This window comes from Streptomyces sp. NPDC002206, assembly GCF_053593595.1.
In genome coordinates, this window is the sequence record NZ_JBSFCW010000001.1 from 1 (window position 1) to 56547 (window position 56547).

The 56547-nt window shown below is 70.7% G+C and carries 50 protein-coding genes (1 of these 50 only partly in view); 21 read left to right on the forward strand and 29 right to left on the reverse strand.

Going from position 1 to position 56547, the window contains the following annotated elements; translation table 11 throughout:
- Positions 1-134: 134 nt before the first annotated feature.
- The 6 genes from ACWCP8_RS00005 to ACWCP8_RS00030 form a co-directional block, all read right to left on the reverse strand.
- Positions 135-683 (reverse strand): hypothetical protein, encoded by a 549-nt coding sequence (locus ACWCP8_RS00005; protein WP_451113788.1) that lies wholly within the window; start codon positions 681-683, stop codon positions 135-137.
- Between the two features lie 432 nt (positions 684-1115).
- Positions 1116-2363, reverse strand: a complete 1248-nt coding sequence (locus ACWCP8_RS00010; RefSeq protein ID WP_451113789.1) for a styrene monooxygenase/indole monooxygenase family protein — start codon at positions 2361-2363, stop codon at positions 1116-1118.
- A gap of 43 nt (positions 2364-2406) precedes the next feature.
- Positions 2407-3057 (reverse strand): GTP-binding protein, encoded by a 651-nt coding sequence (locus ACWCP8_RS00015; protein ID WP_352266447.1) that lies wholly within the window; start codon positions 3055-3057, stop codon positions 2407-2409.
- Complete coding sequence (locus tag ACWCP8_RS00020) at positions 3038-3448, reverse strand: DUF742 domain-containing protein (RefSeq protein ID WP_030969913.1); 411 nt, start codon at positions 3446-3448, stop codon at positions 3038-3040. The genes ACWCP8_RS00015 and ACWCP8_RS00020 overlap by 20 nt, the downstream gene beginning before the upstream one ends.
- Positions 3448-3927: a roadblock/LC7 domain-containing protein gene (locus ACWCP8_RS00025; RefSeq protein ID WP_352266446.1), complete on the reverse strand. Its 480-nt coding sequence runs from the start codon at positions 3925-3927 to the stop codon at positions 3448-3450. Before ACWCP8_RS00025 ends, ACWCP8_RS00020 begins: the two co-directional genes overlap by 1 nt.
- Positions 3924-6863 carry a nitrate- and nitrite sensing domain-containing protein gene (locus tag ACWCP8_RS00030; RefSeq protein WP_451114116.1) on the reverse strand — a complete coding sequence of 980 codons (2940 nt, stop codon included), beginning with the start codon at positions 6861-6863 and terminating at the stop codon, positions 3924-3926. The genes ACWCP8_RS00025 and ACWCP8_RS00030 overlap by 4 nt, the downstream gene beginning before the upstream one ends.
- A 365-nt stretch (positions 6864-7228) precedes the next feature.
- On the opposite strand from ACWCP8_RS00030, the gene ACWCP8_RS00035 reads away from it, so the two are divergent.
- Entirely contained in the window at positions 7229-8014 is a 786-nt protein-coding gene (locus tag ACWCP8_RS00035) for a hypothetical protein (RefSeq protein ID WP_451113790.1), read from the forward strand.
- Between the two features lie 128 nt (positions 8015-8142).
- Here the strand turns inward: ACWCP8_RS00035 and ACWCP8_RS00040 are convergent, their stop codons facing one another.
- Entirely contained in the window at positions 8143-8640 is a 498-nt protein-coding gene (locus ACWCP8_RS00040) for a MarR family winged helix-turn-helix transcriptional regulator (RefSeq protein WP_411086182.1), read from the reverse strand.
- 225 nt (positions 8641-8865) lie between these two features.
- Here ACWCP8_RS00040 and ACWCP8_RS00045 point away from each other — a divergent pair, with 225 nt between their 5' ends.
- Positions 8866-9714 (forward strand): lysozyme, encoded by an 849-nt coding sequence (locus ACWCP8_RS00045; RefSeq protein ID WP_382828635.1) that lies wholly within the window; start codon positions 8866-8868, stop codon positions 9712-9714.
- 202 nt (positions 9715-9916) lie between these two features.
- On the opposite strand, the gene lon is transcribed toward ACWCP8_RS00045, so the two are convergent.
- A complete protein-coding gene (gene lon, locus ACWCP8_RS00050) occupies positions 9917-12337 on the reverse strand; it encodes an endopeptidase La (protein WP_352266443.1) in 2421 nt (806 codons plus the stop codon).
- Between the two features lie 161 nt (positions 12338-12498).
- On the opposite strand from lon, the gene ACWCP8_RS00055 reads away from it, so the two are divergent.
- From ACWCP8_RS00055 to ACWCP8_RS00100, 10 genes are all read left to right on the forward strand, one after another.
- On the forward strand, positions 12499-13320 hold the full coding sequence (locus tag ACWCP8_RS00055; RefSeq protein ID WP_451113791.1) for a nucleotidyltransferase: 822 nt from the start codon (positions 12499-12501) through the stop codon (positions 13318-13320).
- Positions 13321-13551: 231 nt separating this feature from the next.
- Complete coding sequence (locus tag ACWCP8_RS00060; RefSeq protein WP_451113792.1) at positions 13552-14151, forward strand: RNA polymerase sigma factor; 600 nt, start codon at positions 13552-13554, stop codon at positions 14149-14151.
- The gene (locus tag ACWCP8_RS00065; RefSeq protein WP_451113793.1) at positions 14148-15077 is read left to right on the forward strand and encodes a zf-HC2 domain-containing protein; all 930 of its coding nucleotides are present in this window, start codon (positions 14148-14150) and stop codon (positions 15075-15077) included. The genes ACWCP8_RS00060 and ACWCP8_RS00065 overlap by 4 nt, the downstream gene beginning before the upstream one ends.
- Before the next feature lie 10 nt (positions 15078-15087).
- Positions 15088-15891 (forward strand): ABC transporter ATP-binding protein, encoded by an 804-nt coding sequence (locus tag ACWCP8_RS00070; protein ID WP_451113794.1) that lies wholly within the window; start codon positions 15088-15090, stop codon positions 15889-15891.
- Complete coding sequence (locus ACWCP8_RS00075) at positions 15888-17198, forward strand: hypothetical protein (RefSeq protein WP_451113795.1); 1311 nt, start codon at positions 15888-15890, stop codon at positions 17196-17198. Before ACWCP8_RS00070 ends, ACWCP8_RS00075 begins: the two co-directional genes overlap by 4 nt.
- A complete protein-coding gene (locus ACWCP8_RS00080; RefSeq protein ID WP_451113796.1) occupies positions 17195-17803 on the forward strand; it encodes a hypothetical protein in 609 nt (202 codons plus the stop codon). Before ACWCP8_RS00075 ends, ACWCP8_RS00080 begins: the two co-directional genes overlap by 4 nt.
- Positions 17804-17914: 111 nt before the next feature.
- A complete protein-coding gene (locus ACWCP8_RS00085; RefSeq protein ID WP_382828617.1) occupies positions 17915-18607 on the forward strand; it encodes a spermidine synthase family protein in 693 nt (230 codons plus the stop codon).
- Between the two features lie 235 nt (positions 18608-18842).
- On the forward strand, positions 18843-19580 hold the full coding sequence (locus ACWCP8_RS00090) for a response regulator transcription factor (RefSeq protein ID WP_267001914.1): 738 nt from the start codon (positions 18843-18845) through the stop codon (positions 19578-19580).
- A complete protein-coding gene (locus ACWCP8_RS00095) occupies positions 19577-20653 on the forward strand; it encodes a HAMP domain-containing sensor histidine kinase (RefSeq protein ID WP_352266435.1) in 1077 nt (358 codons plus the stop codon). Before ACWCP8_RS00090 ends, ACWCP8_RS00095 begins: the two co-directional genes overlap by 4 nt.
- Before the next feature lie 259 nt (positions 20654-20912).
- The gene (locus tag ACWCP8_RS00100; protein ID WP_352266434.1) at positions 20913-24752 is read left to right on the forward strand and encodes a multifunctional oxoglutarate decarboxylase/oxoglutarate dehydrogenase thiamine pyrophosphate-binding subunit/dihydrolipoyllysine-residue succinyltransferase subunit; all 3840 of its coding nucleotides are present in this window, start codon (positions 20913-20915) and stop codon (positions 24750-24752) included.
- Between the two features lie 90 nt (positions 24753-24842).
- Here ACWCP8_RS00100 and fxsT read toward each other — a convergent pair whose 3' ends face one another.
- The 8 genes from fxsT to ACWCP8_RS00140 form a co-directional block, all read right to left on the reverse strand.
- A complete protein-coding gene (gene fxsT / locus ACWCP8_RS00105) occupies positions 24843-27839 on the reverse strand; it encodes an FxSxx-COOH system tetratricopeptide repeat protein (RefSeq protein ID WP_451113797.1) in 2997 nt (998 codons plus the stop codon).
- A 101-nt stretch (positions 27840-27940) separates the two neighbouring features.
- A complete protein-coding gene (locus ACWCP8_RS00110) occupies positions 27941-29329 on the reverse strand; it encodes an aKG-HExxH-type peptide beta-hydroxylase (protein WP_451113798.1) in 1389 nt (462 codons plus the stop codon).
- Complete coding sequence (locus ACWCP8_RS00115) at positions 29326-30549, reverse strand: FxsB family cyclophane-forming radical SAM/SPASM peptide maturase (RefSeq protein ID WP_451113799.1); 1224 nt, start codon at positions 30547-30549, stop codon at positions 29326-29328. The genes ACWCP8_RS00110 and ACWCP8_RS00115 overlap by 4 nt, the downstream gene beginning before the upstream one ends.
- Before the next feature lie 218 nt (positions 30550-30767).
- Entirely contained in the window at positions 30768-30983 is a 216-nt protein-coding gene (gene fxsA, locus ACWCP8_RS00120; protein ID WP_352266430.1) for an FxSxx-COOH cyclophane-containing RiPP peptide, read from the reverse strand.
- 111 nt (positions 30984-31094) lie between these two features.
- On the reverse strand, positions 31095-34613 hold the full coding sequence (locus tag ACWCP8_RS00125) for an SAV_2336 N-terminal domain-related protein (RefSeq protein ID WP_451113800.1): 3519 nt from the start codon (positions 34611-34613) through the stop codon (positions 31095-31097).
- A gap of 7 nt (positions 34614-34620) precedes the next feature.
- On the reverse strand, positions 34621-35661 hold the full coding sequence (locus ACWCP8_RS00130) for an AAA family ATPase (RefSeq protein WP_451113801.1): 1041 nt from the start codon (positions 35659-35661) through the stop codon (positions 34621-34623).
- Positions 35662-35779: 118 nt separating this feature from the next.
- The gene (locus tag ACWCP8_RS00135; RefSeq protein ID WP_352266427.1) at positions 35780-37864 is read right to left on the reverse strand and encodes a VMAP-C domain-containing protein; all 2085 of its coding nucleotides are present in this window, start codon (positions 37862-37864) and stop codon (positions 35780-35782) included.
- The gene (locus ACWCP8_RS00140; protein ID WP_451113802.1) at positions 37861-38439 is read right to left on the reverse strand and encodes a CU044_2847 family protein; all 579 of its coding nucleotides are present in this window, start codon (positions 38437-38439) and stop codon (positions 37861-37863) included. The genes ACWCP8_RS00135 and ACWCP8_RS00140 overlap by 4 nt, the downstream gene beginning before the upstream one ends.
- A gap of 164 nt (positions 38440-38603) precedes the next feature.
- On the opposite strand from ACWCP8_RS00140, the gene ACWCP8_RS00145 reads away from it, so the two are divergent.
- Complete coding sequence (locus tag ACWCP8_RS00145; protein ID WP_007266501.1) at positions 38604-38789, forward strand: DUF6104 family protein; 186 nt, start codon at positions 38604-38606, stop codon at positions 38787-38789.
- A gap of 15 nt (positions 38790-38804) precedes the next feature.
- Here the strand turns inward: ACWCP8_RS00145 and ACWCP8_RS00150 are convergent, their stop codons facing one another.
- Complete coding sequence (locus tag ACWCP8_RS00150; protein ID WP_451113803.1) at positions 38805-39650, reverse strand: hypothetical protein; 846 nt, start codon at positions 39648-39650, stop codon at positions 38805-38807.
- A 154-nt stretch (positions 39651-39804) separates the two neighbouring features.
- On the opposite strand from ACWCP8_RS00150, the gene ACWCP8_RS00155 reads away from it, so the two are divergent.
- A complete protein-coding gene (locus ACWCP8_RS00155) occupies positions 39805-40662 on the forward strand; it encodes a DUF4097 family beta strand repeat-containing protein (protein WP_352266424.1) in 858 nt (285 codons plus the stop codon).
- 1 nt (position 40663) lies between these two features.
- Entirely contained in the window at positions 40664-41680 is a 1017-nt protein-coding gene (locus ACWCP8_RS00160) for a PadR family transcriptional regulator (protein WP_352266423.1), read from the forward strand.
- Between the two features lie 86 nt (positions 41681-41766).
- On the opposite strand, the gene ACWCP8_RS00165 is transcribed toward ACWCP8_RS00160, so the two are convergent.
- The 4 genes from ACWCP8_RS00165 to ACWCP8_RS00180 form a co-directional block, all read right to left on the reverse strand.
- Positions 41767-42345: a Clp protease N-terminal domain-containing protein gene (locus tag ACWCP8_RS00165; protein ID WP_352266422.1), complete on the reverse strand. Its 579-nt coding sequence runs from the start codon at positions 42343-42345 to the stop codon at positions 41767-41769.
- Positions 42345-42554, reverse strand: coding sequence for a sigma factor-like helix-turn-helix DNA-binding protein (locus ACWCP8_RS00170; protein WP_030915748.1), 210 nt, complete (start codon positions 42552-42554; stop codon positions 42345-42347). Before ACWCP8_RS00170 ends, ACWCP8_RS00165 begins: the two co-directional genes overlap by 1 nt.
- Before the next feature lie 409 nt (positions 42555-42963).
- The gene (locus ACWCP8_RS00175) at positions 42964-43929 is read right to left on the reverse strand and encodes a zinc-binding dehydrogenase (protein WP_451113804.1); all 966 of its coding nucleotides are present in this window, start codon (positions 43927-43929) and stop codon (positions 42964-42966) included.
- Between the two features lie 200 nt (positions 43930-44129).
- A complete protein-coding gene (locus tag ACWCP8_RS00180) occupies positions 44130-45341 on the reverse strand; it encodes an NAD(P)-dependent malic enzyme (RefSeq protein ID WP_352266421.1) in 1212 nt (403 codons plus the stop codon).
- Between the two features lie 523 nt (positions 45342-45864).
- On the opposite strand from ACWCP8_RS00180, the gene ACWCP8_RS00185 reads away from it, so the two are divergent.
- Genes ACWCP8_RS00185 through ACWCP8_RS00195 form a run of 3 tightly spaced genes read left to right on the forward strand, consistent with a single transcriptional unit; the run spans position 45865 to position 48552 of the window.
- A complete protein-coding gene (locus ACWCP8_RS00185) occupies positions 45865-46821 on the forward strand; it encodes an ABC transporter substrate-binding protein (protein ID WP_352266420.1) in 957 nt (318 codons plus the stop codon).
- A gap of 28 nt (positions 46822-46849) precedes the next feature.
- Positions 46850-47788 (forward strand): amino acid ABC transporter permease, encoded by a 939-nt coding sequence (locus ACWCP8_RS00190; RefSeq protein ID WP_451113805.1) that lies wholly within the window; start codon positions 46850-46852, stop codon positions 47786-47788.
- An 11-nt stretch (positions 47789-47799) separates the two neighbouring features.
- Entirely contained in the window at positions 47800-48552 is a 753-nt protein-coding gene (locus tag ACWCP8_RS00195; protein WP_352266458.1) for an amino acid ABC transporter ATP-binding protein, read from the forward strand.
- A 63-nt stretch (positions 48553-48615) separates the two neighbouring features.
- Here the strand turns inward: ACWCP8_RS00195 and ACWCP8_RS00200 are convergent, their stop codons facing one another.
- The 3 genes from ACWCP8_RS00200 to ACWCP8_RS00210 form a co-directional block, all read right to left on the reverse strand.
- Positions 48616-49380: a hypothetical protein gene (locus ACWCP8_RS00200; RefSeq protein ID WP_451113806.1), complete on the reverse strand. Its 765-nt coding sequence runs from the start codon at positions 49378-49380 to the stop codon at positions 48616-48618.
- Positions 49377-49865, reverse strand: a complete 489-nt coding sequence (locus ACWCP8_RS00205; RefSeq protein ID WP_267001965.1) for a SigE family RNA polymerase sigma factor — start codon at positions 49863-49865, stop codon at positions 49377-49379. The genes ACWCP8_RS00200 and ACWCP8_RS00205 overlap by 4 nt, the downstream gene beginning before the upstream one ends.
- A gap of 145 nt (positions 49866-50010) precedes the next feature.
- Complete coding sequence (locus ACWCP8_RS00210) at positions 50011-50772, reverse strand: class I SAM-dependent methyltransferase (protein WP_352266418.1); 762 nt, start codon at positions 50770-50772, stop codon at positions 50011-50013.
- Positions 50773-50865: 93 nt separating this feature from the next.
- Here ACWCP8_RS00210 and ACWCP8_RS00215 point away from each other — a divergent pair, with 93 nt between their 5' ends.
- On the forward strand, positions 50866-51495 hold the full coding sequence (locus ACWCP8_RS00215; RefSeq protein WP_352266417.1) for a CGNR zinc finger domain-containing protein: 630 nt from the start codon (positions 50866-50868) through the stop codon (positions 51493-51495).
- On the opposite strand, the gene sodX is transcribed toward ACWCP8_RS00215, so the two are convergent.
- Complete coding sequence (sodX, locus tag ACWCP8_RS00220) at positions 51399-51845, reverse strand: nickel-type superoxide dismutase maturation protease (RefSeq protein WP_352266416.1); 447 nt, start codon at positions 51843-51845, stop codon at positions 51399-51401. The genes ACWCP8_RS00215 and sodX overlap by 97 nt on opposite strands.
- Before the next feature lie 178 nt (positions 51846-52023).
- Between sodX and sodN the strand changes: the two genes are divergently transcribed.
- Complete coding sequence (sodN, locus tag ACWCP8_RS00225) at positions 52024-52419, forward strand: superoxide dismutase, Ni (RefSeq protein ID WP_267001973.1); 396 nt, start codon at positions 52024-52026, stop codon at positions 52417-52419.
- A 115-nt stretch (positions 52420-52534) separates the two neighbouring features.
- Here the strand turns inward: sodN and ACWCP8_RS00230 are convergent, their stop codons facing one another.
- Positions 52535-54022, reverse strand: a complete 1488-nt coding sequence (locus ACWCP8_RS00230) for an MFS transporter (RefSeq protein ID WP_451113807.1) — start codon at positions 54020-54022, stop codon at positions 52535-52537.
- A 101-nt stretch (positions 54023-54123) separates the two neighbouring features.
- Here ACWCP8_RS00230 and ACWCP8_RS00235 point away from each other — a divergent pair, with 101 nt between their 5' ends.
- Positions 54124-54735, forward strand: a complete 612-nt coding sequence (locus tag ACWCP8_RS00235) for a TetR/AcrR family transcriptional regulator (protein WP_352266415.1) — start codon at positions 54124-54126, stop codon at positions 54733-54735.
- A gap of 54 nt (positions 54736-54789) precedes the next feature.
- Here ACWCP8_RS00235 and ACWCP8_RS00240 read toward each other — a convergent pair whose 3' ends face one another.
- From ACWCP8_RS00240 to ACWCP8_RS00250, 3 genes are all read right to left on the reverse strand, one after another.
- Positions 54790-55407 (reverse strand): nucleotidyltransferase domain-containing protein, encoded by a 618-nt coding sequence (locus tag ACWCP8_RS00240; protein ID WP_451113808.1) that lies wholly within the window; start codon positions 55405-55407, stop codon positions 54790-54792.
- Between the two features lie 127 nt (positions 55408-55534).
- Positions 55535-56473, reverse strand: coding sequence for an NAD(P)H-binding protein (locus tag ACWCP8_RS00245; RefSeq protein WP_451113809.1), 939 nt, complete (start codon positions 56471-56473; stop codon positions 55535-55537).
- Positions 56470-56547, reverse strand: the end of a protein-coding gene (locus ACWCP8_RS00250; RefSeq protein WP_451113810.1) for a DUF952 domain-containing protein. 288 nt of this gene lie beyond the right edge of the window; only the last 78 of its 366 coding nucleotides appear in the window; the start codon falls outside the window, past its right edge — the gene reads right to left on this strand; the stop codon is at positions 56470-56472. Before ACWCP8_RS00250 ends, ACWCP8_RS00245 begins: the two co-directional genes overlap by 4 nt.

Here is a 56547-nt window from a genome sequence, read left to right on the forward strand (position 1 = left end):
ACGCAACCGCAACAAGGCACTCACGAGCACCGATGCACGACCACCGCCTCACCCTCACCGAACTACAGCGGACCAGTCGATCTCCAACTGAAGGGCTAGTACTCCAGCTGTAGATCGCTCTTGGCCGATGGCGCCTATGTTCTCCGGGGTTTGCGTGGCCTGCCCCAGCTGCCGTGCGGCCGGTTTCGTTCCTGGGCCAGCGTCGCGGCGTCGAACTGGGCTTTGCTGGTCACTGCTCGTGGTTGAGGTACGAGCGTGGTCGCAGTCGATCGCCACGGGACAGCCGAGGCCCAGCCGACCAGGGGCATGGTCTCGTCGTAGTGCGGAGCGAACTGAGCGACGGCGATGGTGGGCATCTGATAGTTCAGGCTGCGGACGTGTTCGATGAACGCCTCGGGCAGCGAAACATGGTGCGTTTCCACGTAGTGCGGGAAGTCCTGGCGCCACAGCCAGGAACCGTCGGTCACCAGGGAAGAGCATCCCGCAGAGTGCCGGTGGGCCCTCCCGGTGATGACGTCGCGTCCGCCTTCCATGACGTCGATGAGGTCGTGACCGGCGTCCAGGTAGGTCACCAGGTCCATCTCATCGGGCTCGCCGACCGGCTGGACGGCATCGCGTATCGATCCGTTCGGCTGGCCGGAGCAGTTGTCCAGTTCGTCGTAGAAGCCCAGCAATCCCAGCACGGCGTCTCCTTCGACGAGCCTTTCCATCCCGCTGGCACGTAGACGCGGCCACCGTTGATCATCGGTGTGTGAAGACAAACGATCACGCGGTGGCCGCAGATCACAGCGTAGACGCTGCCCACTGGCAGGAAGCGTTCGAGGGCCTGATGGACCGCACCGCAGGCAGGTTCGCCCGGGTCGAACCCCGTCGCCGAATACGGCACCTGGTGCTGGTTGCGGGGTGATAGCAGCCGTTGCTAACTCCGTGGGCCCCCGTCAGAGACCCAAATCGCCGAGCCCCGCTTCAGCTGCTATCAGCTAACAGCCTGATCAAACGTCGTTCTGGCCGCTATCAGGGTTGCTATCGATAGCAACCTCCTGGGCCGTCTGTGGGCCGTCCGAGGACGGCCCACAACCACCAACGTTGACCAACGCCAACCGCTGCTTCGCAGGTCAGGCAGCCGATGCGACCCCGGAGACCTGGGCCAGGTACGCGTTCGTCTTCTCCGGGTCGAAGAAGAAGTTGTCGAAGTCCGCCGGGTTGTCGAACCCGTTGGCGAAGCGGTCGGCGACCGGCTGGAGCTGGCCGGCGGCACCGATCAGGTTCAGCACGTGCTCCGGCGGTACGCCGAGCATGGCGTTCGTCCACTTCACGACGTGCTGCGCGGTGTCCCAGTAGCGGTCGAAGGTGGACTGCATCCAGTCCGCGTCGAACGGACGGTCGCCATGCTCGATGATCGACCGGAGGTACGCGTCGGCGCACTTGGAGGCCGAGTTGGATCCCTGACCGGTGATCGGGTCGTTGGCGACGACCACGTCCGCCACGCCGAGCACCAGACCGCCGCCGGGCAGCCGGCCGATCGGCTTGCGGACGGTCGGCGCGTAACGGCCCGCCAGGGTGCCGTTGGCGTCCGTCAGTTCGACCTTGGTGGCACGGGCGTACTCCCACGGCGTGAACTGCTCCATGAGCTCCAGCGTCTTCGCGAGGTGCTCGGAGGGGTCCTTGATGCCCTGGAACGCGTCCAACGGGCCGCCCGGGATGCCTTCCCAGAACAGGATGTCGGCCCGACCGGACGTGGTCAGGGTCGGCATCACGAAGAGCTCGCCGACGCCCGGGACCAGGTTGCAGCGGACCGCGTCGAACTCGGGGTGCTCGGGGCGCGGGCCCATGCCGTGGACGTACGCGACGGCCAGTGCGCGCTGCGGTGCGTCGAACGGCGAACGGGACGCGTCCCGGCCGAACATGGAGACCAGCTCGCCCTTGCCCGCGGAGACCATCACCAGGTCGTAGGTGCGGGAGAAGTAGTCGAGGTCGGAGACGGCCGCACCGTGGATGACGAGCTGTCCGCCGCGCTGGGCGAACGTCTCCATCCAGCCGGCCATCTTCACGCGCTGGTCGACGGACTGGGCGAAGCCGTCCAGCTTGCCGACCCAGTCGATGGCGCGCGAGGAGTCGGGGGCGGCGACCGAGACGCCGAGGCCCTCGATGCGTGGGGCCTGCGACTCCCAGAAATTGAGCTGGAGGTCGCGCTCGTGCTGCAGCGCCGTGTCGAACATGCACTGCGTCGACATGACCCGGCCGGACCGGATCTCGTCGGCCGTGCGGTTGGACATCAGGGTGACTTCGTACCCACTGGACTGCAGTCCGAGGGCGAGCTGGAGACCGGACTGGCCGGCTCCGACTACGAGTATCTTCCGCATCGCGGTTCTCCGTTACTTCTACGTGTACGTGCGCGTGTCGTGTCTAAGCGGGTGTGGCGTCAAGAGCGTGGCCCACAAGGGCCAGCAGCGACTCCACGACCGTGATCCTGTTACGCGCATCCATGATCACAACGGGTACGTGCACGGGTATCGTCAGGGCCTCCCTGACGTCCTCCGGCTCGAATCCGGGTGTTCCCTCGAAGTGGTTGACGGCCACGATGTACGGCAGTCCGCAGCTCTCGAAGTAGTCGAGCGCGGGAAAGCAGTCGGAGAGCCGCCGGGTGTCGGCGAGCACGACCGCCCCGATCGCGCCGCGCACCAGGTCGTCCCACATGAACCAGAAGCGCTGTTGTCCGGGTGTGCCGAACACGTACAGCACGAGGTCGTCGTCGAGGGTGAGACGGCCGAAGTCCATCGCGACGGTCGTGGTGACCTTGTCGGGCGTCGCGGTGAGGTCGTCGGTCTCCTCGCTGGCCTGAGTCATCAACGCTTCGGTCTGCAGGGGGGTGATCTCGGAGACCGATCCCACGAAGGTCGTCTTGCCGACGCCGAACCCGCCCGCGACCACTATCTTCGTGGCTATGGGGGCCCTGGTGTGGTCCAGCTGCCATGCCTGCAGTGACTCTTCGGTCTGGCCCTCCGGTCCCCGCTGACGCGGGGCGGACAGCAGCGAGTCAGAGACGGCGGAGTCCATTCAGCACCCTTTCGAGCAGTGCGCGGTCGGGCTGGCCGGTGCCGTGACCGGTCCCGTACACACGGATCTTTCCCTGGTCGGCCAAGTCGCTGAGCAGCACTCGGACCACGCCGAGCGGCATCTTCAACAGGGCCGAGATCTCCGCGACCGTACGCATGCGGCGGCAGATTTCGACAATGGCCTGGAGCTCCGGCATCACACGCGTGGTGAGGTTGCCGTTGGTGAGCTCGCGGCGCTCCTCGGGCGCTTCGAGCGCGGCCACGAACGTCTCGACGAGGAGGACGTGACCGAAGCGGGTGCGGCCGCCGGTGAGCGAGTACGGGCGGACCCGGGCAGGCCGTCGGTCGGAACCGCGGACGGGGAGCCTGCGGGCGGGTTCAGCAGCGGGCATCACTGGGCGCTCTCCATCGATTTGCGCAGTTCACTGCGGAGTTCGGGGGTGAGTACATGTCCGGCACGGCCGACGAAAAGCGCCATGTGGTACGCGATGACGCTCATGTCGCAATCGGGTGTGGCGTGCACGCCGAGCAGGGATCCGTCACTGATCGACATGACGAAGACGCTGCCCTCGTCCATGGCGACCATGGTCTGCTTGACGCCACCGCCGTCCATCAGCTTCGCGGCACCGATGGTGAGGGAGCCGATGCCGGAGACGATGGTCGCCAGGTCGGCGCTGGACCCCCTGGGGCCGTCCTGCCGGCCCATAGCTCTGGCCGCGTGGTGGCCCGGGTCGGAGGAGAGCAGCATCAGTCCGTCGGACGAGACGACGGTGACCGAGTGGACCCCTGGCACCTCCTCGACGAGATTGCTCAGCAACCAGTGAAGGTTCCGGGCCTCGGTACTCAGCCCGAATGTGCTGGGCGCAGTCAACTGCGTGCCTCCTCGACTGTGTCCCCCGTGTCATCGGTTCGATCGCCGGAACGGTCTGCCAGCTCGGTGTGGTCGGTCTGTGCGGTGTGTTCGCTCCGGTCGACGCCGAGGGCAGGGCCGGCGCCGGCGGCACTGCCGACGCCTTCGGCGATCTCCGCCTCGACATCGCGGCGGCCGTCCTTCGCGCCCTGATGGAAACCGCCGAGGCGACGGCGCAGGGCTTCCTTGTCCAGACTGCCCTTGCGCTCGGCGACAGGGGCGGAGGCCGGCTTCACGACCTTGGGGGTGCGCTTGGGCAGCCCCTTGTCGGTGATGCGTTCGCCCTGCGGCTGCTGCTGTGCCTCCGGCTGCCGGGGGCCGGGAAAGGCCTCTGCCACGGTGGTGACGGCCGGGGCGGGAGCGGTGAAGGGCTCCTGGCTCTCGTCCGCGGTGCGCTCGTGGCGGTCGGGACCGATGGTGTACGGGTCGGACGCCGCCGGGGCTGTGGGGACCGGCGGGGCCTCCCGGAACTCCGGGACCTCGGGGAGCCGGACCTGCATCGTGGTCTCGGCCTCTGTCTCGGCGGCGAGCGGCTCAGGTGCGGGCGACTCGGCTGCGACCGGCTCGGTTTCGACCGGACCCGGTGCGGGCGCGGGCACCGGCCCGGCGCCGGGTCCCGCTCCCGCGTCGCGGATCGACTGTTCGGCCGCGGCGATCAGCGGGTCACCGGGCAGCGCGAGCGTCCGGCCCGGCAGGGAGTTGGAGTTGGCCTCGGCGACCGATCCCGGCAGGTTCAGCGCGGGCGCGTCCCCCGGCACCCGCACCGGCGGCGGGGTGGCGGTCGGCGGCGCCTTCGGCAGCAGCGCCTGCGGCAGCACGACGACCGCCGTCACGCCGCTGCCCTTCTGCTCGCGCAGCTGGACCCGCACCCCGTGGCGCGCGGCCAGCAGCGACGTCACCTGGAGTCCGAGGCCCGCTCCGTCCCCGCTCTGCCGGCCCGCCTCGAACGAGGACGGGTCGGCCAGCCGGGCGTTGAGCTCGCCCATGCGTACGGACGACATCCCGATGCCCTCGTCCTGAACGGAGAGCATCACCTCGCCGGACTCCAGCAGCCAGCCGGAGAGCTGGACATGGGAGTCGGGCGGCGAGAAGGAGGTCGCGTTCTCCAGGAGCTCGGCAACCAGGTGGCTGAGATCGTCGGCGGCGAAGCCGGCGATCTGGGCGTGCGGCGGCAGCGACTGGATGGTGACCCGCTCGTACCGCTCGATCTCACTGACTGCCGCCCGCAGGACGTCGACCAGCGGGATCGGGCCGGAGTGCCCGTGACCGTGCTCGGCGCCCGCGAGGACCAGCATGTTCTCGCTGTGGCGGCGCATCACCGTGGCCATGTGGTCGAGCTTGAAGAGGGTGGCGAGCCGCTCCGGGTCCTGCTCGCGCTCCTCCAGGTTCTCGATGACGCCGAGCTGGCGTTCGACGAGGCCGAGGGTGCGCAGCGAGAGGTTGACGAAGGTGTGGTGGACCGTGTTCTTCAGCTGCTCCAGCTGGGCGGCCAGGTCGGCCGTGCGGACCTGGAGTTCGGCGCGCTGGATGGACAGGGCCTCGTGTCCGGCGACGAGCTCGCCGCGCTCCTTCTCCAGGTTCGCGAACCGGCCGTTGAACTCGTGGAGCAGCCCCTGCAGCCTGCCGTGCAGAGCGTTGAGGTTCCGTACGACCTGGGCGAACTCGTCGTTGCGGCCGGTGTAGCGGACCGGCTCGGCGGTGCCGGGCTCCGCGGCGAGGCGGGCGGCGCCGATCCGCAGGACGGCGAGCGGCTGGGTGAGCGTGCGGGCCACGGCGGTGGAGACGCCGACGGCGATCAGCAGACAGCCGCCGAGCAACGCGATGTGCAGTTCGAGCGCGGTGACGTCGTCGTCGCGCAGCTGCTCCAGTCGCTGGATCCGGGCGGTGCCCAGTGCGGACTCGACGCTGCGCATCCGGTCGATGCGGGCCGAGAGGGACGCCTCGACCTTCTTCCGGTTGGCCTGCTGGTCGGAGTCCGACAACTCGGGGCGGTCGGTGAGCGCGGCGAGGTACTTCTCCGCGCTGTTGACCTCGGGCCCGGTGACGGTGGAGGAGAGCTTCTCGCGGGCGGTGGAGCCCGCGGCCTGGTCGAAGTCGGCGAGCGCGGCGAGCTCGCGGACCCTTGCCTGCTGGGCGGCGGCGCTCAGCTCGTCACGGTTGCGGTCGTCCTCGCTCGGGCCCTCGTCCTGGGGCTGCACGGGCAGCCCGGTGAACGGGTCGATCTGCGGGGTGGTGGCCACTTCGCGGGGCACCGACAGCGCGGCGATCAGCAGCCCGCGGGTGGCGGAGGCCTGCTCGGCCGCCTGGCCGAGGGCAAGGGGCGCACGAGTGGCCTCGGCGGCGCGCGGCGGGGTCTTCTCGGCCAGTTCGTCGGCGAGGTCCTGCAGTTTGGCGATGACCTCGGAGTACGCCTGGTGGGCCGCGAGCGCCGAGCCCTTGCCGGTGAGCGCGGTACGGCGCAGCGAGGGGATCGTGGAGAGGTCGCGGCGCAGCGCGGCCGGGGCCGTGCCGCGGATCTCGTCGATCTGCTGGTCGACGCGGGCGCTGCGGCTGCTGGGTCCGTCGCTCTTCGGGCCGGACTTCTCGGCCCGGCCGCTCGCGATGTAGGCGGTGACCTCGTCGCGCTCGTCCGCGAGGGCGTGCGCGAGCGCCACCGCCTGCTGATTCAGCTCGGCAAGCGTGACCAACCGCTGGGACTCGGTCAGTTCGGAGGAGGCGCCGAGCGCCGCGGGCGCGCCCGCGGCGATGACGGTGATTCCGACGACCGCGACGCCGGCGACCAGCCGGCTGCGTACGCGTACGGTGCGCCGGGTGGGCTCACCTTCGGCCGGCGGCGGAGGTGTCGCCCCGGAACCGCTTCGCTTGCTGCCCTTGCTCCGAGGCCGCTTCTTCTGCACCGGTGCTCGCAATCTTGACTCGTCCACCCTTAGAAGCAGAGGTGACGCTCGGTCACATGAAACGGCGCCCCGGCCCCTGGTACGGCTTCTGACCATTCCAGTGCTTTTGAGAGGGGGGCGCGCATCAACCGCTCCGCCACCTGAACGAGTGAACATCACTCCAGAGTTGACGAACAAGTCTCCCCAGACGCGTCGTCGTGCACACCCGGGCCGCGGGCTGGAACTTCCGCGCAGGCTTTGGCAGGATGCCCGCCCGCACGCCGCTCGGAGCCATTCCTTCCGCTCAAGAGGTACGGCTGACCTGCTCGTACGACCCAACGCCGCACTCGTGCGGGGTCGGTGAAGGCGTCGTGCAGACTTGCCGTATGCGTATCGAACTCGCCACCGTCCCCGGTAGCCCCGGGCGCCCCAACGAGGACTGGGCGGCCACCGCACTTCCCGCCTCCGGCCAGGGCGGGACGCTGGTCCTGCTCGACGGCGTCACTCCGCCGCAGGGGGACGACGGTTGTGTGCACTCCGTCCCGTGGTTCACCGCTCGACTGGGCGCCTCCCTGGTCGAACTGTCGGGTTCGCGGCGGGATCTGCCCCTCATGGAGGTGCTCGCCGAGTCCATCCGGCGCACCGCCGAAACGCATCGCTCCTCCTGTGACCTTTCTCACGTACGTACGCCGCAGGCGACCGTCGTGATGGCGCGCTGGGACGAACGCGAGATCGAACACCTGGTGCTCTCCGACTCGGTCCTGCTGTTCGAGTCGACGGACGGCTCGGTACGCACACTGGTCGACGACCGGCTCGACCGGCTGCCACCGGGCTCCCTGACCACCGAGGCGATCGCCGACGCGCAGGTGCGCAACAAGGAGGGCGGCTTCTTCACCGCCGCCGCCGACCCCTCGGTGGCGGCCCGCGCGGTGACCGGGCGGACGCCGCGCGCCGAGGTGCGGGCCCTGGCCGCACTGACGGACGGGGCGAGCCGCTGGACCGAGATGTTCCGCGAAGGGGACTGGGCGGCCTGCCTCGGGGTGCTCCACAAGGAGGGCACACAGGGGCTGATCGACCGGGTCAGGGCGCTGGAGGACGCGGACACGGAGCGCACGCATCTGCGGCGCAGCAAGACGCACGACGACGCCACGGCGGTCTACGCGGTGCTGTAGGTCGCCCGGGCAGGGGGTCGTCCCGGGCCGGGATCGTGGCGGGTGCCTCCGGTGGGCGGTTTCCACGGGGCACAGGTCCGGGAGCACCCGGGAGTGCCGGGCCCGTCCGGGTGCGGGCCCGGCTCGTGTCATTCCTCGGCGCGGGTGTTCAAGTGGTGCAGCAGCCGTGCCAGTTCCGCCACCTCGGCCCGGTCCCAGTCGGCGAGCTTGCGTACGTACCGCTCGCGGCGGGCGTCGCGGACGCTGCGGTATCGCGCGAGTCCCTCGTCGGTGAGATGGACGAGGAAGGCCCGCCCGTCGGCCGGATCGGGCTCGCGCGCCACCAGTCCGAGGTCCTCCAGGGCGCGCAGTTGACGGCTCATGGTCGCCTTGCCGACCCCGAAGTACGCCGCGAGATCGGTGGCCCGCTGCTGCCCCGCCGACTCCAGCTGTACGAGGAGTCCGTACGCCGCGGACTCCAGTTCGGGGTGGACCTCGCGCGCCATTTCGCCGGAGCTCGACCGCGCCCGGCGCAGGAAGACTGCCAACTCCCGCTCCAGCGCCAGGAATTCGTGGTCCACACCAGTCGCCCCGGTCGCGCCGGGTTCATTACCGCTTTCGCTCCCGTGCACGTCAACACCCCTCATGAGCTTTCCTGCCGCTGAAAGTTTCTTTCACCGCTGGTCATCGCCGCAGCTCCGCCAGTATTTCGCAGGCGTAGACCAACGGCACCGCCCAGGCCCCCTTCCGCCGCGCAGGTCTACGTGCGTAGCGTCATTTCTGGCATGTCCACACCATCACATGTCACAGGGGTGCGCCGAGCCGCTCCCCTGGGTCGGCAGATCCCCCCACCGAGACCTCGGAGGCACGCAATGCCCGTGCGCAGATCCGGATCCGGAACGACCCGCCGCTCGCGCTTCGCGGCGATGGGAACTCTTCTCGCAGCACTCTCGCTTCTGCTCACCCTGCCCGGTGCGGCCACCGCGGCCGACTCCCCCACCGCCACCACCACACCCGCCCGCGGGTCGGCCACGATGGGCATGGGCGTCGTCGCCCATGACGGCCAGGGCGGCCTGCCACGTGACACGCGCGCCGTGCAGACCGAAGGGGTGGACGTCAGCAGCCACCAGGGCAACGTCGACTGGGCGACCCTCTGGAACAGCGGTGTCCGGTGGGCCTACACCAAGGCCACCGAAGGCACGTACTACACGAACCCCTACTTCGCCCAGCAGTACAACGGCTCGTACAACGTCGGCATGATCCGGGGCGCGTACCACTTCGCCACCCCGGACACCACGAGCGGCGCGACCCAGGCCAACTACTTCGTGGACCACGGGGGCGGCTGGTCACCGGACGGCAAGACGTTGCCCGGCGTCCTCGACATCGAGTGGAACCCGTACGGCGACCAGTGCTACGGCAAGACCGCGGCCGCCATGGTCTCCTGGATCCGCGACTTCGTGAACACGTACAGGTCACGCACCGGCCGCGACGCGGTGATCTACACCGCGACCAGCTGGTGGCAGGCCTGCACCGGCAACAACGCGGGCTTCGCCGCCACCAACCCGCTCTGGGTGGCCCGCTACAACACGACCGTCGGTGAACTCCCGGCCGGCTGGGGCTACTACACCATCTGGCAGTACACGTCGTCCGGACCGTACGTCGGCGACCACAACCACTTCAACGGCGCCCTCGACCGCGTACAGGCACTCGCCAACGGCTGAGTCCCGCCTCGCAGCGCCCCGCCGGGCCCCGGTGACACACCCCGTCACCGGGGCCCGGACCGCCCCTGAGCACGGCCCGCCACCGGCTGCCTGGACATCGCGGGCACCCGGGGATACGCGGAACGGCCCGCACCGCCCTCTCGGGGGTGCGGGCCGTCCGACCGGCCGCGCACGTCATGCCACGCCCGTCACGCCGTGGCGCTCACGCCGCAGCCGGGATCCTCTCCTCCGCCCTGGCCGAAGCCGGGGCGAGAGCGATCTCCAGCACCTGGCGGACATCCGTCACCGGGTGGACCTCCAGCTTGTCGAGGACCTCGGCCGGGACGTCGTCCAGATCGGCCTCGTTCCGCTTCGGGATCACCACGGTGGTGATTCCGGCGCGGTGAGCGGCCAGCAGCTTCTGCTTCAGGCCGCCGATCGGCAGCACCCGTCCGGTCAGCGACACCTCGCCGGTCATCGCCACATCCGTACGGACCAGCCGCCCGGAGAGCAGCGAGGCCATTGCCGTCGTCATCGTGATACCGGCGCTGGGGCCGTCCTTGGGGACCGCGCCCGCCGGGAAGTGGATGTGCGCTCCCCGGTCCTTGAGATCGGCGACAGGCAGTTCCAGTTCGGCGCCGTGCGACCGCAGGAAGCTGAGCGCGATCTGCGCGGACTCCTTCATGACGTCGCCGAGCTGGCCGGTCAGGGTCAGTCCGGCGGCGCCCGTCTCCGGATCTGCCAGCGACGCCTCCACGAACAGCACGTCGCCGCCGGCACCGGTCACCGCAAGTCCGGTCGCCACGCCCGGCACCGCGGTGCGGCGCTCGGCCGGGTCCTGGGCGGACTCGGGAACGTGGTGCGGCCGTCCGATGAGACCCCGCAGGTCCTCGTCGGTGACGGTGAACGGGAGCTCCCGGTCGCCCAGCTCGTGCTGGGCCGCGACCTTGCGGAGCAGCCGGGCGACGGCCCGCTCCAGGTTGCGTACGCCCGCCTCGCGGGTGTACTCGCCGGCCAGCTTGCGCAGCGCCGACTCGTCCAGGGTCACCTCGTCCTTCTCCAGGCCGGCCCGCTCGAGCTGGCGCGGGAGCAGGTGGTCCCGGGCGATGACGACCTTCTCGTCCTCGGTGTAGCCGTCGAGCCTGACCAGCTCCATGCGGTCGAGCAGTGCCTCCGGGATGGCTTCCAGGACGTTGGCGGTGGCCAGGAAGACTACGTCGCTGAGGTCGAGCTCGACCTCAAGGTAGTGGTCGCGGAAGGTGTGGTTCTGCGCCGGGTCGAGCACTTCGAGGAGCGCCGCGGCCGGGTCGCCGCGGAAGTCGGAGCCGACCTTGTCGATCTCGTCGAGCAGGACGACCGGGTTCATGGAACCGGCCTCCTTGATGGCGCGGACGATGCGTCCGGGGAGCGCACCGACGTACGTTCGCCGATGGCCGCGGATCTCCGCCTCGTCCCGCACACCGCCGAGCGCGACACGGACGAACTTGCGCCCCATGGCGTGCGCGACGCTCTCGCCGAGGGACGTCTTGCCTACGCCGGGAGGCCCGACGAGGGCCAGCACCGCACCACCGCGGCGCCCGCCGACGACCCCGAGACCGCGGTCGGCACGGCGCTTGCGCACGGCGAGGTACTCGGTGATCCGTTCCTTCACGTCCTCCAGGCCCGCGTGCTCGGCGTCGAGGATCTCCTTGGCGGCGCGGATGTCGTACGCGTCCTCGGTGCGCTCGTTCCACGGCAGTTCGAGGACGGTGTCCAGCCAGGTGCGGATCCAGGAACCCTCGGGGCTCTGGTCGGAGGAGCGCTCCAGCTTGTCGACCTCCTTGAGCGCGGCCTCACGGACGTGCTCGGGAAGATCGGCGGCTTCGACGCGCGCCCGGTAGTCGTCGGACTCGTCCTCCGGGTCACCGTTGAGCTCGGACAGCTCCTTGCGTACGGCTTCGAGCTGGCGCCGCAGCAGGAACTCGCGCTGCTGCTTGTCGACACCCTCCTGGACATCCTTCGCGATGGACTCGGCGACGTCCTGTTCGGCGAGGTGTTCGCCGAGCCACTGGATGGCGAGCTTCAGCCGGGCGACCGCGTCGGCAGTCTCCAGGAGCTGCACCTTCTGGGTGGTCGTGAGGAAGGGTGAGTAACCGGAATTGTCGGCGAGGGCCGAGATGTCGTCGATCTGCTGGACCCGGTCCACGACCTGCCAGGCGCCGCGCTTCTTCAGCCAGCTGGTGGCCAGGGCCTTGTACTCCTTGACCAGCTCGGCGGCGACACCGGGAAGCGGCTCGGGGACGGACACGTCCACGCGTGTCCCCTCCACCCAGAGCGCGGCCCCGGGTCCGGTGGTCCCGGCGCCGATCCTCACCCGGTCACGGCCGCGGATGAGCGCACCGGGGTCACCGTCGGAGAGCCGGCCGACCTGCTCGACGGTACCGAGCACACCCGTTCCGGTGTACGTCCCGTCGATCCGCGGCACGAGCAGCACCTCGGGCTTGCCGCCACCCGGCCGGACGGCTGCCTGCGCGGCCTCCACGGCGGCCCGCACATCGGTGTCGGACAGGTCGAGAGGAACCACCATTCCGGGCAGCACGACCTCGTCGTCGAGCGGCAGCACAGGCAAGGTCAGCGGAGTGACCGCGTTGGGCTCATTAGCCATGATCTCCCCTTCGGCATTCAAGTTGAGCTACGCAGGCTCAATGCTCCTGAGTGCGGTTATGTTCCCGGGGCTGCGTTCGCTCTGAGCGATCTTCTTCCGCCTCGCCTGTCACCTGCGAAAACCGTTCGCAGCCGCGCCGCACTCCGGGGGAGAGTGTCCATATGGGTGACACTGAGCTGCGCGACAGAGGGCTCGCCGAAGACGGGACGATCAGACGCGAGGGCTCGCTGAGCCGCATACCGGCAGCGTTCGCCCCCGTGGTCGAGGCGGCCCGCTCCCGTATCACCGAGGCGTTCGGCGCCACGCGGCTGCACAGCGCCTACCTCTACGGCAGCATTCCGCGGGGCACAGCCATTCCCGGCGTCTCGGACCTGGATCTGCTGCTGGCCCTGCGCGACGGACCGACCGAGGCCGACCGGGCCACCGCCCGCTCCGTCGAGGCCGCGCTCGACGCCGCGTGCGGCCCGGTCGACGGCGTGGGCATCCTCCTCTTCGGCGCCGACACCCTGCTCAGCGAACTCGAACGCCACGACATGGGGTTCTTCGTCGCCTGCCTCTGCACCCCTCTTCTGGGCGACGACCTCGCCACGCAGTTGCCCCGCTACCGCCCCACGCCCCTGCTCGCCCGTGAGACCAACGGCGATCTGTGTCTGTCGCTCCCCCGCTGGCGCAGCCGGGCCGCCGGAGCCACCACCGACGCGGAACGCAGGAACCTCAGCCGCGGCGTCGCCCGCCGTATCGTCCGGTCGGGCTTCACCCTGGTCATGCCGCGCTGGGGCGGCTGGACCAGCGACATCGAGGAGTCCGCGGAGATCTTCGGCCGGTACTACCCCGAGCGGATCGAGCAGATGCGCGTCGCCGCGGCCACCGGCCGCACCCCCTCGACGGACCCGGCAGTCCTCACCATGCTCATCGACGACCTGGCGCCGTGGCTGGCAGCCGAGTACATCGCGGTGCACGGCGAGAAGGCGCCTCGCCCTTGAGCTGACCGGCCGCACCGGCGCGGTGGTGCAGCAGCGGTCGGCAGGCCACCCGGGCAACAGGGCGGGGCGATGCCCCCGCGGGTGAACGGCGTCCCGATGACGACGGCAGCAGTGGCAGCGGGGGCGCATCACCGCGTACCTCTGCCGCACAATCCTGTCCGCACCGTGCAGGGCACCCGCCGCGGATGAACCGACGAGGGACCGCCCTCCGATAGAGGGGATGTGAGGCTGATGCGCCCCTCGGGGGAGAACGGGACCGGCGATGACAACGCGCTGCTGCGCGCCGTCGCACATGGGGATGCGGCGGCTCTCGCCGCGCTCTACGACCGGCATGCCGGCTGGCTCTTCGCCCGGCTGAGCCGCCGGTGCGCGAACCCGGAGACCGTACGGGAAGTACTGCAGGACACGTTCGTCACCGCGTGGCGGTCCGCCGGTGCGCACCGCGGCGGGCAGGCGGGCGGCTGGTTGTGGGTGATCGCCGCCCGCCGCCTCGTCGACGCCCAGCGCGCCGAGGCCCGCACCGAACGCGCCACCCGGGCCGAGCAGGCCGGGGCTACCGGCCGGTCCGCTGCCGCCCCGTCCGCGGAGGAACGGGTACTGGCCGGTCTGGAGTACGGCGATGTGGGCGCGGCGCTGGACCGCATCTCGCCCGAACTGCGGGAGGTCCTGCGCGCGACGGTCATCGACGGCCTGACGACCCGCGAGACCGCACAACTCCTCGGCATACCCGAGGGCACGGTCAAGACCCGGGCGATGCGCGCCCGGCGTGAACTGCGCGCCGCCCTGGACCGGCTGTCGCCGGGCGGCGAACCGCTGGGAGGCATGGCATGACGGGCTGGCATGTGGGCGCCCGGCTGGCGCAGCGGTACGCGTCGGGTACGGCGGCGGAGACCGAAGCCTGGTCCCTGGAGAAGCACGTCGAGGCGTGCGAGGGGTGCGCGGCACGGGTGTCGGCGGCGGTACGCGGACAGGGGGCCGCGGCGGCGGTGGTCGACGAGGTACGGGCGGCGGTGGTCGCCGCGGCGGGACAGACGGATCGGGCGGAGGCGGCACGGGGGTCCACGCGAGTCCCGGCGTCCCCTCCTCCGTCCGCGACCCGCCACTACCGCACTCCCCTCCTCGCCCCCGCTCTCCGGGCCGCCGGGCCCGCGCTGCGTGGCCCCTGGCTGGCGTCCGTGCTGCTGATGGCGGCCGCGGCCGTCGCCCTCGCGTACGGCGCCCGGAGCGGAACCGGGGCGGTGGCCGGTCTCCCGGCCCGTCAGCTGCTGCTCCTGATCGCGCCGGTGCTGCCGCTCGCCGGGGTGGGCGTCGCGTACGGGCGGCACGCGGATCCGGTGTACGAACTCGCCGCCTCCACCCCGTCCGGCGGGCTGCGTCTCCTGCTGATCAGGACCGCCGCGGTCCTCGGCCTGAGCGTGCCGCTGCTGACCGCCGCAGGGGCGGTGCTGCCCGCTTCGGCCGGTGCGCCCGGTGCCGTCGCCTGGTTGCTGCCGGCCGTCGCCATGACCCTGGCTGCGCTGGCGCTGGGTTCGTACACCGGGTGTCGTACCGGTGCCTCATCCGTCACCGCGGCCTGGGCCCTTGCCGTCGTCGTGCCGTCCGCCGGGGCGCCCCTGGGCCCGGAGGCCCTGGCCGACGGAGCGGCGCGTTATCTCGCCGGGCCCTTCGCGCAGAGCGGCTGGGCGGCGGGGGCGCTGCTCTGCGCCGCGCTGCTGGCCGTACGCCGTCGATCCTTCGACCACCTGGAGAAGCTGTGAGCGTGAACCCATGAGCACCGTGACAGTCCGAGGAGCCAGGACCGTCCGCGTCACCGGGCTGACGGTCCGCCATCGCAGAAGGACTGCGCTGGACGCCGTCGACCTCGATTTCGCTCCGGGGGTCCATGGGCTGCTGGGGCCGAACGGGGCGGGCAAGACCTCGCTGATCCGGGTCCTCGCGACCGTCGCCGCACCTTCCGAGGGCAGGGTCGAACTGCTGGGCAGCGAGGTCGGAGCGGTAGCGGACCACCGCAGCCGCTCGGCCGTCCGTCGTCGTCTCGGCTATCTGCCCCAGGAGTTCGGCTACTACCCGGGCTTCACCGTCCGCGAATTCGTCGGTTATGTCGCCTGGCTCAAGGAGATGCCCGCCACGCAGGTTCCGGAGGCGGTGGAACGGGCCGTGGCACGGGTCGGACTGACGGACAGGATCGACGCGAAGGTGAAGACCCTGTCGGGCGGCATGGTGCGGCGCGTCGGCATCGCGCAGGCGATCGTCAACGATCCGGACCTCCTGCTGTTGGACGAGCCGACCGCCGGCCTCGACCCGGAGCAGCGCGTCGAGTTCCGGGCGCTGCTGCGTGAACTGGGCGAGACGTCCACGGTGATCGTCTCCACGCACCTCGTCGAGGACGTCGCAGCGGCCTGCACCGAGGTGACACTCGTGGAGGCGGGCCGGATCGCCTACCGCGGCACCACCGCCGAGCTCACAGCGATCGGCAGCAACGGGGTGGACGACAGCCCCGGCGACAATCCCATCGAACGGGGCTACGCCGCCGCGCTGCGAGCCCACCGCACCACGGTGGCGGACCGATGACCGGCACCCTGACACGCATCCGGGACACGGGCACCGCACTCGCTCGTACGCCGCTGGGCACCGAACTGCGGCGTGGCATCCCACCATGGACCGGCGCGGCCGTCACGCTCACTCTCCTCGTCACCCTGGGTGCGAAGGCGGACCAGTGGCAGGGCGGCTGGGAGGAGACCCACGGCCAGCTGCGCTCTGCGAGCACTCTGCTCTGCGGCCCGCTCACGGCGGCGGCCGCCTGCTGGCAGGGCGGCCGTGAACGCCGCGCCCGCACCGCCGAACTGCTGTCCGGCGTCCCCCGCAGCCGGCTGCGCCGGGCCGTGACGGCGGCGGCGCCCGTCGCCCTGTGGGCAGCGGTGGGGTATCTCGTCGCGCTGGCGGTGCTGGTGGCGGCAAATCTGCCGTACGCGGCCGGCCGCGGTCCGTCCCTCCCGCGGGCCGTCTCGGACGGCTGCTTCCTGGTCTCGATCGCCCTGATCGGTTTCGTCGTCGGCCGGCTGTCCCCGTGGCGGCTGACCGCACCGGTTCTGGCGGTCTGCACGTACGTCGGGCTGGGCATCCCCGCCTATCTGCAGTCAGAGTTCCGCTACCTGAGCCCGGGCGAACAGGCCGAAGTGGAAGTGTCCGTACCGGTCTGGTGGTTCGCCCCGGTCATGGTGGTCTGGCTGGGCGGTCTGGGCCTCGCCGTACTGCTCGGGTACGCGGCACGGCGCCGGTTGCTCGCTGTCGTACCGCTCATCGTGGCGGTCGCCGCCGGGGCGCTCATCGTGCGGACCGGCGACGAGCTGTGGCGGGACGACCCCGTGGCGGCCAGGCGGATCTGCACGGACGGCGTCCCGCAGATCTGTGTGAACGGGCACGACGGCCCGATGCTGGCGCAGGTTTCGGACGCCCTGAGCGGCATGCTCTCCCGGCTGGACGGGGTCCCGCACGCACCGACGCGGTACGTGGAGTACGGCGCACGTCCAGGCAGCGGCGACGTACCGCTGCCGGACCTGACGCTCGGCTGGGGCGTCGTACGCAACAAACTGGTCGATCCCCGGGCATATGCGCAGGGTGCCGCGTCGCAGCTGATGATGCGGGACTGCCCCGCGGAGACCAGAAGGGAGAGCAAAGAATTCCTGCGCGTGTACCGCACCGAGTCCGCTGTGCGGAAGTGGCTGTCCCCCGAGAGCGACCCCGGGCGCAAGGACCCGCAGGTCGAAAATCGCCTGGCCCGTCTCCGAGCCATGCCGGACACCGACCGGAGGGCCTGGCTCGGCCGCTACCTGACCTCCCGGCAGAGCTGCGACCCGGCGGAGGTGCCGGCCCTGTGAACAGCACCGCGCAGGGACCGCTCCTCTACATCCGCTCCCGCGCCCTCCCCCAGACCACCGCCACCCTGACCGCGATCGTGCTCGTCGCCGCCTGGGCCGCGGACCGGCTGCAGGACCACTTCAGCCACACCGGGCGCGTCCCGGTCCTGGTGCTCGCTCCGCTGCTCGCCTCCGCCGCGATCTCCACCAGCATGCACGCGTACACCGCCGAGCTGGACCGGACCGCCGTACGCCCCTGGTGGCCGCGCCGGCTGCTGCATCTGCTGACCCTGACCGTGTTCGCCGCCGGGGCACTCGCGCTGGCGGTGCCGGGGCATCCCGAGGCGTTCGGCGCGCCGGGGATGGTGCGCAACGTGCTCGGGGCGACCGGGGTGGCGGCCGGGTCGGTGGCGCTGATCGGTGCCCGGCCGAGCTGGCTGCCGATGACGGTCTACGGCGGAGCGGTCTACCTTGCGGCGCCCCGCACTCCGGGCGGCGCGGCCGCCGTCTGGGCCTGGCCGATGCAGCCGGGGCCGCAGGGGGCTGCGTGGGTGGTAGCAGTGGCGGCGTACCTGGCCGGGGCGGCGCTCCTAGTGGTGCGCGGCGCACGGACCGAGCCCCGGTGACCACACCCTTCGACTCCTCGCGCCCCACCCGGATCCACCGATTTTGGCCCCGCCCGCGCCGTCCGACGAGGATGGTGGGAATCCATCCGCCGCCTACCGGAGACCGAGGACATGCCGACCGCCGACCGCCGCACCGCTCACAGCCCCGTCACACTCGACCGCCGCGAGGGACCGTACGGGGAGGTCGTCCTGCGGGAGCGGGGAGACGACTTCGAGATCATCGCCAATGGGTGCTTTCTGATGGACACCGCGGACGGGCGCTCCGAACGGCTGCTGATCGATGCCGCACTCGCCGCACTGCCCGCCGGGCGGACGGATCCGGCAGTGCTCGTCGGAGGGCTCGGGGTCGGCTTCTCGCTGGCGCATGCCGCCGCCGAGCCGCGCTGGGGGCGAATCGCGGTGGTCGAGCGGGAACAGGCGATCATCGACTGGCACCTGGACGGGCCACTGGCCCGGATCTCCGCTGCGGCGCTCGCCGATCCGCGGACGGCGGTCCTGGCGACGGATCTCGTCACATATCTGCGTACGACTACGGACCGTTACGACGCGTTGTGTCTGGACATCGACAACGGACCGGACTGGACCGTCACCGAGGACAACGGAAGTCTCTACTCCGCTTCCGGCCTGGCGGACTGCCGGGAACGGCTCAATCCGGGTGGGGTGCTGGCGGTGTGGTCCGCGCAGCCGTCCGCCGCCTTCGAACAGGCCCTGCAGAATGCCGGATTCAGTGGGGTAAGGACGGAAGAGGTGCATGTTGCCCGAGGCGTGCCCGACGTGGTTCATCTCGCACTTCGGGACGGCTGAGGTTCCCCCGCCGGGTATCCGGGGCCCCGGACGCCCGGGGGCCAAGCGCCACAAGACAGACACTCCGCCGCCTGCTTGCGTCCAACCCGTTCCCGTGCCGTTGCACCCTGCGTAGCCGGGAACAGTCTGCTGGCTCTACGCTGCTGAGCGGCAAACGGGATCACCCACGAAATTCACAAGCGAAGACCGTGCGTCCGGGGGAATGACCCCCGCGAGAACGGGCAGGGGCGGGGCGATGGAACAGACACACACCACCCACAACGGTGTCGCGGCCACCCCGGGCGCGCAGCGCCGGGTGCTGGTGGTCGAGGACGACGCGACGATCGTCGACGCCATTTCCGCACGCCTGCGGGCCGAGGGCTTTCTGGTGCAGACCGCGCTCGACGGCCCCGCGGCCGTCGACGCGGCCGAGGCCTGGCAGCCCGACCTGATGGTGCTCGACATCATGCTTCCGGGCTTCGACGGCCTGGAGGTCTGCCGCCGGGTTCAGGCCACGCGGCCGGTTCCGGTGCTGATGCTGACCGCCCGGGACGACGAGACCGACATGCTGGTCGGTCTCGGTGTCGGCGCCGACGACTACATGACCAAACCGTTCTCCATGCGTGAACTGGCGGCCCGGGTGCATGTCCTGCTGCGCCGGGTCGAGCGCGCGGCGCTGGCCGCGGTGACGCCGCGCAGCGGCATCCTGCGCCTCGGCGAGCTGGAGATCGATCACGCCCAGCGCCGGGTCCGGGTGCGCGCGGAGGACGTCCACCTGACGCCGACCGAGTTCGACCTGCTGGTCTGCCTGGCCAACACGCCGCGCGCGGTGCTCTCCCGGGAGCAGCTGCTCGCGGAGGTCTGGGACTGGGCGGACGCCTCCGGCACCCGTACCGTCGACAGCCACATCAAGGCGCTGCGCCGGAAGATCGGTGCGGAGCGGATCCGTACCGTGCACGGTGTCGGTTACGCCCTGGAGACCCCGGCGCCATGACCCGGCCCGGCTCCGGACTGCGCCCCTTCTCGATCAAGGCCAAGCTGGGCACGCTGGTCGTGGTCTCGGTGTTCATCACGACCGGGCTGCTGATGGTGGCGGTGCGCACCAGGACCGAGCTGCGGTTCATCACGGTGTTCTCGGTGATCGCGACGCTGCTGATCACCCAGTTCGTGGCGCATGGGCTGACGGCGCCGCTGGACGAGATGACGAGGGTGGCCCGGTCGATCTCGCACGGCGACTACACCCGACGGGTGCGGGGCGCGGGCCGGCGGGACGAGCTCGGCGATCTGGCGCAGACGATCAACCTCATGGCGGACGATCTGGAAGCCGTGGACCTGCACCGCAAGGAGCTGGTGGCCAATGTCTCGCATGAGCTGCGCACGCCCATCGCGGCGCTGAGAGCCGTCCTGGAGAACGTCGTGGACGGGGTCTCCGCCGCTGATCCGGAGACGATGCGCACGGCGCTGAAGCAGACGGAGCGGCTCGGCAGGCTGGTGGAGACGCTGCTGGACCTGTCCCGGCTGGACAACGGGGTGGTCACCCTCAAGGCCCGCCGTTTCGAGGTGTGGCCGTATCTCTCGGGCGTGCTGAAGGAAGCGAACCTCGCCGCCTCGCACCGCCGGCTGTCCTCCGGCTCCGGGAACCACACCCGCACGGACGTACATCTGCACCTGGACGTGTCGCCGCCCGAGCTGACCGCGCACGCGGACGCGGAGCGGCTCCACCAGGTGGTGGCCAATCTGATCGACAACGCGGTCAAGCACAGCCCGCCGCACGGCCGGGTCACGGTGCGGGCACGGCGCGGCGCGCTGCCGGAGTCGCTGGATCTCGAGGTCCTGGACGAGGGTCCGGGCATTCCGGAGTCCGAGCGGCACCGGGTCTTCGAGCGTTTCAACCGTGGCAAGGTGGCGTCCCCGCACGGTCCGGGCAGTGACGGCGGTACGGGCCTGGGCCTGGCGATCGCCCGTTGGGCCGTGGATCTGCACGGCGGTCGCATCGGAGTGGCCGAATCGGCTCGCGGTTGCCGGATCCAGGTCACCCTTCCGGGGATCTCTCAACCGCGCAGTTGACGCAGGGACCGAACCGGAAGGGCACGTTCTACGAGTGGTCCCACGAGGGGATATGGTCCACGTGGCCGTTGCCACGGCCACGCGTACCCGGAGTGAAGCGGAACCACGCTTGTTTCCCGCCATTTCCAGCGCCGAAACCCGCTCTTTGATGTGACTTGCACGACGAAGACCGGCCCGGTCTGCATGGAACGGTCAAGGAGGCGTAGCCTTGATTTCCGCTGTCCATCACCTTGTGAAGCGGAAGAGGGCGGTTGCCGCCGTGTCGTCTCAGTCCCCCAGTAACTCGAGCATCTCGACCGACCAAGCCAGCCCGGGTGCAAACCCGGCTGCCGCTTTCGGCCCCAATGAGTGGCTCGTCGACGAGATCTACCAGCAGTACCTCCAGGATCCCAATTCGGTCGATCGTGCCTGGTGGGACTTCTTCGCCGACTACAAGCCGGGTACGTCCGGCACGGCGGACAAGCCCGTTCCCGGCGCCGCAGCCGCGGGGGCTGCGGTAACTCCGGCCCCGGCTGCCACCGCACCGGCGCAGACCGACCACACCGCGCCGGCCGCTCCGGCGCAGCCCGTGGCCCAGGCTCCGGCTCCGGCCGCCGCACCCGCCGCACCGGCGGCGCCCGCGGTTGCCGCACCCGCTGCCCCGGCCGCTCCGGCGAAGGCCGCGCCCGCGGCACCCGCCGCGCCGGCCGCGAAGGCCCCCGCCAAGGCGGCCCCGGCCACCGCGGCGGCCGAGGGCCCCGAGTACGTGACGCTGCGCGGTCCGTCCGCCGCCGTTGCGAAGAACATGAACGCCTCGCTGGAGCTGCCGACGGCCACGTCCGTCCGCGCCGTTCCGGTGAAGCTGCTCTTCGACAACCGCATCGTCATCAACAACCACCTCAAGCGCGCCCGCGGCGGGAAGATCTCCTTCACGCACCTCATCGGGTACGCGATGGTGCAGGCCCTCAAGGCCATGCCGTCGATGAACTACTCCTTCGCGGAGAAGGACGGCAAGCCGACCCTGGTCAAGCCGGAGCACGTCAACCTCGGTCTGGCCATCGACCTGGTGAAGCCGAACGGCGACCGCCAGCTGGTCGTCGCGGCCATCAAGAAGGCCGAGACGCTCAACTTCTTCGAGTTCTGGCAGGCGTACGAGGACATCGTCCGCCGCGCCCGCATCGGCAAGCTCGGCATGGACGACTTCACCGGAGTCACCGCCTCGCTGACCAACCCCGGCGGCATCGGCACCGTCCACTCGGTGCCCCGCCTGATGCCCGGGCAGGGCCTCATCATGGGTGTCGGCGCGATGGACTACCCGGCGGAGTTCCAGGGCACCTCCCAGGACACCCTGAACAAGCTGGGCATCTCGAAGGTCATGACGCTGACCTCGACGTACGACCACCGGGTGATCCAGGGCGCCGCCTCCGGCGAGTTCCTGCGGATCCTGGCCCAGCTGCTGCTCGGCGAGAACGAGTTCTACGACGAGATCTTCAAGGCGCTGCGCATCCCCTACGAGCCGGTCCGCTGGCTCAAGGACATCGACGCCTCGCACGACGACGACGTCACCAAGGCCGCGCGGGTCTTCGAGCTGATCCACTCCTACCGGGTCCGCGGTCACGTCATGGCCGACACCGACCCGCTGGAGTACCGCCAGCGCAAGCACCCCGACCTGGACATCACCGAGCACGGCCTCACCCTGTGGGACCTGGAGCGGGACTTCGCGGTCGGCGGTTTCGCCGGCAAGACGATGATGAAGCTCCGCGACATCCTCGGTGTGCTGCGTGAGTCGTACTGCCGCACCACCGGCATCGAGTTCATGCACATCCAGGACCCGAAGCAGCGCAAGTGGCTCCAGGACCGGGTGGAGCGTCCGCGCCCGAAGCCGGAGCGCGAGGAGCAGCTGCGGATCCTGCGCCGTCTCAACGCCGCCGAGGCGTTCGAGACGTTCCTGCAGACCAAGTACGTCGGCCAGAAGCGGTTCTCGCTGGAGGGCGGCGAGTCCGTCATCCCGCTGCTCGACGCCGTCATCGACTCCGCCGCCGAGGCCCGCCTCGACGAGGTCGTCATCGGCATGGCCCACCGCGGCCGGCTGAACGTCCTGGCGAACATCGTCGGCAAGTCGTACGCGCAGATCTTCCGGGAGTTCGAGGGCAACCTCGACCCGCGGTCGATGCACGGCTCCGGCGACGTGAAGTACCACCTGGGCGCCGAGGGCACCTTCACCGGTCTGGACGGCGAGCAGATCAAGGTCTCGCTGGCCGCCAACCCCTCGCACCTGGAGGCGGTCGACCCGGTCCTGGAGGGCATCGCCCGCGCCAAGCAGGACATCATCAACAAGGGCGGCACGGACTTCACGGTCCTGCCCGTCGCGCTCCACGGCGACGCGGCCTTCGCGGGCCAGGGCGTCGTCGCCGAGACGCTCAACATGTCGCAGCTGCGTGGCTACCGCACCGGCGGCACCGTGCACGTGGTGATCAACAACCAGGTCGGCTTCACCGCCGCGCCGGAGTCGTCGCGTTCCTCGATGTACGCCACCGACGTGGCGCGCATGATCGAGGCGCCGATCATCCACGTCAACGGCGACGACCCCGAGGCCGTCGTCCGGGTGGCCCGTCTCGCCTTCGAGTTCCGCCAGGCGTTCAACAAGGACGTCGTGATCGACCTCATCTGCTACCGCCGCCGCGGTCACAACGAGGGCGACAACCCGGAGTTCACCAACCCGCAGATGTACACCCTGATCGACAAGAAGCGCTCGGTGCGCAAGCTGTACACCGAGTCGCTGATCGGTCGCGGCGACATCACGCTGGAAGAGGCCGAGCAGGCGCTCCAGGACTTCCAGGGCCAGCTGGAGAAGGTCTTCGCGGAGGTCCGCGAAGCCACCTCGGCTCCGGCTCAGACCCATGTCCCTGACGCGCAGCCCGAGTTCCCGGTCGCCGTCACCACCGCGGTCTCCCAGGAGGTCGTGAAGCGGATCGCCGAGTCCCAGGTCAACATCCCGGAGCGGATCACGGTCCACCCGCGCCTGATGCCGCAGATGCAGCGCCGTGCCGCCTCGGTGGAAAACGGCACGATCGACTGGGGCATGGGCGAGACCCTGGCCATCGGTTCGCTGCTGATGGAAGGCACTCCGGTCCGGCTCGCCGGCCAGGACACCCGCCGCGGCACCTTCGGTCAGCGTCACGCGGTCCTCGTCGACCAGGTGACCGGCGAGGACTACACCCCGCTGCTCTACCTGGCCGACGACCAGGCCCGTTACAACGTCTACGACTCGCTGCTCTCCGAGTACGCGGCGATGGGCTTCGAGTACGGCTACTCGCTGGCCCGCCCGGAGTCGCTGGTCATCTGGGAGGCCCAGTTCGGTGACTTCGTCAACGGCGCGCAGACCGTCGTCGACGAGTTCATCTCCTCGGCCGAGCAGAAGTGGGGCCAGACCTCCGGCGTCACGCTGCTCCTGCCGCACGGCCACGAGGGCCAGGGCCCGGACCACTCGTCCGCCCGCCCGGAGCGCTTCCTGCAGATCTGCGCGCAGGACAACATGACGGTCGCCATGCCGACGCTGCCGTCGAACTACTTCCACCTCCTGCGGTGGCAGGTGCACAACCCGCACCACAAGCCGCTGATCGTCTTCACCCCGAAGTCGATGCTCCGTCTCAAGGCGGCGGCGTCGAAGGTGGAGGAGTTCACCACCGGCGGCTTCCGCCCGGTGATCGGCGACGACTCGGTCGACCCGAACGCGGTCCGCAAGGTCGTCTTCTGCGCCGGCAAGGTCTACTACGACCTGGAGGCCGAGCGCGAGAAGCGCGGTGTCACGGACACGGCGATCATCCGTCTGGAGCGCCTGTACCCGCTGCCGGGTGCCGAGCTCCAGGCCGAGATCGCCAAGTACCCGAACGCCGAGAAGTACCTGTGGGCGCAGGAGGAGCCGGCCAACCAGGGCGCCTGGCCGTTCATCGCCCTGAACCTGATCGACCACCTGGACCTGGCCGTCGGCGCCGACGTCCCGCACGGGGAGCGCCTGCGCCGCATCTCGCGGCCGCACGGTTCGTCCCCGGCGGTCGGCTCGGCCAAGCGGCACCAGGCGGAGCAGGCTCAGCTGGTCGCCGAGGTCTTCGAGGCCTGATCAGCGGCTGTACGAACCGGAAGGCCCGGCCCCGCGAGTGATCGCGAGGCCGGGCCCTCCGGCGTGTGCGGGGTGTAGCCCGCCGAGGTGTCAGATGATCTGCGGCTCGAAGTCCCAGAACGGACGGGTCCGGGAGCGCGCCGAGATCGTGTGCACGTGCTGGGCGCCCAGCGTGGCAACGAGGTCGCCCAGTGCCTCGGTCTCGACCTTGTCGGCGCGTTGGTTGTCCCGGATGCCCCGCAGATCCGCCGCGTGTGCGATCCGGGTGGAGAGCGTCAGCGGATGGGTCCGGCCGAGGGTCTCGGTGGCCCGCGTGACACAGGCATCGGTCAGCGCGGCGGCGGACTCCGGGTCGCCCACCAGATTGCGCAGCGCCGAGGTATTGATCGCGCACCCCAGCGTCCATGGGTGGTTCTCGCCCACGGCCTGCGTCATCTGGTCGAGCGCTTCCTCGGTGAGCATGTGGGCATGGTCCCGCTCGCCGACACTGCGCAGGATCAGAGCGTGGTTGGAGCGGGTTCCCGCGACGTACGGGTGATCCTCGCCGAGCATCGTGGTGTAGCCGTCCACTGCGTACTCGCTTATGGTCCTGGCCTGGTCGATGTCGGCGTGCTCGCGCGCGAAGAAGCTCTGGCTGGCCGCGAACATCAAGGTCAGCGGGTCGTTCTCGCCCAGTACCCGCTCACAGCGCTCCAGAATCCTGGTGAACGCGGGTGCGGCCTTGCCTCGTTCGCCGCTGCGGTAGCGGCAGAGAGCGAGGTTGTGCTCGGCGAGCAGCGTCTGCGGGTTGTCCTCACCGAGGACGATCCGGTGCACCCGGGCGCTCTGCGCCTGGAGCGATTCGGCTTCGCTGTAGCGGCCGAGCAGCCGCAGGTCCGTGGCGTAGTTGATCTCGGAGATGAGGGTCCAGCTGTGCCGTGCCCGCAGCAGCTGCCGCCGCGCCTCCAGAGTGCGCCGGTTGAGCTCCCGGGACTCCTCGTACCGGCCGAGCAGCCGCAGGGAAATCGCCAGGTTGTTCTGGGCGTTGACGGTTCGGGAGTCCGTGTCTCCGAGTAGTTCGCGGTAGGTGGAGAGGATCCAGCCGGACATCTCCAGCGCCTCCTCGTAGCGGCCGAGACCCCGCAGGTCCGCCGCGAGGCCGCTGGCGGCCCGCAGATGCTCGAGGTCCTGTCCGCCGCGCTCGGCCCGCAGATGGTCGACCACAGCCCGCTCCATGGCCTCGGTGCCCGCGTAGTCGCCGACGGCCCGCATCAGGTTGGCAAGGTTGTAACTGAGGTCCCAGAGCCGGGGGTGGGTTCCGCCCAGCAGGTCGCGCCAGGCCGTCATGGCCCGCTCGCCGAGCTTGATGCCCGCCCGGTACTCGCCCGAGAAGTACATGTAGCGCAAACAGTTGAGGACCAGGGTGTGCACCGCGGGATCGGTGCTCTCCAGGACGTCGGCCCACTTCAGATGCGGGGTGATCTCGGCGTACGCGGGCCACTGGGTGGCGTCGATGGGCCGGCCGGGGTCCGCGCCCGCAAGAGCACGACGGACCACGTCGATGAACTCCTTGCGGTCCCGCTCCGGCATGTCCTTGCCGACGATCTGGTGGACCATGCGGTGCAGATAGAGCGACTCCCCGGTGGACGAGGCCTCCTCGTCCACCGACTCATGGGACTCCAACCGGACCACGGAATACTGCCGCAGCTGGCTGATCGCCCGGTTCCACAGCAGCGGATCGTTCATCAGACCGGTGAGCTGTTCCGGCAGCTCACCGGGCGGCATCTCCTTCAAAAGCCGTACGGGAATGGAGCCGGGTGCGAAGAAGCTGCACAGGCGGAGCAGGTCGATGGACTCGGGGACGGTCTCCTTGAGCTTGTTCAGCAGTATCGACCAGGCCGTTTGGAAGGCGACCGGAAAGTCCCTGGAGACCTTGACGACGTCCTGGTCGATGCCGCCCTGGAGGAGTTCGATGTACTCCTCGATCGACATGTCGGAGTCGTTGAGCCAGCCCGCCGTCTGGTCGAGCAACAGTGGGAGATCCTCCAGCGCCTCGGCCAGCTGGTCGGCTTCGGTGTGCGTCAGCCGTGGAGCGCGGCGGCGGATGAAGGCCACCGATTCGTCCCGGCGGTAGACCGGTACTTCGAGGAGGTTGCTGTTGTGCTCGCCCCACTCCGGGTTGCGTGAGGTGATCAGCACGTGTCCCGGTCCGGTTGGCACCAGGTCCCAGATCTGTTCGGGCTCGTCGGCTCCGTCGAGGACGAGTAGCCAGTGGGAGTGCGGTTCGCCGCGGCGCAGCGCGTCCCTGACCGCACGCAGCCGTTCACCGTACTCGGCGCCGGTGGACAGTCCCAGCTCCGGTGCGAGTTCGGCAAGGTTCTGCCGGTAGATGGCGCGGCGGTCGGCGGGCACCCACCAGACCACGTCGTACTCGGCACCGAAGCGGTAGACGTACTCGGCGGCCAGCTGCGTCTTGCCGACCCCGGACATGCCGTGCAGCGTGACGACGCCCGCGCCGGGACCCGCCTCCTGAAGTGCGTGGTACGCCTCGTTGAGCAGCCCTTCACGGCCGGTGAACCGAGTGTTGCGGCGCGGCACCCCGCCCCACACCTCGGGGGTGTCGGCCGGGAAACGGGGCGCGGGCTTCGCGTCTGCGGGCCTCGGCACCGGGCCGGCGGTGAGGTCGAGGCGGGCGAGCATGCGCCGCTCGGCCTCTTCCGCACCGACGTTGGTCAAGTCGGCTGCGGCGAAGACGGAGGTGGCACCAGGCATGGTGGCGGTGGTGATGGAGACGGCCACGAAGCGATCGGCGTCGGGGGCGACCACCTCACGGAGCGCCTTGTTCCACTCGCCCTGGCTGCGGGGGCCCAGCTGGAAGTACCAGTCGCTGAGAATGACGAGGATGCGGCCGGGGGCAAGCATCAGGTCCCGCAGCGAGTCCTCCAGCGGCGTTTCCACCGGGGGATCCCAGCGCTGGAACACGACCCGTACACCACGCCGTTCGAGACGGTCCCCGATCCAGGCCGCCCAGGCCCGGTTGAACCCGGCGAAACTGATGGTGACGGTGGACGTCCCCGTTGCTCCAACTTGCTTACGCGCTGCGGGCATTCAACCGTCTCCCTGCATCGATACAAGCCCAATTAACATACACCGGCGACCGGGTCGGACCCCTTGTTGAAGTCTGCTGCCGCACGATCCGCGGCACCCTGTCACGCGCGCTCGGAATGGTTCCTCTGCTGCCATATCACCCGGGCCGTGCTCACGTACGCCCGTGCGCGGGCCACGTGCCCCATTGGGGGTGGCCAATCCGCCAGACGGTGGTAGAGCGTGATCATTTCGTTGACGATCACCCGTCCTTCGGGAGTCAGCGCACCGGATCCGGCGAGAACGGGCAGGACGGCGCCGACCTGCTCTCGCCGGCGGGCGTGCTCGGACCAGGCCAGATCGCGCTGGGTGTAGGTGACACGTTCGGCGCCGAGTGCGAAGCGCTGCCAATAGTCGGCGAGCGCGATATGCGAGTAGGCCCCTTGCAGCAGCCCGTCGAAGGGACGCGGATCGGGACGCCAGGGTGCGAAGTGCCGGGGTGCGGTGTCCTCGTGATGCAAGGGTACGAGGGCGCTGAGCGCGGCCAGTTTGGTGTGCTGGAGCTCGTGCACGAGGGTCGCGGCGAGATGGGCGGCGCCGGCCGGCCGGCTGCTGAGAACAGCGCCGAACGCCTCGCGCCGGGTACCGCTGCAGTGCGCCGCCTCCTCGCCGGAGGCTGCGGACCCGGGTGGCGCGCCGAGCGGCACCAGGCAGCGCAGCAGGGCGGCCGCTTCGGCCCCCCGGTGGTCGCCGCCGATCCGAAGCATCGGCTCCACGCCCGACCAGGACTCGGTCCAGGCCTTGCGTGCGGCGTCGTCGAGCTGAACGGCGCCGCTCAATCCATGGTGCTCGAGGCCGCGGCCCGCGGCACGGTACGGGTCGAGATCGTCCAGCGGCACGGGGCTGCCGCCCGGCAGCACGGCGGGCAGGGTGTGCACCGGCAGCCAGCGCGGGTCCAAGGAGCTCGCGCCGTCGGAGTCGACCCGCACGAGCACGGCCGAACCGTGTTCCTCACGGATTCTCAGCTCCCCGTCCCCCGCCGCAAGACCGACCGTTCCCGGGCTCACGCGTACGGCGCCGAGCGTCGGCAAATGCAGCAGGGTGCCGCGCGCGGTGAGCCGTGTCGCGAAGGACAGTCCGGCGCAGATCGCGGCCGCGGCTGCCAGCGCCCCCAAGTGGCCGAGACGGGCGCGCAGTTCCTGGACCGGCGCGCCGGCCGTAAGAGCATTCAGGCAGCGTTCGGCCCAGGGACCCACGAGTGGATGGAGCAGTACGGCGCGTGCGGCGGCCCGGTCTGCGCGTTCGGCCGCCGCCAGCAGCGCCCAATCCTCGTGGAGCCGGTCGAGCAACTCCGGCGGGCGGCCGGTCGCGGGTGCGGTCGCCGCATCGAGCAGGGCGCGCAGCAGAACGAGCCGACGGGTGTCCTGGTCGCGGACGAGTAGATCCAGGGCCTCGGTGTCGCCTTCGGTGCGGCCCAGATCGCGCAGCGCGCGGTCGGGGAGGGCTGCGCTCATGGGGGGTCTCCTGCGGTCGCTTCGGCCAGCCGGGCCGCCACATGGCGGACCAGTCGGTCGAGGTCGGCGCAGTAGACGGAGGGGTTGGCGAAGCCGTGTCCTGCGCGGTAGCGATGGGCATAATGGCCGCCGCCACAGACGGTGAGCAGCGGGCAGGTGCGGCAGACGGCGGCGAGCGCATCGGCGCCCCCGTGTCGGGCGGCGACACCGGGGTGACGCAGGGCGTCGTCGAAGGTGTGGCGGAAGACGTCGAGCCCCGTGCCCGCGGCCCCGTCATAGGCAGACTTGAGGGAGTCGATCTGCTCGATCGCGCCGTCGGTCTCGACCACGATGGCGTTGACCGGGTCGAGTCCGAGCGATTCGGTGGCTGCGGGCAGACCTAGCAGCAGCGCGAGACACTCCTCGAAGAGCCGGACCTTTGTCTCCCGTCGGCCGGCCGACCACCAGCGGTCGAAGACGGTGCACAGCCAGTCGCCGTAGGGGGTGGGGCGCCCGATTCCGCCCGGGTGAGTGGAGTGCGCCGGGTGGGTGACGGGCAGGCCGGGCGGTGGGGCGGTCCAATTGCCGTGCGGCAGAAGCAGATCCAGGGCCGGCGGGTGCAGGGCGAGCAGCGACTCGTACATCTCGACCGGGTCAATTCGCAGATCGACGACGGCGAGGATGCCCGCGTACGCCTCGTGGTGCCGGTCGGCGAGCAGCCGGGCGCCGCGCAACGCCGCCGGCCAGGAGGGGCGTCCCGCGTGGTCGGTACGCAGGGCGTTGTGGGCGGGTAGACCGCCGTCCAGGCTGATGCCGATGTTGATGCCGTGGCGGGCCAGCGCGGCAATGCGTGCGTCGGTGAGCAGCGTGGCGTTGGTCTGGACGGTGGTGCGTACGGTGCAGCCGGCCGGAGCCCGGTCACGTACCCGCTCGGCGAACGCGGCCAGCCGGTCGGCGCCGACGAGCAGGGGTTCGCCGCCGTGCAGGACGAGGGAAATCTCGCGCAGCCGGTGTACCGCCGCGTGTTCGGCGATACGCGACGCGGTGCGCCCCAGGACTGCGGGCGAGGCGGCAGCGGGGCGGTCGCGCCAGGTCCGGTCGGGGCCCTCATACAGGTAGCAGTAGCGGCAGGCCAGATTGCAGCGGCCGTGGACCTTGACGATGAACTGCCCGAACGGGACGGGGGCCGGGCCGACGGGGCCGGTGCGGGGCGCCGCGCTGGGCGTCGCCTGTCGGGACAACCTGGCACCCCCTGTGATACGGACCCTTGGAACAGCTCCCGATACGGCCGCGTGGCCGGCGCCCGGCGCCGGTCCGAAGCGAGTATCCCTGGCCCTCCGGACGGGCAAACCCGGCCGGGCAACGACGTCCTGATCGCTGGAGTCCGAGGGCCGAAACCATACGGGTCGGTCCGGATCCGAACGCGTTCCGGCGACCGGGCCGGCGATTCAGCGGCCACTCACAGCGCGCTGGTGAAACCCCACAGCATCTCCCGGGGCCGGTTCGCCCGGCCCCGCAGATCCGCCACCACGGCCGCAAGGACCGGATGGTCCAGCGTTCGCAGTGTTTCGAGGTCAAGCTCCAGCAGATCGGGCAGGGATCCCTGCGCGTTGTGGGGCTCACCGTTCTGCCCGTCCGCGGCACCCTCGTCACCGCGTCCCGTCGACTCGCTCATCACGACTCCCCGTTGCTGTCGTACCCGGATCAGAGCCGTATGCCCGCCCGTGAGCGCACAGCCCTGACGTACCACCGTTGAACACAGCTCCGAGTACTCGTCATTGAGCACTCAGCGCTCCAGACCGGCCAGCCGCTCGGCGGTCGAATCGGCCGCCGAACCGCCGCCGTCCGGCAGCTTGTGCCATTCGAGGGCGGCCGACCGGTACGCCTCGCGCGCAGCCCGGGGACGCCCCGCCTTCTCATACGTCATACCCCGCCAGTGGTTGGCCGTAGCACTCAACTCCACAGCCTCTTGGAGTTGTTGCGGACTCTCCAGCTCCGCTTCGGCCCTCCGGGCCGACTCCGCCGCGTCCCGGAACGCCTCGGCCGCTTCGTCGAGCCTGGCCGGCCGCTGCAGTGCGCGCGCGGCGTCGAGGTGCGACCGGCCCAGCGCCAGCCAGCAGCGCGCCGCCGTGAGCGGGTCGCGGGCCTCCTGCGCAGCAAGTCCGAATAGATGCTCGGCCTCTCGCAGATCGACCCGGTCCTCGGTGGCCCGGTGCCGCAGCATGACCGCCTGGCCGAGCATCAGCAGCCGCTCGGCCAGCTGCATGCTGCCGGCCGGGGTCTCCGTGCGGCAGTCGCGCAGCACCCGCACCGCCGCGCCTATGTACCCGTTCCCGTCCGGCAGTTCGGCGCGCCGCAGCAGTGTTCCGCCCCATTCGGCAAGCAGATCTGCGTGGGCCGGGTAATCACGCGGGATACCGCGGGACGCGCGGGCGAACCACTCGGCGGCCGCAACGAGTTCGGCCGGGGCGCCCCACTGCTCGTAGCGGGCGACACGGACCCGGCCCGCCCTGGTCTGGAGCGCGGCGCGCTGCCGCTGTTCGCGTACTGTCTCCAGGGCCTGGTCGATCAGAGTCGCAGCCTCGTCCGGTTCATCGCCGGAGGCCAGCAGGGCATCCACCAGATCCAGCAGGATCCGCACCTCGGTGCCTACGGTGTGCCGGTCACCGCCCGCCCCGAACGCGGTGCGCAGCGAGCGGGCCGCCTGCCCCGCGTACACCCTGGACTGTTCGGTGTCGGCGGTTGCCCGGGCCAGTTTCAACAGCGTCCGGCCGTGCGCGAGGGGGAGGGCGGCCGGCCGGTTCTGCTGATCGGGCCAGATGTCCCCGAAGGCCTCCAGCATGCCCGCCGCGGACTGCAGCAGGGCGCTGTCGCCGCCGAGCCGCCACTGGGCCTCCAGCGCCCGCACCCGTTCCAGGGTGAGCCGCAGCGCCTCGGCGGGGTCGAGGCCTGGCGCCGCGCATGCGACGGTGTACTCGCGGTCGGCGCGCCGCAGCAGCTCCAGTGCGCCGCGCCGGTCGCCACGCCGCCGCCGGTCGTCGGCCGCGGCGTGCAGCACCTTGGCCAGAACGGCCCGTTCGTGTATCGCCCCGGGCTGCTCGGCTGCGAGCTCCGCTGCGTGCTCGGCCTCACGCAACAGGTCACCGCCACCCTGGAACTCCCACAGCCGCAGCACACAGCGGGCGTACTCGGCCCACAGCTCGGGATCGGCGCCCGGGTACAGCTCGCGTTCGACGGCGCCCCGCAGCAGCTGTACCGCGTCGATCAGGTACTGCACCATGCTGTCCGAGTCGAACTGGCGCAGGAGCGCGCGGGCGCTCTGCACCGCCGCGTGCGTCGTGCGGTCGGGGGCATCACTGCCCGCGTGGTCGCCATAGAGCGCGAACTGCTCGGGCAGGGGCATGAATCGCTCCAGTACGCGGGCCGCTACCTCGGCGAAGGGGTGAGGAACGCGCGACCCGCTTCCACCGCTCTCCCCGCTTTCGTTACCCTCTTCGTTCTCGCCGTTCTCCCCGTTCTCGCCGTATGCCCCGATGCTGCCGCCGTGCATGCGCGGCCCGATGTCCGTGGCGTACGAAGATGCGCCCCGGCCCTCCCCGAGCTGCGCGAAGGCCAATGCGGGGAAGTTCGGACCGCCTTTGCCGAACCGCTGCTCCACATATTCCGAGCAGTGCTTGAGCACGAGCAGCGCCTCGTCCCGGCCCAGCGGTCCGAGCAGCCCCTCCTGGACACCAGGCGCGAACTCGTACCACTGCCCGCTGCCCGGGCCGTCGGTCCTGCTGCGCGACAGCAGTCCGCTGAGCAGCACTTCGGCAAGCTCGGAGGGGCCCGAGTCGGGCAGCATCGTCCGCTGCACCAGCTGCATCACCGGCAGATAGAGAGGAGCCGCGGCGAGGTAGACCGCCAGCTGTCCGGCTGTCGGCGAGGCCGCAGAGCGGAAGCGGCTGACCAACTGCAGCGAAGACAGCCGGTCGCCCGGGCGGGGTGCGGGCGCCGCCGGCTGGTCGGCCCGTACCCAGCCGACCGCGCCGGAGATCCGGCCGGAGCCGGCGCCGGAGAGCAGCCTTGCCCAGGCGGCGAGCGCGCCCGCCACCGGCGGCAGCACGGGAACGGCGAGGGCACCGGGACGGGTGGTAGGCACACCACCGGGCTCCTCGGTGACCTTGAGGGCCGCTGCGCCGGAGAGCCCTTCGCCGCGGGAGAGCGCGCCGTAGGTGACCGGCAGCCGGGTGCGGTTCCACATGCGCTGCGGTAACGGCTGGAGTACGGCGGTAGGGGCCTGCCGGGCCAGATGGTGGAGCAGCCGGTGAGCACGTCCGCTGTGCCAGAGCGGTCCGGCGCAATCGCTGACGAGGACGGTGACGCGGCGGCCGGTCGGGTCGCTGAGCCGGTCCGCCGAGTTCAGCGGTGCGGCGGCCGGATCGGGGCTGCGGCTGACCGCGCAGGAGCCGTCGGGCCCGCGGTGCAGATAGCGCACCTGCACATCACGGAAGGCTCCCAACTGTCCGAAGATTTGTTGGAGTTCAACGAACATCCGGTCCCAGACGCGCATCGACGACGAGGCATCCATGACGAACTGCAGGAGCGCGTCGGCCCGGGAAACTCCACGGAACACCGGAATGATCAACCCGCCCGCGCGTGCGCTGAGTTCGGCGGTGGCCGTCTCGTCCAGGGTGCGACGCGAGGGCGGCACGGCCGGACGGTAGCGCTGCAACGGGCGTAAAGCACGCTGCAGTTCGAGAGGAGAAGGAAGCGTTGAGGCAGCGGGCACGCCGAGACTGAATGAGGCAGCGCTCCGGCGTCGGTAGCCGCGCGGACCGTCCTCCTCACCGGTGTGCCCGTCGCCCTGCGCCGCAGGCTTCGGCAGCGGTACGGGATACAGGGCGACGCGACGGCCGGCGTCCCTGGGGTCCCCCTGCTCCGTGCGGCCGTCGTCCGGTGCGGCGTCCGTGGTGGCGCTGCTGCCGGTCGCGCGCCGGGCAGTCGGCGTGGCCGGACCTTCGTCGGACTGCCCGGCAGGCGCGGGCGCCCCGGTGGCGTCGTCCTGCCTTTCTCCCCCGTCCGGTGCGCCGGGGCGGCGTGTCCACCGAGCGAGCCAGAGAGCGTCGCAGAGCTGTTCGGCGTCGGGGTCGAGCCCGGCCGCGCGCAGCCGAGCCACGAACGCGGGCAGCAACCCGCCGGCGTGCGGCTCCGACGCGGATCCCTGCCCTTGCGTTACGCGCCCCTGCCCGCTCGGCGCATGCTCCTGCCGGTCCGGGCCGTTTCCCGCTACGTCCGGGCCGGGCCGTGCCACGGCGTCGGGCATCAGCGCATCACCTCGGCCGGTCCAGTCGCTGGATGAGCAGGTCGGCGAGCCGGTCCCGGCCGGCCGGGGCGGCGGTGTCCGTGAGGTAGATCGCGTTCAACAACTGGTCGGTGGCCAGGAGTTCGCTGCGCGACCGTTCCAGGAAGTGGGCGATGAGATCATCCCCCGAACGCGCCGCCTCGTCGCCGAGATGGGCTCGTACGAAGGTGGCGAGCCGCTGGTGGTCGGGGCGGCCCAGCTCCAGGTGGATGCAGCGGCGCATCAGCGGGGCCGGGAAGTCGCGTTCGCCGTTGCTGGTGAGCACGACGAACGGGAAGGCTGCGCACTGTACCCGGCCGCCCTTGACCGTCACTTTGGTGCCGTCGTCGGTCAGCACCTCCGCCTCACCATCGGGCAGCCGGTCGGCGATCCGTTCCAGCTCGGGGATGCCGAACTCGCCCTCCTCCAGCACATTGAGGAGATCGTTCGGCAGGTCGATGTCGCTCTTGTCGAGTTCGTCGATGAGCAGCACGCGGGGCCGGTCCGAGGGCAGCAGTGCGGTGCCGAGCGGGCCGAGCCGGATGTAACTGCCGACGTTGTCCGCCGCGTCGGCTCCGGCGGCGGCGCTGTGCGCGGCGATCTGCACGTCCTGCAGCCTGGCGATCGCATCGTAGTGGTAGAGGCCGTCAAGGAGGGTCGAGCGGCTGACGATGGGCCAGCGCAGGACCCGGCCGAGCCCGAGTTCATGGGCGACGGAGTGCGCCAGCGTGCTCTTCCCGGCGCCTGGGCTTCCGGTGACCAGCAGCGGGCGGCGCAGATACAGCGCGGCGTTGATCATTTCGAGCTCTTCGGCGCCAGGCCGGTGGAGTTCGGCGAGGTGCCGGTGGCCGCCGAGGCGTCGGGTGGCCGAGCCGTCGGTGAGCGCACCGTCGTCATCGTCCGCATCGTCGGGGTCCGGGGCGCCGCGGCCCGCGAAGTCACGCCAGGGGGGCGGGGGCGGCAGCTGTTCGATGCCCCCGTGCGGTTCGCCGGCCCCTCGGTAGATGAGCCACTCGCTGGGTTCATTCATAGCGTGTTCCTCGTCGTCACTCGTCCGCCAAGGCCTGCCGAAGGGGCAACCGCCGAACGTGCCTCACGGTAGCGATCCGGGCACGCCGCCGTAAGGGGCGCACCGGTGCGGTGGCCGTTCACGGTGCCTCCAGGAGCTGACCGGAGCCGGGCAGCGGATGGTGCGGATCGTCGTAATACAGGGCAACACCGTCCGACCAGTACGTCTCCGTACGTCCCGCGTGTACGCCCCGCCTGAGCTCGTGGATCCGCTGCGGCAGCCGGTCGGAGGAGCGCACCTCCGCGACGGTGTCGGCGGCGCGCCGGTGGAACTCCGTGCAGACCGCGTCGGCCTCCCCGGTCCGCCGCCACAGGGCCACCCCGAAGCCGCCGTCGAGGATCCGCACCAGTCCGGCCGTGGTCTCGGGATCCGGCCGGCCGCCGTACCGGCAGAGGACCGGCACGGTCTCGTACGCCAGGGTGTGCAGCCTCGCCGCCTCCGGTACGCGTACCCCCATTCCGTCCTCGCAGTCGACGACTTCGGCCTGCATCGAGGAGTTCCGGGTGCTGTTCCAGCGGGCCCTGCGCCGTCTTTCCACTTCGTCGTCCGGCGGCTGCCCCCGCTCCGAGCGGCGCACGACCACCGGACGCACGGCGCCGAGCGGCAGCCCGTCGGGGGTCACCTGCCAGTTGTCGACGCCCAGGCCGAGCAGCGCCGGTGCGACCGCGACCTGGAGCACGGCGGGGCTGTCCGGTTCGTCGCACCGCCGGAATGCCTCGGCGAGCGGGGCGGCGAGCCGCTCCGGCAGGGCGCCGAGCCCCGTGCCCCGGCTGTCCTCGGCGACGGGCAGGACCTCCCCGGCGGGGCGGGCGACGCCGACCCGCCAGTCGTACAGGTCCCGTTCCCAGCCGCGTGGCTCCAGCTCCAGCAGGACGAAGGCGCGTTCGCCGTACCGGGCCGGCTCGTTCATCGGGGCGGGGGCCCGCTGGTGCTCCTGGTCCCGGCGCTGCCGGACGGCGCGCCAGTGCAGTACGAGTTCCTGCCGGAAGTCGCGGGAGAGGTCCTCGTCGGCTATCCGTTTCACCCATTCCCAGAGGGATTTCGTGGCGGTCCGGGTGGAGGGCACGTCGAAGGGGCGGTCGGCGGCGAGGACACCCATGCAGTAGCGCAGGATGAGTTCGAGCGCGGCGTCGCGGTCGCGGACGCGGGCGTCGTACAGCGAGCCGAGTCCGTCGCGCCAGCCGCGCGGCGCCGGGCGGAGGTCGCGCGCGTGGACGTTGGGCAGGCCGTCGAGGAGGCTGAGCAGATTGCGGGTGCTGACCGGCGGCGGGAACTCGGCGAGCCTGCCCAGCAGGTCGATCCGCCGCTTGGGGCTGAGCACCCGGCCGGGCGGCCCGGGCAGGTCGCTCTGCACATCGGCCCAGGTCCGCTCGGTGGAGGCGGGGCTGTTGTGCCGGTCGGCGTGGTAGCGGTCGTGGGCGTGGAAGACGGCCTGGTAGGTGTCCTCCGACTCGGTCTCCACGGGTCCGGCGGGCACCGTCAGGGAGCGCAGCCGCTCGATGCCGACGGCGGTGCCGCCCTGGTGGTCGTCGAGCCGCGACTTGATCACGCCGACGACCTCGCCCCGGGCCACGTCCACGACGGGGCCTCCGGACATCCCGAGCTCCAGCCAGTCCCCGTCGAGCCGGATCTGCTGGTCGGCGTCGGCCCAGCCCCCGTACGTGCCCTTCACCTCGCAGTCACCGCTGAGCGTCGTCAGCCCGCCGCCCGGCGAGGGCGCCCAGCCCACGCAGCGGACCTTGCGGCCGCGGAGCATGGCCTCCGATCGCTCGGTGACGTACACACAGGCGTGTTCGACGGGCCGCCGGAGCTGGATGAGCGCAAGGTCGGGAGCGGGCCAGCCGGTGCCCCCGGCCGGCCGGGTCTCGGGCAGCGCGGCAAGCACGACACCGGGGACCTCGGTCAGCTCGGCGCTGTACGGATCGGCCCTGAACAACACGTTCACCTCGCGCCCCTCCCCCCGCATGGCCACATGCGCGCACGTGAGGACCCAGCTCGGGGCGATGAAGAAGCCGCTTCCCAGGAAGCCCTGGCCGGGTCCGTCAGTGGCATACCCGGCACCCGGGTGATGGATGCGTACGGTGGCGTCCCGCACGAGGTCCATGAGCGCAGCCTCCGCCTGGCCCGGACCCCCCTCCGCGCCCCCGCCGGTCTCCTGCGTCATGACCCGCCGCCGTCAGCGGCCGCGGCCGTATGGGGATGCGCCGGTACGCCGGTGGGTGCCCCGGCGGACGGCGACGGGGGCGCGGGCTCCGGTTGTCCGGAGTGAGCCGGTGGAGCCGAAGGCGCCGGGGGTGTCCGGACTGCAGGCGGCGCGGACGGGATCGGGGGCGTGGCCTGCGCGGGCACCTGGGGCGTGACCGGCGGGTCGACGGGCGGTCCGCCCCCGTTCCAGGTGAGCGTGACCTTGATGGCGCCCTTGGCCTCCCCGTCCGCGAGGAGCCCGACGACCTTGCCCGCCCTGGCGGTGAGCTCGATGCCGAATTCGACGCTGACCTCGTCCGGCCGTACGGCCCGCAGCGGCTCGGCGAGCGACCGCGCGACGCCGGTCACCACCCCCTGCAGGCTCTCCACCCTGGCCTGCACCTGGTCGGCGAAGTCCGAGAAGCCGGTGTCCGTGTAGGACAGGCCGCTCCCGGTCGGCGTTCGCCGGAGTTCCTCGGCCCCGGAGATGCGCGCCCAGACCGGCGTACCGTCCGGCAGCTCGATGCGCGTAATACGGGTCTCGCTGTCGCTCATGACACCCCCCGTTCCCCGAACTCCCCGCAGGTTAACGGCAGTACGTGACCGATGCGAGGCACATCGACCATGACACCGGGGCGGGGCGCGTCGGTTCCAGGGGGCGTCCGCATGGTCCCGCGCGGCCCGGTCGGGGGCGCTCACCAGGCATTAAACTTGCCGCCATGTACTTCACCGACCGTGGCATCGAGGAGCTGGAGAAGCGGCGCGGCGAGGAGGAGGTCACCTTCGAGTGGCTCGCCGAGCAGCTGCGTACCTTCGTCGATCTCAACCCTGACTTCGAGGTGCCCGTCGAGCGCCTCGCCACCTGGCTGGCCCGGCTCGACGACGAGGACGAGGACGACGAGTAGGGCGACGCCCGGGATCTAGGTTCTGTCGTTCCTGATCCGGTCGTACGCGAGGCCGCCCGCCCCGTGCGCGAGCAGCAGCGCCCCCGCGAAGGCCCACCCTCCGCTGCGGCGCCCGATCCCCCAGGCGACGAGCGGGAGACCCACGGCGAGCTGGGCCACGGCGAGCGCACGGGCCCTGGGGCCGCGCACCCACGGACCGAGGCCACTGCCCTCGACCGCGTCGAGTTCCAGCTTCACCGCATCGCGCCAGCCGGCCCACGCGATCCGTTGCGTTTCGGGCCGGCCGCCGACCGCGGTGTGCAGCCGGTCGGCGGGTTCGCCGGGTTCGAGGCCCGGCGGGAGCACCAGGCCGATGCGGGCGAGGACGGCGAGCAGCCCGCGCAGCCGGGTACGGGCGTCCGCTTCGGGGTCGGGGCGGGTCAGCGCTTCGAGTTGCTGGATGTCCAGCACGGGATCGAGGCCGAGCCGTCCGGCGAACGTACGCATCGCCTCGTCCTCCCCGGCCGGGGTCCCGTCCGTCAGCCAGACGTAGCCGACGGGCCGCCGGAAGCCGGACGCGAGTGTGTAGCCCGCCCGGTCGCCGTCCCACCACAGCGCGAGGACCGGCCAGGTGGAACCGACCGCGAGTGCGGTGGCCCAGCCGCCCAGCACGCTGTCGACCGACTGCTCCCCCTCCGTCTCCGCCGCGCTCCGGCTTTCCTGTCTGTCCTGCCAGGGCGTGCCCTCCGGGACGAGGACGCTCCACTCGTCCCCGGCGGGTGCGAGCAGCATCCGCTCGCGCAGCAGATGGGCCACGGGCCGCACGGATCCGAGCTCGGCCCGGCACAGCAGCAGCGCGCCCACGGATGATGTCGCGTTCATGTCCCACACCGTAGGGCAATTTGCCCATATTGGGAGCTATTTGATCGATCCGTGGCACCTCACCCCCTCTTGACTTCCCCGATCCGCGATATATCGTGTTCTGCAAGAGACGCGATATGTTGCGTCGCGCTGCGTTCCCCGGGAGGTCAGATCCATGCCTGTGTCGACGTGGGCCATCACCGAGCCTCAGAAGCTGACCTTCGACGAGCCGGTGACGTCGCTCAATGTGCGCATCGTCAACGGCACGGTCAATGTCGTGGGCACCGAGGAGCCGACCGCCCGGCTGGAGGTCTCCGGGATCGAGGGCCCGCCGCTGATCGTGACGCAACAGGGCGGCACCCTCTCCGTCGCCTACGAGGATCTGCCCTGGCACAACTTCCTGAAGTGGTTCGACCGCAAGGAATGGCACCGCAGCGCGGTCGTCTCGCTCGCCGTGCCGGCCGGGTCGACGGTGGAGGTCGGCGTGGTCGGTGCCGGAGCGTTCGTCTCCGGCATCCGGGGGCGTACGGACGTGCGCGGCGTCAGCGGCGACACCACGCTCGTCGGCCTCGCCGGCGCGGTCCGGGCGGACACGGTCTCCGGCAATGTGGAGGCCCAGGCCGTCACCGGCAACCTCCGCTTCAAGTCGGTCTCCGGCGATCTGACGGTCGTCGAGGGCGCCGGGGCCTCCGTACGGGCCGATTCGGTCAGCGGCGACATGGTGCTGGACCTGGACCCGACCGGGAAGCCCACGGACATCCGGCTGACCACGGTCTCCGGCGAGGTGGCGATCCGGTTGCCGCACCCGGCGGACGCGAGGGTCGAGGCGAGCACGGCGAGCGGCGCCGTCTCCAACGGCTTCGAGGATCTGCTGGTCAGCGGCCAGTGGGGAGCGAAGAAGATCACCGGCACGCTCGGCGCCGGGACGGGAACGCTGAAGGCCACGACCGTCTCGGGATCGATCGCCGTGCTCCGCCGCCCACCTGCCGAGGAAGACCCGTACGACGCCGAGCCGACCGGAAAGGTGCTCTGACATGCCCCCCGTATTCGCCCATGGGCGCCTGCGCCTCTATCTGCTGAAGCTCCTGGACGAGGCCCCCCGCCACGGCTACGAGGTGATCCGGCTCCTGGAGGAACGCTTCCAGGGTCTGTACGCACCATCGGCCGGCACGGTCTATCCGCGACTGGCCAAGCTGGAGGCCGAGGGCCTGGTCACGCATGCCACCGAGGGCGGTCGCAAGGTCTACTCGATCACCGACGCGGGCCGCACCGAACTGGCGGGCCGCACCGGCGAACTGGCCGATCTGGAGCTGGAGATCCGCGAATCGGTCTCCGAACTGGCCGCCGAGATGCGGGACGACGTGCGCGGCGCGGCGGGAAAACTGCGCAGCGAGATGCGGGCTGCGGCCGGCGAGAACCGGCACACGTCCGCCGCCGGGGCCGGCGCGAAGGGCGAACAGGGATCCCCGTTCGGCGACTTCGGCGACTTCGGCGACAACGAGGCGTGGCGCACCGCCAAGGAGGAGCTGCGCAAGGCCAGGCAGGAGTGGAAGGAACAGGCCCGCCGGGCGAAGGACGAGTCGCGTCGCGCCCGCGAGGAGGCCCAGCAGGCCCGCCGCCAGGCCAAGGAGGCCCAGGACAGGGCGCGCGAGCAGATGCAGAACGCGGCCCGGCAGGTCCAGGAGCACTTCGCCCGGGGCGACTGGCCCACCGGCGTACGGGAAGGCCTGGCGGAGATCACCGGCCGCCTCGGCGGCTTCGCCGCGACGGGCAGCTGGCCCCCGTACATCAAGCCGGACCCGGCCGACGCGGACCCCGAATGGGGCAAGGACACGGCCGGCACGGGCGACCCGGCCCGCGATCTGGACCGCCTGCTGGACCGTTTCCGCGACGACATCCGCGACGCGGCCCGGGACCGGGGCGTCACGGAGGCTCAGCTGACCGAGGCCCGCCGCCATCTGTCGACGGCGGCAGCCCACATAGGCGCACTGCTGCGGAAGGACACCGGCACCAAGGGCACCGACACCGAGGGCCCGGACGCCTCCCGGTGAGCGGGACGAGGTGACATGCCGCACGGGTCATGCCACCTCGTGATCAGCCACACCCGCCGGAGGGGGCCCCAGCCACCGCCCGCCCCTCAGCTCGCCTCGGCCTGCCCCTCCGCTCCCCCGTCCCCGTAGAGCGCACGCGTCACCGTCTCGTGCGTCGCCCCGTGTTCCGCCAGCACATCGGCGACCACACCGGGGATGACGGTGAACGCCAGCAGGATGTGTTCCTCGCCGATGAACCGGTCGCCGCGCCCGAGCGCGATCCGCAGTGACTTCTCCAGGACGGTCTTCGCGCCACGGTTGAAGGGCGGTCGCCCTGACCGCCCCCGGCGGTCCTTCCGGTCGCCCGCCAGCGCACCCTCGCCGTGGGCGCCCTCGATCCGGGCGACGATCTCCGTCACGTCGATGCCGATACCGGCGAGTGCGTCCGTATCGGCCTTCGTCAGGCCGCCCCGGCGGGCCGCGTCGGCGAGCGCCGCCTGCACCGATGCGCGACGGTCGGTGAGGCCGAGCGCGGTGGCGGCGAAGGAGGCCCGGCTGCTGCCCGGCCGATCCAACAGGGCGAGCAGCATGTGCTCCTCGGTGACGGAGCGGGAGCCCGTCCTTCGGGCCTGGTCCACGGCTCCGGTCACAACGGCGCGGGCATCGGCAGTGAATCGTTCGAACATCAATTCCTCCCGTACTTCTTGTGCACGGCCTGTCGGCTGACGCCCAGTTCGGCGGCGATCTCCTGCCACGACCAGCCCTGGACGCGGGCACTTCTGACTTGGACGGCTTCGAGCTGCTCCAGCAGCCGCCGCAGCGCGACGACGGCCCGCAGCCCGACGCGCGGGTCACGATCGCCCGCACGTGCGGCAAGATCCGTTGCTTCGGTCATGATGTCAACTTACGTTGACAAGGCGCTCTTGTCAACCACGATTGACAAGAGCGGCGACGACTCGCCCCGGAAGACCAGCGGCCGGGCGAAGCCGGACCCCTTGGCGTGCAGACGGCGGAGGCGCTTCTCGATGAGAGTTGACTGTCAGCGCAGGGGCACCGCGGTCCGCCTCGCCCTCGACGCTCCGGCCGCGGCAGGGAGAGGGTCCGGGCGTGGGCGTCGTTCAGCCGCCAAATGCCGGGCGGCCGCGGATCACCGACGGAGACGCGCGTGGGCGGCGGGGGCGAGGGCCCCCGCCGTCGGCACGGTCGAAGTGACAACCGCCATGGGTGCACTGTCCATACGCACGACGCAGATCCCACAGCGGAACTGACGCACCATCAAGGGCGCGTCGGAAGGGCGGGCGGACTCAGGAGGCGGTGAGCACGATCTTCCCGAACTGGTCGCCCGCGGCGAGTCGTTCGAACCCCTCACGAGCCCGGTCCAACGGCAGCACCTCGTCGATGACGGGCCGCACACCGGTCGTCGCACAGAACGCCAGCAGGTCCTCCAGCTCGTCCTTGGACCCCATCGTCGAACCGACGACCTTCAGCTCCAGGAAGAAGATCCGGGTCAGCTCGGCGTGCGAGGGACGGTCGCCGCTGGTCGCACCGGAGATGACCAGGGTGCCGCCGGGGCGCAGCGACTTCACCGAGTGCGACCAGGTTGCGGCGCCGACGGTCTCGATGACGGCGTCGACACGCTGCGGCAGCCGCGCGCCCGGCTCGTACACCTCGATCGCACCGAGCTCGACGGCCCGCTTGCGCTTGGCCTCATCGCGACTGGTTGCGTAGACCCGAAGGCCTGCGGCGCGACCGAGGACGATCGCGGCGGTAGCGACACCGCCGCCCGCGCCCTGCACGAGAACCGAGTCCCCGGGCCGGACCCCGGCATTGGTGAACAGCATCCGGTACGCGGTGAGCCAGGCGGTCGGCAGACAGGCGGCCTGCTCGAACGTGAGCTCCTTCGGCTTGGGCAGCACGTTCCAGCTGGGGACGGTGACCTGCTCGGCGAAGGTGCCCTGGTAGCGCTCGGTGAGGATGGAGCGGGGCTCCTTCGGGCCGACACCGTGCCCGGTCTGGCCGATGACGGAGTGCAGGACGACCTCGTTGCCGTCCTCGTCGATGCCGGCGGCGTCACAGCCGAGGATCATCGGCAGCTTGTCCTCGGCGAGGCCGACACCACGGAGCGACCAGAGGTCGTGATGGTTGAGGGAGGCGGCGCGGACGTTCACGGTGGTCCAGCCGGAACGCGCCTCGGGGGCGGGGCGCTCGCCCAGCTCAAGGCCGTTGAGGGGCTGGTCGCGGTCGATGCGGGATGCGTAGGCGGCGAACATGGCCTTGACGATAGGCCGGGGGGCGCGCCGACGTAACCGATCACGGGTGTGACGCGTACCGCGCGTGCGGGTCGCCTGCGCCGGACCTTCGGAGTCGGAGATCCGGCCTCGCCGGCGTCCGGGGCCATGCCCCGGTTACGGAAGGGGGCGAGGTCGGGGAACGGGCCCCACAAGCACCCGGCCCCGCCCCGCCCCGAACCTCAGCGTCGCGCCACGCCCTCCGCGCGCGCCGCCGCGGCAACCGCCGCTGTCACGGCCGGAGCGACCCGCTCGTCGAACGGTGACGGAATCACGTAGTCCGCGGCCAGCTCGTCACCCACGACATCCGCCAGCGCGTTCGCGGCGGCAATCTTCATGCCCTCCGTGATCCGGGACGCCCGCACCTGCAGCGCCCCCGCGAAGATGCCCGGGAAGGCCAGCACGTTATTGATCTGGTTCGGGTAGTCGGAGCGTCCCGTCGCCACCACGGCCGCGTACTTGTGCGCGATGTCGGGGTGGACCTCCGGGTCCGGATTGGCCATGGCGAAGACGAACGCACCGGGCGCCATCGACGCGACCGCCGACTCCGGCACCGTACCGCCGGACACACCGATGAAGACGTCCGCGCCGACCAGGGCGGTCTCCAGCGGGCCGGAGATGCCGGCCCTGTTGGTGAGCTCCGCGAGCTCGCGCTTGACGTCCGTCAGGTCCTCACGGTCCCGGCTGACGATGCCCTTGCGGTCGGCCACGGCGACGTCCCCGAGCCCCGCCTCCAGCAGGAACTTCGCGATGGCGACTCCGGCCGCACCGGCGCCGGAGATGACACCGCGCAGGTCGCCGAGGGTCCGCCCGGACAGCTTCGCGGCGTTGCGCAGGGCCGCCAGCGTCACGACGGCGGTGCCGTGCTGGTCGTCGTGGAAGACCGGGATGTCGAGCCGCTCCTTGAGCTTGCGCTCGATCTCGAAGCAACGGGGCGCCGAGATGTCCTCCAGGTTCACCCCTCCGAAGGACGGCGCGAGGCGGACGACCGTCTCGACGATCTCGTCCGCGTCGGTGGTCGCGAGCGCGATCGGCACGGCGTCGACGCCGCCGAACTGCTTGAAGAGGATCGCCTTGCCCTCCATCACCGGGAGGGACGCCTCGGGGCCGATGTCGCCCAGTCCGAGCACCGCGGTGCCGTCCGTCACGACGGCGACGACCTGCGACTTCCAGGTGTAGTCGTGGACCAGCTCGGGGTTCGCGGCGATGGCGCTGCACACCTTGGCGACGCCGGGCGTGTACGCGAGGGACAGGTCGTCCTTGTCCCGGATGGGGACGGTGGACTGCACGGCCATCTTCCCGCCGCGGTGAAGCGCGAAGGCCGGATCGAACGGCTCGTCGGTGGCGCTGTCGGTGTTGCTGTCGCTGCGAGGATTGACGATCTCCGCTGCCATGGTGTTGACCCCTTAAGTCTTCAAGGTTTGAGGGTGGCCACTCCTGATTGAGGAGGGGTGGGCGGGCACCGCGTACGTTCCCTGCGCCGGGCGGTTGGCCCGCCCCGGCAGGGGGAGGTACGTACGCGCGGGCGCGCCGCACACGCGCCCTGGGCCCCGGATGAGGGGTGTAAACGTCTTTCTTACCGGACGGACCGCTTCACGGACGAGTCCGTATCGACTCGGTGACGTGCCTCATAGTCGAATATCTGGACAAGCCCGCCAACATGCGAAATATAGGCCGACATGTGAGACGCGCCGAAGATTCTCCGGCCGGAAGAAGGAAACCCCACAGAAGGTCCAGCCTTGATGTACCGGCCTCTTGGGGGTCGGGGATCGCCCGTTACCCGATTTTGACATGGCTGGCGCCCCGAATGGGCTAGTCCGAATGGCAAGATGCCGTAATCAGACGAGGCGGCGACATCCGACGATGTGTGCCATACCGCCTGGCAACTCGACCCTCACCTGCCGGAGGAACCCGATCATGACCGCACGCACCACTCGTCGTACGACCGCGAAGTCCCGGATTGCTGCGGTCGGCGCCATCGCGGTCGCCGGCACCATGCTGCTGACCGCCTGCGGCGACCAGACGAACTCGGACACCACGAAGACGGAGGGCGGCACCAAGAGCACCGCTCCGCTCTTCGACAAGCTGCCTGCGGACATCCAGAAGGCCGGTGTCATCAAGGTCGGCACGGACGCCACGTACGCTCCGATGGAGTTCAAGCAGGGCGACAAGATCGTCGGTGTCGACCCCGACATCGCCGCGGCCCTCGGCAAGCAGCTCGGTGTGAAGATCGAGTTCACCTCGGGAACCTTCGACACCCTGCTCGGCGCTCTGCCCACCGGCCGCTACAACGCCGTCATGTCCGCCATGAGCGACACCAAGGCCCGCCAGGAGGGTCTGGACGACAAGGGCAAGAAGACCGGCACCGGTGTCGACTTCGTCGACTACTTCACCGCCAGCACCGGCATCCTGGTGAAGAAGGGCAACCCGGAAGGCATCAAGTCGGTCGACGACCTCTGCGGCAAGAAGCTCGCTGTCCAGCGCGGCACGACGTACGAGAAGGCCGCCAAGGACCTGTCGGCCAAGTGCGTCACGGACGGCAAGAAGAAGATCTCGATCGAGGCCTTCTCCAGCGACGCCGAGGCCCAGACCCGCGTCAAGTCCGGCGGCGCCGTCGCCGACCTGAACGACTCCCCGGTCGCCGCCTACATCGCCAAGACTGCGGGCGGCGGCAACGACTTCGAGGCCGTCGCCAACAAGTCGGACGCCGGACCGTTCGGTATCGCGGTGGACAAGAAGAACACGCAGCTCCGCGACGCCCTCAAGACCGCCCTGGACGCGATCATCGCCGACGGGACCTACAAGGCCGCTCTCGACAAGTGGGGCGCCGCCGACGGTGCCGTCACCGCAGCTGCCGTCAACGGCGGCAAGTGAACCACGCACCGGCTGAAGGGCAGTCGTTGTGAACGACAAGATCGACAAGGTTCCGTCCGGGGCGGCCCCCGCCCCGGACCGGATCACCCCCGTGGCGAACAAGGCGATCCCGGTACGTCACGTCGGACGCTGGATCAGCGGGCTGGTCGTGGTCGCCGTCCTTGCGGCCCTCGGGTACGCCTTCTCGCAGGGCAATGTGCGCTGGGCGACCGTGCCGGAGAAGCTGTTCGACTCCAGCATCCTCACCGGCCTGTGGCACACCATCCTGATCAGCGTGGCCTCCATGGTCCTCGGCCTGGTGCTCGGCGTGGTCTTCGCCGTGATGCGTCTGTCCAAGAACCCGGTGACCGGCTGGGTGGCCTGGCTGTACATCTGGTTCTTCCGCGGCACTCCGGTCTATGTGCAGCTGCTGATCTGGTTCAACCTCGCCCTGATCTTCCCGATCTTCGACATCGGGTTCTACCGGGACGAGATGACCGATGTCATGACCCCCTTCCTGGCCGCCCTGCTGGGGCTCGGTCTCAATGAGGGCGCGTACATGGCGGAGATCGTCCGGGCCGGCATCCAGTCCGTCGACGAAGGCCAGACCGAGGCGTCCCACGCACTGGGCATGACGCAGGCGAAGACCATGCGGCGAGTGGTGCTCCCGCAGGCGATGCGGGTGATCATCCCGCCGACGGGCAACGAGTTCATCAACATGCTCAAGACCTCGTCGCTGGTCGTGGCCGTGCAATACCAGGATCTGCTGCGCAGCGCACAGGACATCGCGTCCACCTCGTTCGCGGTGATGGAGATGCTCTTTGTCGCCTCGATCTGGTACCTGGCCCTGACCAGCGTGTTCAGCGTCGGCCAGTACTACCTGGAGCGCCGTTACGCCCGCGGGGCACTGCGCTCCCTGCCGCCCACCCCGCTGCAGCGTCTGCGGGCCAACCTGAACATGCTCCGCCGTTCGGAGGTGGCCAAGTGACCACACACCCCATGGTGAAGGCCGAGGGCGTCCACAAGTCCTTCGGCGCCGCGCACATCCTCAAGGGCATCGACCTGGAGGTCGCGCCGCGTGAGGTGTTCTGCCTGGTCGGTCCGTCCGGTTCCGGCAAGTCCACCTTCCTGCGGTGCATCAACCACCTGGAGAAGATCAACGCCGGGCGGCTGTCCGTGGACGGCGATCTGGTGGGCTACCGCGAGAAGGGCAACAAGCTCTACGAGCTCAAGGACAGCGAAGTGGCGGCCAAGCGCCGCGACATCGGCATGGTCTTCCAGCGCTTCAACCTCTTCCCGCACATGACGGCCATCGAGAACGTCATGGAAGCGCCGATTCAGGTCAAGGGCGAGGCGAAGGCCGTCGCCCGGGCCCGCGCGGAGCGGCTCCTGGACCGGGTCGGCCTGGGCGACAAGGCGAAGAACTACCCGTCGCAGCTCTCCGGCGGCCAGCAGCAGCGGGTGGCCATCGCCCGCGCCCTGGCCATGGAGCCGAAGCTGATGCTCTTCGACGAGCCGACGTCGGCGCTCGACCCGGAGCTGGTCGGCGACGTCCTGGACGTCATGCGCGGTCTCGCGGAGGACGGCATGACGATGATCGTCGTGACCCACGAGATGGGCTTCGCCCGCGAGGTCGGCGATGCGCTGGTCTTCATGGACGACGGTGTGGTGGTCGAGTCGGGCCACCCGCGCGACGTACTGACCAACCCGCAGCACGACCGGACGAAGTCGTTCCTGTCAAAGGTGCTGTAGCAGTACGGGCATGACGAGAGGGCGGTACGGACGTGGAGTCCGTACCGCCCTTCTTCGTACCTGCTACTTCATCAGCAGCTCCGGACTGAGCATCAGTGCACGCAACTGGGCCCGGGTGAGCGGCGTCGATTTCAGCAGCGGGCCCTGCGACCGGTCGCTGGTGAAGCCGGTGCTGTCGCGGACGGCCAGCAGCCCGCCGTCCTTGAGGGTGAGCCGGGCGACTAGTTCGGACCCCCACCGAGGCGTGCCGTCGTAGTTCATCGCGTCGCTCCAGATGGTGAGGATCCGGCCGTCCGGTAGCTCCTCGCGTACGCAGTCGGCCGGCCGCGGCTCCCCGTTGGTCGGCTTGCAGATGTCTGCGGCCGGATCGAAACCGCCGAGCTTCTTGACGACACTCTTCGCGTCCATGGTGCCGATGACGAGGTACCCGACGCCGCCGTCCCTGCGGACGGAGTACTGCCCGTCCAGCGGCCCCACCGGATGCTCCTTCGCCTGCGCGGCGGTGGCGTGTTTGATGATCACGGCGAGGGAGACCTGCTCGACCGAGCCGACACCCTTGGGCAACAGCTTGACCAGCTGCTTCGCCCGGCCGCTGTGGCCGGCCGGCTCGGCGGGCCCACCCACCGAGGCGTTCTGCTGCTTCGTCTGTGCAGCGAGTCCCGGGACCGCGACCGCTCCGGCCGCGACGACGGCGAATGCGGCCGCGACAACCGTGGCCCGGCGCCGCCATCGCACCCTGGCGGCTCTGGCGTACACCACCTCGGTGCTGATGACCGGCTGCCCCGCGTGCTCGGCGGCCCGCCCCAGCAGCTCCCTGACGTCGTTCATACGAGTTCCTCCGCCATCTCGGCGCGCAGCGCCGCCAACCCCCGAGCCGTATGGCTCTTGACCGTGTTCTCCCGCATCCCGAGCAGCTCGGCCGTGGCCTCGACGCTCAGGTCCTCCCAGTAGCGCAGCACCAGCACGGCACGCTGTTTGGCCGTGAGCCGGGCGAGGGCCGCCCGCACCGCGAGGCCGGTGTCCGTGTCGGGCGAGTCGCCCGCGCGGTCGGGCAGTTCGCCGTACGCCTGCTCGCGCCGCCAGAAGCGGCGGCGGGCGGCGATGAAGGTGTTGACCAGGGTCTTGCGCGCGTACGCCTCGATGTTGTCGAGCCGTCCGTACCGCCGTCCGCCGAGGACGACCTTCACGAGTGTCGACTGGACCAGGTCCTCGGCCTCGTGCCGGTCGCCGCAGAGCAGATAGGCGCTGCGGAACAGTGCCGTACGCCTGCCTTCGACGAAGGCGTGCAGCGCGGCATCGTCATCGATCCGCATCGTCGACGCCCCTTCCCGGGTCCGCGGGTGCGGACCGTCTCACCCTTCCAGTGCGCCGGGGTGCGCGGCGGGTTGCAGAGGTCGGACAGAAAGTCGGGGCGGTACGGACCGGAGTCCGTACCGCCCCGACGAGGGCATGCTGCCGCTACCTCACGGCGAGTACCAGGGCGTCCGAGGGCGAGGCCCAGACGGCCCGCGCCTCGCCGAAGCCCGCGGCGCGCAGCGTCTCTGCGTGCCACTGGGCGGACGGCATGTCGCCGTCCGCATGCTCGCCGTAGATCTTGTACCGTTCGGCGGTCGGTACGGCGAGGACCGGGTCCTCGGCGGCGAGGGCCCACCAGTCCGCCCAGTCGAGGGTGCCCGCGGCCTTGGCGCGGTCCATGGCGGCGTGCCGGTGGGCGCGTTCGGCCGCGTTGATCCGGGGGGTCGTGGTGTCGATCATGCGGTCGGCATTCATGAACACCCCGCCGTCCCGGACGAGCCCGGCGAGCTGCCCGTAGAGCGTGGTGAGCGGTTCGCTGTGCAGCCAGTGCAGGGCGGTGGCGGTGAGGACGGCGTCGTACGTGTCGTGCGGCAGCCGCTCCACCCACTCCGGGTCCTTGAGATCGGCGGTGACGAAGGTGGCGCGCTCGTCGCCGGCGAAGGAACCGCGGGCGATGGCGAGCAGCGCGGGGTCGAGGTCGACGCCGGTACTGGTGGCCTCGGGGAACCGCTTGAGCAGCCGGTCCGTAATACTTCCCGTACCGCACGCGAGGTCGAGCACCCGTGGTTCGGGCCCCACCACGGCCTCGACCATGTCCAGCATCACCCGGAACCGCTCCTCGCGGTCGGGCATGTACCACTCCTGCTGCCGGTCCCAGCTCTGCTGCCAGGCCTGCCAGTCGGTGCCCGCTGCTGTCTCCGTCACAAGTATCCCTCCAATGTAATACCCTGAATCTGCAACCGCCTATTACTCCGATCGCCGCACGACGACCCTAGACCGACCCGGTAAGGACTACAAGTGGAACTGGCCTATTACTCGGACTATGCGGTGCGCCTGATCAACACCGAGGAGCCGGCCCGCAACAAGGACGTCCTCACCTCCGTCGAGGCGGTCCGCGAGCTGTTCGGCGCCAACGCGCAGGCTGCGAGGCGCGCCACCGACGCGGATGTGACCCGCTTCCGGTCGGTACGGGCACGGCTGCGCGCCGTCTTCGAAGCGGCCGACAGCGGCGACGAGACGCTCGCCGTCGACCTGCTGAACTCGCTGCTGCTGGAGTTCCCGGTCAGCCCGCAGATCTCCGGCCACGACACCCGTGACGAGGACGGCAAACCGGACTGGCACATGCACCTGGCCGACCACCCGTCGAACGCGACGGCCGGATACGCCGCCATCGCGGCGATGGGGCTCGCCTTCCACCTCACGTCGTACGGCGTGGACCGGCTCGGCCTGTGCGAGGCGGCGCCGTGCCGCAACGCGTATCTCGACACCTCGACCAACCGGTCCCGCCGCTACTGCTCGGACCGCTGCGCGACCCGCGCCAATGTGGCCGCCTACCGGGCCCGCAAACGTCTGGAGGCGGAGCGCACGGCCGACACCGGCCGCAGCGTGGTCACCGCCCAGCCCAGCACCCCGAGCACCGACTTCTGATCCTTCCTCAGCGGCCGGTAGCGGACCCGGACCCTGGCCAGCACCAGCTCCTCGGGCACCGTCCCGTAATCCGTGCTGTCCCCGCCCGCGAACGTGTTGTCGCCCAGCACCCACCAGCCGCCCGCACGGCGCTCGACGGCCCGTTTGACGACCAACAGGTCCTGCTGGAACGGATGGCGCAGAATCACCACATCACCCGGGCGCACCGGCGCCCCGTGCTGCACGAGCAGCCAGTCCCCGTGGTGGAGCGTGGGCACCATCGAAGGCCCCGTCACCTCCACCACCTGGAACGGCACTCGCGCCGCCAGCCCGCGCGTGGGCTCCTGTGTCAGCTCCGGCCCCTCCGGCATTTCCGGCACCTCCCCGGTCCGTTCAGTACACCGTCCCGCATACCGTTCCGTACATTCGGCCACTGGCCCCATCCTCACCCCGGACTTTTGGCCTAAGCCCATGGGGGCACCCACAAAAACGCGTCCCTCACGGAGTAATGTCCCACCTGAGAAGACGATCACGAGGAAGGACAGCTCAATGCTTTCCCGCCTGTTTGCCCCCAAGGTGAAGGTCAGCGCCCACTGCGACCTGCCCTGCGGCGTGTACGACCCGGCCCAGGCCCGCATCGAGGCCGAGTCCGTCAAGGCCGTCCAGGAAAAGTTCCAGGCCAACGAGGACCCGCACTTCCGGGCCCGCGCTGTGGTCATCAAGGAGCAGCGCGCCGAGCTCGCGAAGCACCACATCTCGGTGCTGTGGAGCGACTACTTCAAGCCGCCGCACTTCGAGAAGTACCCGGAGCTGCACCAGCTGGTCAACGACGCCCTGAAGGCGCTGTCGGCCGCGAAGGCCTCCACCGACCCGGCGACGGGTCAGAAGGCGCTGGACTACATCGCCGAGATCGACAAGATCTTCTGGGAGACCAAGAAGGCCTGATCGCCGCTTCCGAGCGGTTCGACCTGCCACGCAGGCCAAGGCAGCAAACAGAAGGGCCCGACCGGTCTTGCCGGTCGGGCCCTTCTGCAGTGCGGAGACCGCTCGGGAAAAAGGATCAGGGGGTGCGCCCCGCTCTCCCGAGGAAAGCCCCCGCGAGCAGCGAACCAGCCAGGACGAGCGCGGAGTTGACCAGGATTGCGACGCTGACCCCGGACAGGACGCCGTGGGGGCCGGTGTCGCCGAGTGCGGTCATCCGGGCGGCCGCGATCGCGCTCATGACCGGGATGCCCATGGTGATACCGACCTGCTGGGTCATCGTGGCGAGCCCGGTGGCCAGGCCCTGTTCAGCGTCGGGGAGGCCGGAGGTGGCGGTGACCATGAACCCGACGATCATCAGCATGTTGCCGATGCCACCGACGAACGTGGCCGCGAGCAGCAGCCAGATCCAGGCCCCCGACGCACCGAGCGCGGCCAGGGCGAGGGTGGCGGCGGCCTGGACGGCACCGCCGGTGACGATGGTCGTCCGGTTGCCGTAGCGGCCGACCGCTCGTCCGCCGAGCGTGCCGCCGATCACGGTGCCGATGCCCAGGACACCGAAGGCGAGCCCCGTGCTGAGGGGCGTGTAGCCGAGCACTTCCTGCAGGTAGAGGGTGAGCAGGAAGACGAGTGAAGTCTCGGTGACGAAGGCGATCAGTCCGGCGGTGTTGCCCCAGATGACGCTGCGCCGCTTCAGGATCCGTACGGGCACGAGCGGGGTGGCGGCCCGCTTCTCGACCGACCAGAAGGCGACGAGGAGGGCGACGCCCGCCAGAAGTGCGCCCAGAGTGGTGGGCGTGGTCCAGCCGGTCTCGCCCGCCCGGGTGAGTCCGAAGACCAGTGCGAGGAGTCCGCCGGTGACGGTCACGGCGCCGGGAATGTCCAGCTTCGGCCGCCCGGTGGGGCGTGAGTCGGTGATGACCGACGGGGCGAGGACGAGGACCAGGAGAGCGACGGGGGCGTTGATGAAGAAGGCCCAGCGCCAGGAGAGCAGGTCGGTCAGCAGCCCGCCGAGGACGGCCCCGGCGGTGAACCCGGCGGACATCAGGGCGCCGTTGAGGCCGAGGGCGCGTGCACGCAGCGGGCCTTCCTTGAAGGCGGTCGTCAGCAGGGCGAGTCCGGCCGGGGTGACGGCCGCGGTGGCAAGACCCTGCAACACCCGTGCCGCAAGGAGGACTTCGGGCGAGGTGGCGAGTCCGCCGAGGAGGGAGGCGGCGCCGAGCACGGCCATACCGCCCAGGAACAGCCGCTTGCGGCCGACAATGTCGGCCACGCGACCGAAGAGGAGCGTGAAGCCTGCGGCGGCGAGCGCGAAGGCGGTGGCGATCCACTGAAGGTTCGCGAGGGAGAAGCCGAGCCCCTCACCGACGGCCGGCAGCGCGACATTCAGGATCGAGAAGTCCACCGCGATCATGAACTGGGCGCCGAGGAGCAGGGCGAGGACGAGCTTCTGCCGCCCGGTCATGCGGACCTCGGACTGCGGGAAGGCGGTACCGGCGGCCGGGGTGGCGGCGGCGGTGACACCCCCGGCGACAGCCGGTGAAGGGGTCGTGCTGGGTACGGACATGGGTGCCCTTCCTCAGGCAGGCGTTTTAACGGTCCTGTAGTTCCGTTAAGATGGCGTCACCGTAACAGAGGAACTCCCTCTAATGAAACTGGAGACCCGTTATGACTTCCGATGGTGTGGAACCGGGCACCGTCCGGCCCGGTGGACGTACCGCCCGGGTACGGGAGTCCGTCCTGCGGGCGGCGGGGGACGCCCTGGCCGAACACGGCTTCGACGGCCTCGACCTCGCCGATGTCGCCCGTCGCGCAGAGGTCGGCAAGACGACCGTCTACCGGCGCTGGTCCACCACCACCGGCCTGATCGCCGACCTGCTCGACGACATGGCCGAGCAGTCCACCCCGCGTACGGACACGGGTTCGCTCATCGAGGACCTCAAGGCCAATGCGCGGCTCGTCGTGAAGACCCTGTCCGATCCGCGCCAGGGCGCCCTGTTCAAGTCGGTGATCGCCGCGGCGACATGCGACGCGCGCACGGCCGAGTCGCTGCACCGCTTCTACGCGATCCGCGTCGAGGAATGGGCGGCCTGCGTCACCCAGGCCCTGGAACGCGGGGAGTTGCCCGCAGGCACGGACCCCGGCGATGTGATCCGCGCCGTCTCGGCACCGCTCTACTACCGCCTGCTGGTCGGCGGCGGCCCGCTCGACACGGCGGCGGCCGACCGCGCGGCCGAGGCGGCAGCCGCGGCGGCACGGGCAGGGGTGTACGTGAGGTGAGGCGCCGCATGACGCGGTGCGCGGTGCACGGTGCGCGTCAGTCAGGGGCCGGCGTCACCGGTACCCGCGCAGACGTACCGCCCAAGGATGGTCGGCGCCGTACGCCAGGGTGAGGGTCTCGGTCAGCCAGGCACGTTGGTCGGCGGTCAGGACCCGCAGCGCCGTTGTGAAGTCCTCTTCGTCCTTGGGCCGCCGCGACTTCGCCTTGTACAGGAGCTGCACATGCAGGGCCAGGTACGGGATGCCGTCCTCCGAGACCCGGCCCAGCCGGTCGAGCGGGAGGCGGATGCGGGTGTCGCGGCGGAAGGCCCAGTCGGTGCCGTCCGCCTCGTCGAGCATGAGCTGGATGCGCCAGGGCTCGTCGGGGCCCGGCCGGCACCAGATGTCGTGGACCCCGTGCGGGAGGATCTCGCCCAGGAGCCACGGGCGCAGGGTGCCGGGCGGGTCGGCGGCCCACCACTCCCAGCCGGCGAGCACCTGCTGGGCGGTGAGCTGGTCGCGGCGGAGCAACGTGACGTCGATGTCGACGTGCTCTCGGAAGGCGTGGCCGACCGCCAGCTCGACCGCGTAGCCGCCCGCGATCCACCAGGGGGTGCGCAGCGGGGCGAAGCGGCGGGCGACCTCGGCGAGCGGGGCCGGGTCCCAGGGCCCCCAGGGGGTTTGTGTGCGCATGGCTGCCGTTCCGTCCCTTCGGTCCGGTCGGACCGCCGGCCCGCTCACCGCCGGCTCCCCGGTCGTCGGTACTCGGTCATCGGTCATCGGTCATCGGTCATCGGTCATCGGTCGTGCCGTCGGACGGTCAGTCCGCCTTCAGCAAGTGCCGGTAGCTGTCCGGATTCTCGCTCAGGTATGTGGCAAGGCTCTTCGCCGGGCGACCGGTGAGGCGCGTCACCGCGTCCGAGGCCGTGGACATCTCGCCGGCGGCGATGGCTTCGTACGACGTCACCCAGCCGGCGACCTCCCACTCCTCGGCGCCGTACTGCGCCCGTGAGGCGTAGGCCTCCTCCCGGGTCTCCGGGCGGTAGGTGATGGTGCGTCCGGTGGCCCGGCTCAGTTCCTCGGCCGCTTCGGCGAGGGTGAACGCCTCGGGTCCGGTGAGGTCGTACGTCACCCCGTCGTGGCGGGTGTCCTCGCTCTCGGTGTCGGCAAGCAGGACGGCGGTCGCCGCGTCCGCGATGTCCTCGTGCGCAACCGCCGCGACCCGGCCGTCACCGGCCGGGCCGCGCAGCACCCCGTCGGCCCCGGTCATCGCCGGGATACCCGCGAGGTACCAGCTGTCGCGCAGGAAGGTGTGGCGCACACCGGCGACGCGGATGTGCGCCTCGGTGTGCCAGTGGTCGCGGGCGAAGGTGAACGTGGCGTCCGGCGCGGCGCCGAGGAAGGACACGTACACGATGCGTTCGACATGGGCAGCGACCGCCGCGTCCACGGCGGTGGTGTGCTCGAGTACCCGGTCCGGGCTCTCGTGCGCCGAGACGAGGAACAGGGTGTGCGCGCCGGCAAGGGCCTGGCGCATCGCCTCCCCGTCACCGTAGGCGGCGGGCGGTGCGGCGACCGCGCCGGACAGGTCCGGCAGCCGGGACGGGTCGCGGCCGAGGAGCCGTACGGGGACACCGGCGCGCGCGAGCCGCTGTGCGACGCGGCCGCCGACCGCGCCGCTCGCACCGGTCACCGCGATGATCGGTGCATCCCGGACGGCGGTGCTGGGGCCGGGGTCGGTGGGGGGTGCGGTGTTCATGCGGGGCTGCCTTCCTTGCGCGGCCAGGGACGCACTTCCACGACCGCGTCGACCGGGACGGGACCGTAGATGTG

Bases quoted from the DNA above. Each gene is read 5' to 3' on its own strand.
- ACWCP8_RS00150 (WP_451113803.1), bottom strand. From the start codon at position 39,650: ATGAACGCGACATCATCCGTGGGCGCGCTGCTGCTGTGCCGGGCCGAG.
- sodN (WP_267001973.1), top strand. From the start codon at position 52,024: ATGCTTTCCCGCCTGTTTGCCCCCAAGGTGAAGGTCAGCGCCCACTGC.
- ACWCP8_RS00145 (WP_007266501.1), top strand. From the start codon at position 38,604: ATGTACTTCACCGACCGTGGCATCGAGGAGCTGGAGAAGCGGCGCGGC.
- fxsT (WP_451113797.1), bottom strand. From the start codon at position 27,839: ATGCCCGCAGCGCGTAAGCAAGTTGGAGCAACGGGGACGTCCACCGTC.
- ACWCP8_RS00055 (WP_451113791.1), top strand. From the start codon at position 12,499: ATGGGTGACACTGAGCTGCGCGACAGAGGGCTCGCCGAAGACGGGACG.
- ACWCP8_RS00095 (WP_352266435.1), top strand. From the start codon at position 19,577: ATGACCCGGCCCGGCTCCGGACTGCGCCCCTTCTCGATCAAGGCCAAG.
- ACWCP8_RS00205 (WP_267001965.1), bottom strand. From the start codon at position 49,865: ATGCGGATCGATGACGATGCCGCGCTGCACGCCTTCGTCGAAGGCAGG.
- fxsA (WP_352266430.1), bottom strand. From the start codon at position 30,983: ATGAGCGAGTCGACGGGACGCGGTGACGAGGGTGCCGCGGACGGGCAG.
- ACWCP8_RS00065 (WP_451113793.1), top strand. From the start codon at position 14,148: ATGACGGGCTGGCATGTGGGCGCCCGGCTGGCGCAGCGGTACGCGTCG.
- ACWCP8_RS00090 (WP_267001914.1), top strand. From the start codon at position 18,843: ATGGAACAGACACACACCACCCACAACGGTGTCGCGGCCACCCCGGGC.
- ACWCP8_RS00060 (WP_451113792.1), top strand. From the start codon at position 13,552: ATGCGCCCCTCGGGGGAGAACGGGACCGGCGATGACAACGCGCTGCTG.
- ACWCP8_RS00200 (WP_451113806.1), bottom strand. From the start codon at position 49,380: ATGAACGACGTCAGGGAGCTGCTGGGGCGGGCCGCCGAGCACGCGGGG.
- ACWCP8_RS00010 (WP_451113789.1), bottom strand. From the start codon at position 2,363: ATGCGGAAGATACTCGTAGTCGGAGCCGGCCAGTCCGGTCTCCAGCTC.
- ACWCP8_RS00015 (WP_352266447.1), bottom strand. From the start codon at position 3,057: ATGGACTCCGCCGTCTCTGACTCGCTGCTGTCCGCCCCGCGTCAGCGG.
- ACWCP8_RS00125 (WP_451113800.1), bottom strand. From the start codon at position 34,613: ATGCCCGACGCCGTGGCACGGCCCGGCCCGGACGTAGCGGGAAACGGC.
- sodX (WP_352266416.1), bottom strand. From the start codon at position 51,845: ATGCCGGAGGGGCCGGAGCTGACACAGGAGCCCACGCGCGGGCTGGCG.
- ACWCP8_RS00155 (WP_352266424.1), top strand. From the start codon at position 39,805: ATGCCTGTGTCGACGTGGGCCATCACCGAGCCTCAGAAGCTGACCTTC.
- ACWCP8_RS00130 (WP_451113801.1), bottom strand. From the start codon at position 35,661: ATGAATGAACCCAGCGAGTGGCTCATCTACCGAGGGGCCGGCGAACCG.
- ACWCP8_RS00075 (WP_451113795.1), top strand. From the start codon at position 15,888: ATGACCGGCACCCTGACACGCATCCGGGACACGGGCACCGCACTCGCT.
- ACWCP8_RS00045 (WP_382828635.1), top strand. From the start codon at position 8,866: ATGCCCGTGCGCAGATCCGGATCCGGAACGACCCGCCGCTCGCGCTTC.
- ACWCP8_RS00035 (WP_451113790.1), top strand. From the start codon at position 7,229: ATGCGTATCGAACTCGCCACCGTCCCCGGTAGCCCCGGGCGCCCCAAC.
- ACWCP8_RS00235 (WP_352266415.1), top strand. From the start codon at position 54,124: ATGACTTCCGATGGTGTGGAACCGGGCACCGTCCGGCCCGGTGGACGT.
- ACWCP8_RS00195 (WP_352266458.1), top strand. From the start codon at position 47,800: ATGGTGAAGGCCGAGGGCGTCCACAAGTCCTTCGGCGCCGCGCACATC.
- lon (WP_352266443.1), bottom strand. From the start codon at position 12,337: ATGGCTAATGAGCCCAACGCGGTCACTCCGCTGACCTTGCCTGTGCTG.
- ACWCP8_RS00175 (WP_451113804.1), bottom strand. From the start codon at position 43,929: ATGTTCGCCGCCTACGCATCCCGCATCGACCGCGACCAGCCCCTCAAC.
- ACWCP8_RS00230 (WP_451113807.1), bottom strand. From the start codon at position 54,022: ATGTCCGTACCCAGCACGACCCCTTCACCGGCTGTCGCCGGGGGTGTC.
- ACWCP8_RS00020 (WP_030969913.1), bottom strand. From the start codon at position 3,448: ATGCCCGCTGCTGAACCCGCCCGCAGGCTCCCCGTCCGCGGTTCCGAC.
- ACWCP8_RS00180 (WP_352266421.1), bottom strand. From the start codon at position 45,341: ATGGCAGCGGAGATCGTCAATCCTCGCAGCGACAGCAACACCGACAGC.
- ACWCP8_RS00185 (WP_352266420.1), top strand. From the start codon at position 45,865: ATGACCGCACGCACCACTCGTCGTACGACCGCGAAGTCCCGGATTGCT.
- ACWCP8_RS00085 (WP_382828617.1), top strand. From the start codon at position 17,915: ATGCCGACCGCCGACCGCCGCACCGCTCACAGCCCCGTCACACTCGAC.
- ACWCP8_RS00160 (WP_352266423.1), top strand. From the start codon at position 40,664: ATGCCCCCCGTATTCGCCCATGGGCGCCTGCGCCTCTATCTGCTGAAG.
- ACWCP8_RS00040 (WP_411086182.1), bottom strand. From the start codon at position 8,640: ATGAGGGGTGTTGACGTGCACGGGAGCGAAAGCGGTAATGAACCCGGC.
- ACWCP8_RS00140 (WP_451113802.1), bottom strand. From the start codon at position 38,439: ATGAGCGACAGCGAGACCCGTATTACGCGCATCGAGCTGCCGGACGGT.
- ACWCP8_RS00135 (WP_352266427.1), bottom strand. From the start codon at position 37,864: ATGACGCAGGAGACCGGCGGGGGCGCGGAGGGGGGTCCGGGCCAGGCG.
- ACWCP8_RS00165 (WP_352266422.1), bottom strand. From the start codon at position 42,345: ATGTTCGAACGATTCACTGCCGATGCCCGCGCCGTTGTGACCGGAGCC.
- ACWCP8_RS00110 (WP_451113798.1), bottom strand. From the start codon at position 29,329: ATGAGCGCAGCCCTCCCCGACCGCGCGCTGCGCGATCTGGGCCGCACC.
- ACWCP8_RS00170 (WP_030915748.1), bottom strand. From the start codon at position 42,554: ATGACCGAAGCAACGGATCTTGCCGCACGTGCGGGCGATCGTGACCCG.
- ACWCP8_RS00245 (WP_451113809.1), bottom strand. From the start codon at position 56,473: ATGAACACCGCACCCCCCACCGACCCCGGCCCCAGCACCGCCGTCCGG.
- ACWCP8_RS00070 (WP_451113794.1), top strand. From the start codon at position 15,088: ATGAGCACCGTGACAGTCCGAGGAGCCAGGACCGTCCGCGTCACCGGG.
- ACWCP8_RS00240 (WP_451113808.1), bottom strand. From the start codon at position 55,407: ATGCGCACACAAACCCCCTGGGGGCCCTGGGACCCGGCCCCGCTCGCC.